This window comes from Pseudomonas sp. D2002 (assembly GCF_013385735.1).
Lineage (GTDB): Bacteria > Pseudomonadota > Gammaproteobacteria > Pseudomonadales > Pseudomonadaceae > Aquipseudomonas.
Genome location: NZ_JACAPL010000002.1, coordinates 145,473 through 203,143 on the forward strand (window position 1 = coordinate 145,473; position 57,671 = coordinate 203,143).

A 57,671-nucleotide genomic window follows, 5' to 3' on the forward strand; every position below is an offset into this window, starting at 1 on the left:
GTTGCTGATCGCCGTGCACTGCATGACTTGATTTGAAACGCGGGCAAACTGTGGGAGCTGGCTTGCCTGCGATGGCGGTCTGTCAGTGATAAATGGGCTGGCTGATTCACCGCTTTCGCGAGCAAGCCCGCTCCCACAGGTGGACCGCATTTATCCAGTTGCTCATCGCCGTGCCCTGCATGACTTGATTTGAAACACGGGCAAACTGTGGGAGCTGGCTTGCCTGCGATGGCGGTCTGTCAGTGATAAATAGGCTGGCTGATCCACCGCTATCGCGAGCAAGCCCGCTCCCACAGGTGGACCGCATTTATCCAGTTGCTGATCGCCGTGCACTGCATGACTTGATTTCAAACACGAGCAAACTGTGGGAGCTGGCTTGCCTGCGAAGGCGGTCTGTCAGTGATAAATAGGCTGGCTGATCCACCGCTTTCGCGAGCAAGCCCGCTCCCACAGGTGGACCGCATTTATCCAGTTGCTGATCGCCGCGCCCTGCATGACTTGATTTGAAACGCGGGCAAACTGTGGGAGCTGGCTTGCCTGCGAAGGCGGTCTGTCAGTGATAAATAGGCTGGCTGATCCACCGCTATCGCAGGCAAGCCAGCTCCCACAGGTGGACCGCATTTATCCAGTTGCTGATCGCCGCGCCCTGCATGACTTGATTTGAAACGCGGGCAAACTGTGGGAGCTGGCTTGCCTGCGATGGCGGTCTGTCAGTGACACAAAGGCTGGCTGACACACCGCTTTCGCGAGCAAGCCCGCTCCCACAGGTGGGCTGTGTTGATCCTGTTGCTGATCGCCGTGCCCTGCATGACTTGATTTGAAACGCGGTCAAATTGTGGGAGCTGGCTTGCCTGCGAAGGCGGTCTGTCAGTGATAAATAGGCTGGCTGATCCACCGCTTTCGCGAGCAAGCCCGCTCCCACAGGTGGACCGCATTTATCCAGTTGCTGATCGCCGCGCCCTGCATGACTTGATTTGAAACGCGGGCAAACTGTGGGAGCTGGCTTGCCTGCGAAGGCGGTCTGTCAGTGATAAATAGGCTGGCTGATCCACCGCTATCGCCAAGCCAGCTCTCTCACATCGGCTCGTCGCTGATTTCCAGATCAATGCTCCAACGCATAACGCCGGCAATGGTTGAGATAACCCTGCTCATGGCTCCCCACCAACTGCACCACGCTGGTCCATAACCACGACGGTGCATCCAACTGTTTCGAGCGGTTTTCCTGCAGCACCGCCATCCACTGCTTGCGCGTATCGCGGTCCATCTGTCGGGCGTGGGCGATGCCGACCACGCGGGCCAGGTAGCCGGCGGCGTGCATCGCATCGGTCTCGCTGAGTTCATCCAGCTCCAGCTTCATGTCTTGGGGCAGCAACTCGCGGATGAAAAAACCGTGGTCCAAAAAGCGCGTCGCCAACATGCGTTCACCCAGCCCCGGTGACAGCTGGCGGGCGCCCTCCACCACTCGGCGCCCGTTATCCCTGGGCATCTTCGCGCGGGCCGCACGCGGTGCAGCGGCGCCGACGGCTTCCTTGATGTCGATCAGGCAATATTCCTGATCATCCTTGTCGCCCACGCCCAGCAGTACCGCATAGCGCAACAGGCCGAGGGAACTGCAGCCCTTGACCCAATAGGCACAGTCCAGCAGTTCAACTTCGGCGTCTTTTGGCCGGCCTTTGAGTGAGGTGACCAACTGGTGGAGCTCATCGGAGGCGCACAGCGTCTTCAGCGCAGCCTTTTCTGCGCCCGACAGCGACCAGAAATGCTTGCCCAGCGGAATCGTCGGTCGTACGTTTTCAATGCGTTCACGCGCCAGGTTCTTCCACGTGCGTTCCACCGCGCTGCGCATACCGGCCTTGACCTGGGACGGACGTGGCGGTGCTTCATCGGGTTTGTCTTTAAAGGCCTGCTCGTAGCCGACCATCATTTCTTCGAGCATGCGCGCGGTGGTCACCCCCGGCAGGTCCGAGCCGCGCGCGGCGGTGGCCAACGACAGCGCCAGGCGCACCAGGTCGTGGGCGGGGTTGCCGATCACGGTCTGGTCGAGGTCGCGGATGTGCATGTCGATACGGCCTTTAGTGTCGCCGGTCGGGCCGAGGTTGCCCGCATGGCAATCGCCGCAGATCCAGATCGCCGGGCCGTGGGGCAAGCGGCGGCCGGGTTGGCTGTGCAGCCATTCGTAAAACTGCACCGTGCTGCCACGCACATAGGCATGGGCGGAGCGCGCCATCTTCAAATTGCGTAGTTGCGTGAGGTGGGGCATGCGGTCGGCGGGGCGCGGGGTTTTCATGGATGAACTCAAGACGGGAGAAACTGTAGATCGCTGCCGCCGAGAGAATGTTTCATTTTGTTTCAAAATAATGGCCTTGGGACAGCTTTCGATGCGCTGTCGACAATTCCTCCAGCCAGCCCTTGAACGCCAGCATCGCCGAGGTCTCCGCCCGCGACTGCAAGCGCGTCAGCCAATAACTGCCGGTGGTAATGCCGATGTCGAACGGCTGGCGAATCACGTCCGTCGCCAATTGCCGCGAGAACATCATCGCCGGGGCCAGCGCCACGCCGATGCCTTGCTGCGCCGCTTCCATCATTGCCAGTGACGAATCGAACACAATGCTGCGCGGCACGACGGTGTCGGCGGGCAGGCCTGCGGCCTGGAACCATTGGGTCCACTCATCGGCGCGGTAGGAGCGCAGCAGCGTGTGCTTCAACAGGTCGGCCGGCGTGCGCAATTGCTCGGCCAGCGTGGGCGTACACAGCACGGTCAGCGGTGCTGCGAGCAGCTCGCAGGCGTCGGTGCCGTGCCAGGCTCCGGCGCCGAAACGGATCGCGTAATCCAGGCCTTCGGCGGCCACGTCGACGCGGTTGTTGTGGGTGGACAGGCGCAGGTCGATAAACGGGTAACGCGCCTGAAAATCCGGCAGGCGTGGCAGCAGCCAACCCACGGTAAAGGTGCCCACCGCGCCCACGGTAAGCACTTCGCGATAATGCCCACCTTCGAACTGGTTGAGCGTCTGGGCAATGCGGTCAAACGATTCGCGCACCACCGGCAGCAAGGTCTCGCCCTCACGGGTGAGCATCAAGCCGCGTGGCAAGCGCTTGAACAAGGTGACATTGAGTTGTGCTTCCAGGCTCTTGACCTGATGGCTGACCGCCGCCTGGGTCACGCACAGCTCAATCGCGGCGCGGGTAAAACTCAGGTGGCGGGCCGACGCCTCGAACGCGCGCAAGGCATTGAGCGGCAGATGGGAACGCAGCATGCTTGACCCTAATTTATCTAATGGCTGGTGCAAGATATGATCGTTTGATCGCGGCCGGCAAACTGCCTACATTTGCCCCGCCTGCGCAGGCTATCTATTTAATCGATCACCTCATGGAAGCGACATCATGCCCCAACTTTCTCTGTTTGGAGTGCGTAATTTAACCGCCCTGGCCGTATTGCTGGCAGCCGGCAACTGCCTGGCGGCCACCGACCTGCAAGCCGTGGTAGACGCCAACGTAAAACCGTTGATGCAACAACAGGCGATTCCGGGCCTGGCGGTTGCCGTGGTTCAGAACGGCAAGGTGCAATACTTTAACTACGGCACGGCTTCAAAGGAAACCCAGCAACCGGTCAGCGAAAACACCCTGTTCGAGATCGGCTCGGTGAGCAAAACCTTCACCGCCACCCTCGGTGGCTATGCCCAGGCGACAGGCAAGCTCAAGCTGTCGGACACCGCCAGCCAGCACCTGCCCGCATTGGCCGACAGCGCTTTCGACAAGATCAGCCTGGTGCAACTGGCGACCTACACCCCCGGCGGCCTGCCCCTGCAGTTCCCGGACGCGGCCGACAGCCCTGAGACCATGCTCGGCTACTTCCAGCATTGGAAGCCGACTTACACGCCAGGTACACAACGTTTGTATTCCAACCCGAGCATCGGGCTGTTCGGCTACCTGTCGGCGCAAAGCCTTGGCCAACCGTTCAACGTGGCCATGGAGAAAACCCTGCTGCCCAAGCTGGGCTTGACCAACACCCACGTCAGCGTGCCCGCCGACAAGACCAGCCTGTACGCCCAGGGCTATGACAAGAACCTGAAGCCCATCCGCGTCAGCCCCGGTGCACTCGACAGCGAAGCCTATGGCATCAAGACCAGCGCCCAGGACATGGCCCACTATGTGATGGTGAACATGCACCCGCAAACCCTGGAAAAGCCGTTGCAACAGGCGATTGCCACCACCCACGCGGGTTACTACACCGTGAACGGCATGACCCAAGGCCTGGGTTGGGAACGCTACCCTTACCCGATCACGCTGCAAGCCCTGCTGGAGGGCAACTCCACGCCGATGGCAATGGAGCCGCACAAGGTCACTTGGCTGACACCGGCACAGCCGCAACCGGCGAATGTGCTGTACAACAAAACCGGCTCAACCGGCGGTTTTGGCGCGTACGTGGTGTACGTGCCGAGCAAGGACATGGGCGTGGTGATGTTGGCGAACAAGAATTACCCGAATGCTGAACGGGTCAAGGTGGCGCATGCGATCTTGAGTGCGATGGATCACTAAGCGGCAAGCCTGTTCCCGACCGTCGCGGGCACACGTGGCCGCGACGGCGTTAAGCGAGCACGCGCTTGTAGTAATTGTCATCCGGGCCAGGCTGGAAATGCAGGGTACTTAAAAACACCTCCAGCATATTGATATTGACCGCACCCTTGCACTGCCTCACAGCCTCCAAGTAACTGAGAAGCTGTGCGTAGGTTGCCTCCATCAGCGCCAGGGCGGCGTCAAATACACCGGCCTCACCGAAGTCCTGAATAATTTGTCTTTTCTGATCCGCCGTTAACGCGCCCTTCACCAATGGCCTGTTAGCCAAGATCATCAGAAACGACTTTGGCCCCCCTTCCAGATCCATTGCAAAGCCTTTCTTCTCAAAATGAGGGATATGATTAATATCGCAGTAATCATTGACGTAGCGATAATAGACACCCAACAGGTTCATCATCGACTTAAGTAAGCTATAGGTGTCAACATCCAGCGCCCTTAAACACTGACAAGCATTTAATAAAAACATGAAAAAACAACCCGTATTGGCTTGAGCGATGCAGCCATACTCTTCCAGGGAGGGCAACGTTTCACCGGCACTTACTTGAGCATCCAAGTACTGACCCACATGCAGGCACTCAAGACTCTCTATGCCGGCGCGGACAATATTCATATCATTTAACTCAGCGAGCATTCTCAGCCCGTCCAAGTAACCGTACATGCCTGAGACCAGCGCAACTTCCGGGCCATATTGCTTCCACACCGTTGGAATGCCTCGGCGCAAACTGTCCCCGTCGAGCAGGTCGTCATGAATCAATGAAGACAGGTTCATTCGCTCTATGGCAGCGCACAGCACGTGGGTTTGTGCGCAAGGCACGCCGTATAGCGCGCAGAGCGCCCACGCAAGCTCCGTTCGCACGAGCTTTCCAGGTGTGCGTTCTTGATACATGAAAGGCTCAGACCACTGGGCTTTGGCACCCAAGTACCAGGCATTATCAAATGACAAGCAGGAATTGACCATCTTCACGACCTCGTTGGCTGAAAGGTATGAGAGCGTCCATTCTCACTTTTTACACAGTGTTTTCTTCACGCGTAAAAGACCATCAACACAACACAGGCCACTGCTTTGCGTGGGCAACATTGCTACTCACTCAACGCTAGCAATGTTATGAGTACACCAACAAACTTTAACGAAATTAAAATCCCCGACATAAAAAACAAAAGGCATAAGCCCTTCGCTGCAAATACCTATAAAAAAATAAGCTTGCCGCCCCATTCAGCACTATAAGTTATCTCACAGCCCTGCCGACGACTGCACAATGGAAGATCTACTCATACTCGTTGACCTTAACAATCAGCAGATAGGCACTGCCGGAAAACTGCGCGCGCACCAAAAAGGCTTGTTGCACCGTGCGTTCTCGATCTTCGTGTTCGACCGGGAGGCTCGTGTACTTCTGCAACAAAGAGCGGACGGCAAGTACCACTCCCCTGGACTGTGGAGTAATACCTGCTGCGGGCATCCACGACTGGGCGAGAAGACGCTGGATGCGGCAAAACGTCGACTGATGGAAGAGATGGGGCTGGCTTGTGAATTGGTCGAGCGCTTTACATTCACCTACCAAGCACAGGTGTCGCAAGCGTTGATGGAGTACGAATACGATCATGTCTTCGTGGGTATCAGTGACGCAGCACCCAATCCTGCCCCTGATGAAGCCAAGGCCTGGCGTTGGGTACACCCTCTCGACTTGCAGGATGAGCTGGATAACGCACCCGATACCTTCACGATTTGGTTTCGCACACTGATCGAGCATTACGGGTTAAATGAGATAGCCAAGTGGGCAGGTACACCGGAGCACGCGCCCTCACCCTCATCGCCGCATAGCACCCCGCCGTCGGTTGCTCCCTTCCATTTACCCCGCTGGCTTGAAACAGCCACGTACCCCCTGAGCCCCTTTACGGATCAGGTCCAACAGCACACGCGTCAATGGCTCAAGTCCATGGGGTTGGAAGACAGCCCCGAAACCACCCGCCGATTGGACATATACGTTCCGGGTAAATACGCCGGTTACATGTGGAGTGCTGCCCCCCTTGAGATACTGCTCATTCTTTCCGACCTGGTGGGATGGTTCAGTTGCCAGGACGACCTTGCTGACGAAGACTGCAATAATCCCGAAACCCTTGAACGCTTGATTCGGGGCGTTTACACCACTGCCTTCACAGGCGACACCACCAACCGAGAGCCCTTGGCGCGTGCGCTGGCAGATATCATCCGGCGCGCGTCGCGCCTGATGCCGCCACTCTGGAAACAGCGCGTTGGCGAGCAATACTCAACGTACCTGACGCCCTCTACCACCGCATTGATGCACCGCATCAACCACACACAGCCGGGTGTGGAAGGTTATGAAACGCTCTGGCAAAACGCTGGCGGTTTTCAAGTCTGTCTCGAGTTCATCTACCTGGTGCAAAACATCCAATTATCGTCGTCGCTTTACTACAGCCAACCCTGGCAGGAACTGCGCAGCCTGACCTTGAACTTGCTGAAGGCCGTCAACGACTTGCTGTCGTTTCGGATCATGGAAAACCCTGATGAAGACATCTACAACCTGCTCACTCACCTGAGGCACACCCAAGGCCTTGGCGCGGCGCAAGCCGCGAGCCAAGTGTCGCAACGCATTGACCAGTGGGCCACACAGTTCGCACGGGCTCAGGCCGCGCTGCCCGAGCGCCTGGCAGCGTTGGGCTATGAAGAACGGGCTCAGGAGCAAGCGATGATCTGCGCCCAAGCCCTGCATGATCTATGGCGCGGCAACATCGCCTGGCACCTGGCAGTGCCGCGCTATCGAGAAATACGCTTCAAGGGCGAGTAATCAGCGCTGCCTTTACATCCCCAGCCAGTGCGGCAACGCCAGCGAGATAAACGGCAAGTAAGTCACCATAATCAGGAACACCAGCAGGATCATCAGCCACGGCAACGCCGCGCGGATGGTCTGCCCCAGCGTCAAACCGGTCACCGCCGAGGTCACGAACAGGTTCAACCCCACCGGCGGGTGCACCAGGCCGATTTCCATATTGACCACCATCACAATCCCCAAGTGAATCGGGTCAATGCCCAGCTTCATCGCGATCGGGAAGAAGATCGGCGCCAGGATCAGCACGATGGCCGACGGCTCCATGAAGCTGCCCGCCACCAGCAACACGATGTTGACCATGATCAAAAAGCCAATCGGCGTGAGGCCTTCGGAGATCACCCAGGCGGTGATTTCCTGCGGGATTTGTTCGGTGGTCAGCACGTGGGCAAACAGCATGGCGTTGGCGATGATAAACATCAGCATGATCGCCAGGCGTCCGGACTCCAGCAGCACCTTGGGGCAGTCACGCAGTTTCATGTCCTTGTAAACGAACAAAGCCACGAACGCCGAGTACACCGCCGCCACCGCCGCTGCTTCCGTCGGCGTGAACATGCCGCTGTAGATGCCGCCGAGGATGATCACCAGCAACAGCAAGCCCCAGAAGGCACGGCGCGCGCAGGTCAGCCATTCGCGAAAGGTCGCGCGTGGCTGCGCCGGCAGCTTCTTGATGCGCGCGACGATGTAGATCGCGACCATCAGCATCAGGCCCAGCAGCAACCCCGGAATCACCCCGGCCATAAACAGCTTGCCCACCGAGGTTTCCGTGGCCGCCGAGTACACCACCATCACGATCGACGGCGGAATCAGGATGCCCAAGGTGCCGGCGTTGCAGATGATGCCGGCGCCGAATTCCTTCGGGTAACCGGAACGCACCATGCCCGCCACGGCAATCGAACCCACCGCCGCTACGGTCGCTGGCGATGAGCCGGACAGCGCCGCAAACAGCATGCACGCCAACACCGCCGCAATCGCCAGGCCACCACGGATGTGGCCGACACAGGCGTTGGCGAAGTCGATCAGCCGTTGCGCCACGCCGCCGGTGGTCATGAACGCGCCGGAGAGCAGGAAGAACGGAATCGCCAAAAAGGTGTAGGCGTCGGAGGTTTCGAACAGCTTGATCGCCAGCGAACTCACCGAGTCCTGGCTGAACATCAGGATCGACACCGCGCCGGACAACCCGAGGGAAATCGCAATCGGCACGCCGAGGAACATGAACACGAACAACAGCAAAAACAGACAGAGCACGGCCATCAGTGACGCTCCTCATGGCTGCCGGCCAACTTGCTGGCCTCACCGGCCTCGTCGGCCAGGCCCAACCCGACCTGACGGTGGGTGAATATGCGGTAGAAAATTTCCAGGTAGCGGATAAATACCAGGGCAAAACCGATGGGCACGATGATCACGATATCGCCCACGTCCACGCCGTATTGGTCGAGGTCTTCGGCGCCAATGTGGGCGGTCATCACCGCGCTGACCCACTTGTAGCTGGCGACCATGAACAGCCCGGCGTACGCCAGGCAGCACAGGCACGCAAGCATGCCGAGCAGGCGCTGCACCGGGCGTTTGGTCAGCTTGACCAGCGCGTCCACGCCGAGGTGGCCGGCGGTGCGCACGCCATAGGAAATGCCGAAGAAAATCAGCCAGCCGAACATGGCCTTGGTCAGCGCCACGCTCCAGGTCATGTCCTGGGCCCAGGTCATGGTGTGGTCGCCCAGGGCGTTGAAGACATTGGCGCTGAAGGCCCATTTATCGGCCAGGGCAAAGAACAGCGTGTAGATGTTGTTGAGCATGACGTAGACGAATGTCACCAGGGTCATGGCGGCCAGCAGGAAGGCGATAAACCCTTCCTCCAGGTGCTCCCAGACGCGCCTTAGCGTTTGCATGGCAAAACCTCGCGAAGCAAAGATGGGTAGGTGCAACGCTCGGGGTGGTAACCGGATCAAAATGTGGGAGCGGGCTTGCTCGCGAAGGCAGTGTGTCAGTCACCAGTTTTATCAACTGACAGACTGCTTTCGCGAGCAAGCCCGCTCCCACATTGGATTTCGGTACGGCCCGCGATCACTGGTTGGACGCATCCGCCGCCTTGATCAGGTCAGCGCCGATCTCACCCTCGAACTTCTGCCACACCGGGCGCATGGCTTCGCGCCAGAGCTGGCGTTGCTCGGGGGTCAATTCGATGATTTCGCTGGTCTTGGCGTCGATGATCTTCTGCTTGGCCGACTGGTTCAGCGCCTCGGCCTGCTTGTTCACCTCGACGGTGACTTCGACCATGATCTGCTCCAGGGTGGTGCGAATGTCCGGCGGCAAGCCGTTCCAGAATTTGGCGTTGGTGATCACCATGTAGTCGATCAGGCCATGGTTGGACTCGGTGAAGTACTTCTGCACCTCGTTGACCTTCTGGCTTTCATAGTTCGACCAGGTGTTCTCGGTGCCGTTGACGGTGCCGGTCTGCAAGCCCTGGTAAACCTCGGCAAAGCTCATTTTGCGCGGGTTGGCGCGGATCGCCTTGAACTGTTCTTCGAGCACGCTGGAGGCCTGCACGCGGAACTTCAGGCCACGCGCATCCTTGGGTTCATGCAGCGCCTTGTTCGAGGAGAGTTGCTTGAGGCCGTTGTGCCAATAGGCCAGGCCGAGGATGTTCTTGTCCTGCATCGAAGTCAGCAGGGCCTTGCCCTGGGCGGCCTGGAAGCGGTCGACGGCGGCCAGGTCGTTGAACAGGAACGGCAGGTCGTAGATCTGCACTTGCTTGGTGTATTGCTCGAACTTGGCCAGCGACGGCGCCAGCATCTGCACGTCGCCCAGCAGCAGCGCTTCCATTTCCTTGCCATCGCCAAACAGTGATGAGTTCGGGTACACCTCGACCTTGACCCGGCCCGGCAGGCGTTCTTCGGCGAGCTTCTTGAACAGCAGCGCGCCCTGGCCTTTGGGGGTATTTTCGGCGACCACGTGGGCGAACTTGATCACGATCGGGTCCGCCGCCTGGGCCAGGCCTGCGGCAAACAAGGTGGCGGCGCACAGCAGCGCCCGAGAAAGCTTGAGCATGGAAAATCACCTTCTTATTGTTGTGTTGTAGGGCAAGGTGCCTGATGTCACGCGTGTAGTGAATTTCGAATTTTAGATACCTGCGTTCGGTGTGGGTGAACGCCGATCCTGTAGACGCTGATATTCCAATGTGGGAGCGGGCTTGCTCGCGAATACGCTAGATCAGTCAATAAATTCAATGCCTGACCCACCGCTTTCGCGAGCAAGCCCGCTCCCACATTTTGATCCGGTTTCGTCAGTTAGAGTTGGGCCGCCAGCAACCTCTGCGCCCGCAGCAGCACCGGCGCATCCACCATCTGCCCATCAATCTGATACGCGCCTGCCCCATGCGCCCCGGCCTCCACCACGCGCTTGGCCCAGGCCAAATCATCGGCGCTCGGCGCCAGTGCCGCATGTATCACCGCCACCTGCTTGGGATGGATACACAGCGCACCGGCAAAGCCCATCTCGTAGGCGTGCCGGATCGAACGCCGCAACCCTTCAGGGTCATCGATTGCCGGGTGCACGCCATCCAGCGGCGCGACCAGACCCGCAGCGCGCGAGTGCACGATCAACGCCAGGCGTGCCTGGTCGAGGGCGAACTGCGCAGCAGGCGAGTTGCTGCTCAGGTTCAAGTCCAGCGCCAGGTCCAGGCCGCCAAACGACAGGCGTTCCACCTGCGGCGCATGGGCGATTTCGGCGACTGCCAACAAACCCCGCGCGCTTTCGATGATCGGCCAAATCAGCTTTCCGGTAGCAGCCACCACGGCGACCTGGGCCGCGCTTTCCACCTTCGGCAACAGCACACCGGCCACGTTGGCGTGGGCCTTGCAGAACGCCACATCTTCAAAGTGCTCGGCATGTTCCGGTGCGTTGATGCGCACCCACACCTGAGCCTCGGGATGCTGGTTAAGAAACGCGCCGAGGTTGTCTCGCGCCTGACGCTTGAGCGGCTCTTCCACCGCGTCTTCAAAATCCACAATCACCGCATCGGCGCCACTGGCCAGCGCCTTGGAAAACCGCTCCGGGCGGCTGCCCGGTACAAACAAGGCTGAACGCACTAAAGGCTTTGGCATCAGGTAAATTCCTTATTAGATAACGCCGCGCGCACGCAGGCTGTCGATGGCATCGGCCGAGTAGCCGAGCCGGTCGAGAATGCTCATGCTGTGCTGCCCCAGCGCGGGCACAGCGTCCATTCTCGGCGTGAACGCGGCATTGCGCGCCGGTGGCAGCAGCGACGGCAACGGCCCGGCCGGGCTCTGGACTTCACGCCAGCTGTCGCGCGCCTTGAGCTGCGGGTGGTCCCACACGCCCTGCATGTCATTGACGCGCGCACTGGCGATCTGCGCGTCTTCCAAGCGCTGAATCACCGCCTCGGCGTCCAGCTGCGCAAAGCTGTTGACGATGATCTGGCGCAGCACCTCGCGGTTGGCCGAACGCTTGAAGTTGGCCGAGAAACGCTCATCGGTCGCAAGCTCAGGCGTGAGCAGCACCTTGTCGCAGAACGCCGCCCATTCGCGCTCGTTCTGCAAACCGAGCATCACCGTGCCGCCGTCACCGGTGGGAAACGGCCCGTACGGGTAGATCGTCGAATGCGCCGCCCCGGCGCGCGGTGGCTGGGGCGCGCCGTCAAACGCGTAGTACATCGGGTAGCCCATCCACTCCACCAGGCTTTCGAGCATGCTCACATCGATGCGGCTGCCCTTCCCGGTCTTGCCGCGCAGCAGCAGTGCCGAGAGGATGCCGCTGTAGGCGTACATGCCCGCCGAGATATCGGCGATGGAGCAACCGGCCTTGGCCATCTGGTCGTCACCGGGGCCACCGGTCACCGACAAAAAGCCGCCCTCGCTCTGGATCAGCAAGTCATAGGCCTTCTTCTTCTCGTAAGGCCCACCTTCGCCATAGCCGGAAATATCGCAGACGATCAGCCGTGGGAAACGCTCATGCAGCGCCTCGAACGACAAGCCCATGCGCGCCGCCGCACCGGGTGCGAGGTTTTGCACCAGCACGTCGGCGTCGGCCAGCAAGCTGTGGAGGATATCGCCCGCCTCGTCCTGCTTGAGGTCCAGGGTCAGGCTTTCCTTGGAGCGGTTGGTCCACACAAAATGCGAGGCCAGGCCGCGCACGCGCTCGTCATAGCCACGGGCAAAGTCACCAGCGCCTGGGCGTTCGACCTTGATCACGCGGGCGCCCAAATCGGCCAATTGGCGGGTGCAGAACGGCGCGGCAATCGCGTGTTCCAGGCTGACAACGGTGATGCCGTCCAGCGGTCGTTGAGTAGTCATCACAGTTCCTCAGAGCCAGTGGGCCATGGACGCCGCGTTACGCAGGTTCCAGACCTTGTCGATCAGTGCATTGGCTTGTGCCGGTGTACGCGCGCCGCTGAAGTGGGTCAGGCGCTGGAATTTATCTGCCAGCTCCACACGGCTCAGGGTGTTGCCTGGGTCGCCCTTGGGCTCATCAATGGCGCCGTGCAGCGTGCGGCCGTCGAGCGTGGTGACGGTGACGCGGCCCAGCCAGCGTTGCGGGTAAGCGCCGTCGACTTCAGGGTCGAGGTTCATGCTGACTTTGTCGCGAAACGTCGAGACGGCTGGATCGCTCAGCGCCAGTTCGTGGAACTCGGTGAGCCCGGCCTTGCCGTGCACGGCGATCAGGCCGAGCACGGTGCCCATGGAGAACTTGGCCTGGTGCACGCTGGCAGGCACGGTGACGCGCCCCAGCACATCAATGGCGCCCTGATGCACACGGGTTTCCACGCGTGCAATCTGATCGGCGCCCAGCCCTTCGCGTTGCATCAACTCCAACAGCGCATCGGCGGCCGGATGGGTGTGGCGGCACGAGGCGTGGAACTTGAACGAGGTTTCCAGCAGTGCCCAGCGCGTGCCGAGGTCGGCAGACAGTTTGCGCGGTTCGGCATCGCTGGACATGCCCGCCGCCAAACCCTGGTCGCCTTCAAGAATATTGCGCGCGCCGGTCAGCCCGTCCGCTGTCAGGTAGGCGGCAAGCAACCCATCGGCTGCGGCCTTGGCGGTGTGCAGCTGCTTGGAATCGGCGGCGTCGCGCAAAAACTCCCACAGCCCTGCAGCCTGAGTGCCGGCACTGCCGAGCAAATTGATGAATTGCTCCTGATTGAAATCCAGCAGCTTGCCCACGGCAACGGCGGCGGCCAAGGTGCCGACAGTCGCCGTGGTGTGAAAGATGCGGTAGTGCGAACGCCCCATGAATTCGCCGATGCGAATCCCGGCCTCGTAGCCCGCCACCGACGCCAGCAGCAGCTCGCGGCCGGATTTGCCGAGGTCTTGCGCGGCGGCCAAGGCGGCGGGAAACACCACCGTGGCCGGGTGCAGCACCGAGCTGTTGTGCAGGTCATCCTGCTCCACCAGATGGGACGAGGCGCCGTTCACCAGCGCAGCGAAATACGCGCTGCTGCTGCCGCCGTTAACAATGATCTGCGCCGGGCCAGTGCTCGGGCCCATCTTTTGCGCGTAGCGTTCGAACAGTGGAATCGGGTGCGCACCTTTGCTCGCCAGCGCCGAGGCCAGCCAATCCAGATACAGGTCTTCGGTGCGCGCCAGCACGTTGTCGGGCAACTGTTCGTAGCTCAACTCGGCAAGGAACCGACACAAGGCGTGGGTATGGCTCATGGTCAGGCCCTCAGAAGCTGCGTGGCAATTCGAGCAGATGCTCGGCCACGTAGGACAGGATCAGGTTGGTGGAGATCGGTGCCACCTGGTACAGGCGCGTTTCGCGGAATTTGCGCTCCACGTCGTATTCGCAGGCAAAGCCAAAGCCGCCGTGGGTTTGCAGGCAGGCGTTGGCCGCTTCCCAGGACGCCTTGGCCGCCAGGTACTTGGCCATGTTGGCGCTGGCCCCGGCGTTCTGGCCGCTGTCGTATTCCTCGCAGGCACGCCAGCGCATCAGGTCCGCCGCCTCGATTTCGATGTGCGCTTCGGCAATCGGGAACTGCACGCCCTGGTTCTGCCCGATGGGCCGGCCAAACACCACGCGGTCACGGGCATAGGCGCTGGCCTTTTCGATAAACCAGCGGCCGTCGCCGATGCACTCGGCGGCGATCAGCGTGCGCTCGGCATTCAGGCCGTCGAGGATATATTTGAAGCCCTTGCCCTCCTCGCCAATCAGGCTGTCGAGTGGCAGCTCCAGGTTGTCGAAGAACAGCTCGTTGGTTTCGTGGTTAACCATATTGGCGATGGGCTGCACGGTCAGGCCGTTGCCGATGGCTTCGCGCAGGTCGACCAGGAAGATCGACATGCCTTCGGACTTTTTCTTCACCTCGGCCAGCGGCGTGGTGCGCGCCAGCAGGATCATCAGGTCGGAATGCTGCACCCGCGAGATCCAGACTTTCTGGCCGTTGATCACGTATTTGTCGCCGCGTTTGATCGCGGTGGTCTTGATCTTGGTGGTGTCGGTGCCGGTGGTGGGCTCGGTGACGCCCATCGATTGCAGGCGCAATTCGCCGCTGGCGAGTTTGGGCAGGTAGAAACTTTTTTGCGCTTCGCTGCCGTGGCGAAGCAAGGTGAACATGTTGTACATCTGGCCGTGAACCGTGCCGGAGTTGCCGCCGCAACGGTTCACTTCTTCCAGAATCACCGAGGCTTCAGCCAGACCCAGGCCGGAGCCGCCGTATTCTTCGGGGATCATCGCCGACAACCAGCCGGCGTCGGTCAGGGCCTTGACGAAGGCTTCGGGGAAGCCTTTTTCTTCATCGACCTTGCGCCAGTAAGCGGCGTCGAATTCAGCGCACAAGGCGCGCACGCCTTCGCGGATGGCATTGAGTTCTTCGTTGTCATTCGGGTTCATTAACGGCTCTCCGCCTGTTGTTCTGGTGTTAGTCGAAATGCAGTTCGGCTGTTTGCGCCACGCCATCGGCATTGCCTGCCCACAACTGGGCCACGCCGGGTGCAGTCACGCGCCCGCCCACGGTAAATGGCTGCGGTGCAATCAACGGGCGCACGCCGCGATAGGCGAAACGGCGCAAGGTGGCGTCCGGGTGCGCGCGGCAAAAGGCGCGCAGGCTCAAGGTGGCGATCAACGGCCCATGCACCACCAGGCCCGAATAGCCTTCGGTGCCGGTGACGTAGGGGTAGTCGTAGTGGATGCGGTGGCCGTTGAACGTCACGGCGCTGTAGCGAAACAACAGGGTTGGCGTGGGGTCGACACTCTCACGCCATTCACCCTCGGCGAGTGCGTCGCCGTTGCCCGGCTTGGGCGGCGTGGGTTCGCGGTAGACGATGTCCTGTTCTTCGCGAATCGCCAGGCGCCCGTCCTGGGAATAGTCATGGCGCACGGTGACAAACAGCAGCGCGCCGGTGCGGCCGGTTTTTTCTTCGACGTGGGTGATGGTCGACACGCGGGTCGCCGCCTCACCGGCGCGCAAGGCATGCAGGAACTCGATACGCCCACCGGCCCACATGCGATTGCGATTTTCCGCCGGCGGCAGAAACCCGCCACGGGCCGGGTGGCCGTCAGTGCCCAGCGCCGATTCCGGCAGTGGGTCCTGGAAGAAGCACCACTGCCACAGCGGTGGAACGGCTTCGCCCTCCAGGGGCACCGCTTCGCCGAAGGTCGCGGCGATGCGCTTGAGCAGGTTGTGGCTCAGGTGGTCGTGGGCGGTTTCACTTCGGCCGATCCAATCGGTGGCGCTCATCGGGTACACATCCTCTGGCAGTGGTGGTCTGCCCCGGATCATGCAAGCGCCTGCCCGTTCTGAGAATTTGCATTTCAATAAACCAGCGTTCGGTTATGCTGAACGCCACTCGTCACACCACGCACTAATGTGGGAGCGGGCTTGCTCGCGAATGCGGAATGTCAGTCAACTCATCTGTAGCTGACCCGGCGCTTTCGCGAGCAAGCCCGCTCCCACATTTGGATCCTCAGTGTGATGAGACTTGTGTACACCCAGGAGCCGCCATGCACTTCGATCTCGCCGACCTGCGCCTGTTTATCCATATTGCCGAATCCCCCAGCCTGACCCAGGGCGCCAAGCGTGCGTTCCTCTCGCCCGCCGCCGCGAGTGCGCGGATCAAGGCGCTGGAAGGCCAGCTCGACACGCGGCTGCTGTACCGCGACAGCCGCGGCGTGGAAATCACCCCGGCCGGTGAACGCCTGCTGCACCATGCGCGACTGATCATGCGCCAGGTGGATTACCTGAAAAGCGAGTTCACCCAGTACGGCGTGGACTCGGCCGGGCATATCCGCATCTTTGCCAATACCACGGCGGTCACCGAGTTTCTGCCCGAGGTGCTGGCGGGCTTTTTGTCCCAGCGCCCCGGCGTCACCGTCGACCTGCAAGAGCGCCTGTCCCGCGATATCGTGCGTGGCGTGCTGGATGGCACCAGCGACATGGGCATCATCGCCGGGCCGGTTGAAGCGGCGGGTTTGCAGGTGCTGCACTTCAGCACCGACGAACTGGTGTTGATGGTGCCCGTGGGTCATCCGTTGGCCGACCAGCCTTCAGTGACGCTGGACCAAACCCTCGCCTACCAACATATCGGCCTGCACGAAGGCAGCACGCTGTTGAGCTTTTTGCGTGAGCACGTGGAACGGCTCGGCAAGCATTTGTCGTTGCGTATCCAGGTATCGAGTTTCGAGGCGATTTGCCGGATGGTGGAGGCTGGCGTGGGCATCGGCATCATCCCCGAATCCGCCGCGGTGCGGCACAGCCGGACCATGCAGTTGGTGGCGGTAAAGCTCGATGAGCCCTGGGCGATTCGCGAGCGGAGCATTTTGGTGCGCGAACTGGAAGCCCTGCCCGGCACCATTCGGGCGCTGATCGCCACCCTGATGCCGGCCCCACTCAGTGCAGGCTGATGTTGCGCTGGCTGGCGGTATCTATATTGATATGGCTCAGTCGGCCCTGCCCGTCGAACAGCAACAAATCAGCCCCGAGGCGGCGAAGCTGGGCCGGCGATTGCGGCCAGTGCAACGTGACGCAAAGCCGGTCGCTGGTACGGTGGATCACGTGCCAGCAAGTGTCCTGCTGCTCCACCCGATAACTGATCAGCAACCAGTCCTCAAATAGAAACGGGCTGACGGACTCATCCCATTCTTCGTCCGGCAAGTTGCCAGGCAACCTGTAGCCCTTGCGAACCCCGTGCTGCTTAAGGACCAGAATGGGCGTGCCATCGTCGTGCTTGATCCGATACTGCGCCGATTCAGCGGTGGCACTGGGCACCTGGAAGTCCGTCGCCCCGATGTCAAACGCGCTTTCGCGGCTGACCAGGCGCCGCTCCGGCAGACGATAATGCCACAGCATCAGGCACCCACCCGGCGCTGACAACCACAGGTATTCGTTGTGTTCATCGACCTTGATGGCCTGCACCGGCGCCGGCAGATCACTCACATGCCAGAGCGTTTCAAAGCCACGGTCAACATCCACCACGCGCAACTGCGGGCCTTTGCCGATGGTCCAGCGGCTGCCATCAAACGCGTTGGCAAAGACACCCATGGCCAGCACGCCGAGGTCTTTGGCGACACGATTGACCAGGTCCAGTTTGCTCACGCGCCATACATTCCCCCGCCCGATCAGCACCAACGCGACCTGTCGGCTATGGGCAATCACGATCTTCTGCGCCGGCACCGCAAAGTGAAACAACGCTGCGCCCGCCGCGTCCACCACCATCACGCCGGCCTCGCCCAGCGCCACCAGGTAACGCTCATCCTCCAGCGGCGCCGCGTCGAAAATCGGCCGGCTGCCGGCGGCCGGTGCAGACCACTCGCGGAGTTCACCCAAACGCTCCAGCGAGACCACAGGCGTGCGCTTCAGCGCCTGGCCCGGCAAGTCCGCCTGAAGCGCTTTGTCCCGACTCATTTTGACCAGCGCCTGCAACTGGTTATGGGTCAGTTGGCCTTGATCGCTGAATTGATCGGCCAGAATCGCGTGCACGGTGGCACCGGCGAGCCAGGCCAGGGCGGTGGTGTTGGCCTTGTGCAGCAACAAGGCCTGCGCCAGGGCAGCGCGTTCGCCGGCGCGCGCGGGGTCGTCACGCAATTGCTCGACCCACGGCCCGTAAGCCTGCAGCGTTTCGGGCAACAGGATCGCGCGTTTAACCAGCGCCTCAATGCCCAAGCGCCCGCCGGCTGCCTCGGCGTTGAGCAACCATTGCGCAGCGCGTGGGCGTTCAGCCGGCAGGCTCCAGATCACATCGACAGCTTGCAACCACAGGCCTTTGGCGATCAACGACTCGGCCCATTCCAGGCGCAAGCGGTCGGCGGCTTCCGGCGACTTGGCCTGGAGCATCACCACGGCGTCGGCGAACGCATTGTCGCGCCGCGCCACCAGCACGGCGCGCTGCCACTGCTCGGCCAGGCACAGCAGGCGCACGATCACCGCAGGCGGCATGTCCCAGGCCAGAGCCAGGTCGGCGGCCTGCTGATAGCGCGCGTGTTTCTCCAGGTAATCGAGGGCTTGCTGGTGCTCTTTGAGCAATTCGGCGAGTACAAACACCGCTTCCTCGATACGACCGGCACGGTCCAGGCGTTCAAAGGTCTGGCGATACACCTGGCGCAAGTGCTCGGTCAAGTCGTCTTCGAACAGCATCGAGCGCGCCGGGCCATCCTGCTGGCTGAGGCTCAAATCCTCGCGACGCTGCGGTGTACCAAAGCTCTGTTCACCGCTGGAGGCACCGCCCTTCAAGGGGATGGCGTGACGCAAGGCTTCTTCGAAATTGCCGTCTTCGAACATCTCCAACATGCGCTGCATGTAGGCGGCCTGGCGTTTGCCATACAGCTTGGAGAGCTGGGAATGCTGGGTCAGCCGGGTCAACAGGCGGCGCCACGCAGCAGGTTTGTGCCTGCGCGGGGTGGCACGCGCAGCGATGCCTGGGTTAGCGGGTGCGCGGGCCACCGGCCTGGGCGCCGCTTTGGCGGGTGCCGAGGCGCCACGGTGCAGGAAGCGGTTCAACCCGAACAGCAGCGCGGTGATCACCACCATCCAGATCAGGGCGCCCAGAAGCGTGCCGCCGAGGGACTGTGTGTGGGTGGCCAACATGGCGGCGGGCTCGCTCTGGCCGAAGAGGCGGACCAGCCCACCCAGCAGGAGCAAGCCGATCACGATTTTCAGCACCGGGGAAGAGACTTCGCGGGCGCCGTTCGCGTTGTTTTGCGCAGACGCCGCGCTGGCGCCCGGCCCTTTACTCGGCGTGTGACGCGGGCGCTCCAGCAGCGCTTGCATGATTGCTTCGCGCTCCGGGCTGACGGGCTCCAGTGGCCCGCCGAGGATTTCACGCAGGTCGGTGACCACCGCTTCCGGCAGCGTTGCCGGCAACGGGGTATGGCAGTCAAAGGTGTCAAGCAGCGTGTAGGTGCTGACGTCGAGCCACAGCCCGGGCTTCAGCACCTGTGCATCGCGCAACTGCAGGGCGTGGACATGACTGCCGCGCACCAGCCACAGGTCGGCAACGGGCAGCCCGCGCAATTCCTCCGGGTGCAACGCGGCAGACGACAAACCCCGGCCCTGGCGGATCAGCGGCCAGCCGTGCAGGCTTTCGCAATGCACCGGGCAAGGTCTGTGGAACTGCAACAAGTCGCCGTCGGCAAAGCGATAGGCGCGCGCGTCGGTTTGCCAATAGTCGAGGATCAAGCGCCTGCGCTCGCCTTCATCAAAGCGCTCGGCGGCAAACCATAGGCCGTCAATCTGTTGGTGCCCGGTGAGTACCGGGCGGCGAATCAGCATCTGTTCTGGCTCAAGCATTGGCAGCGTCCTGGGTGAGCTGCGGTGCCTGGTTGCACATCACTTGCAAGCGCATGGCGCGCTCGCCAACCGAGTAAACCAGTAATTCGCGGTCAGTGGTCAGTACGGCGATCAAGCCGCTCATGGGGCAAAAGCTCGCACGGGCAATCGCCGCCGAGGTGGTAAACAACGTGCGCTGTTGCCCCTCGGCGTATAGCCCGACGCTGTGCTGATTCGGCCCCAGCAGCACCAGTGAGTAAGCCGGCCGTTGGGCGTACGTGTAGTGCAGGCCGATGGCTTTCCAGCCAGGCGCCAAGTCGATCTGCTCGTATTTCTTCGGAAAACTTTCATGGGTCACCAGGCGCCAACTCTGGTGGCCGCCCTCGGTGGTCAGCAGCGCGCAACCGCCGCAGTACTGGCGCCAGTAAAAGTTGGCGGCCAGCAACACCTGGCTGACGCCCGCTGCCGAGCCGACCGCATGTCCATTGGTACGTAAACCGTCAGCAGACCCGGAATACGCGACGATCTGCCCGCCTTCGCTGCGCGCATAAGCGATGGTCAAGGGGTCGACCTGCACCAGGCTCATCACGTCATCCGCCACCCGGCAGAGTTCACGCGACTTCCAGTAGGCAAGCCGCCCCTGGCTGTCGAGCAAGTACACGCGCACGGAATTCTGACTGTGCAGCCACACACTCGGCAGGAACGTCGCGGTGCCCGGTGGCAGTTGCAGCTGTTCACGGTTGGGCTTGTCGACGGTGGGCATACCGGGGATGTTCCAGAATGTCAGGCTGTCGTTATCACTCAACACGGCACCGAGGCTGCGGTGGTGAAAGGTGGTGCTCAAGACGCGCTGATGTTTGCCCCACAGACGGCGCCGAACCTCCAGGGACTTTTTCTGGTTCTTGTGCGGCAGCTTGATCACCACCATGCCCGGCTCATCGAGCATGCGCAGCGCCACGTAGTTGCCGGCGCTGGAGATTACCGGCGGCAAGGTCAAGGCGACGCGTGGCACCCCATTTGCGAGCTTCGACGGCGACGCCTGGACTTCATCGTCGAACTGGCCTTTGAGCAGTTGCACCGCCCGCCCTTCATCCGGCATAGGCAGCAGCACGCGCCGCACCGATCCGGCCTGCAATTCAAAGGACAGGCTTTGGCCATCCAGGCTGCGCTGCACCTGCACCCGGTGCGTAGAGGTCTTGGTGGTGTCCTTGGGCAAGCGCTGCCCGACGGTCCAGCATTCACCCAGCGTCTCACCCTGCGCGGCCAGCCATTCTTGCCAGGCGTGCCAGTGCGCCGGGGCGACACTTTCGTAGGTGCGCGCCTTGAGCAGCCGTTTGAGCTGCCCCGCGCTATCGAATGCATGCAGCACCGGCGCGCCTTGCAGGATGCCCCAACGCAACTGTGCGCCCGCCTCCTCGGCACGCCGGGCCAGCAGCATCAGCAAGGCGATATGCACCAGCCGCGCGGCGCCCCACTGCAACGGGCCGGCGTCGAACAGCACGACTATCAGGCGGTTGGCTTCACGGGCGCGGTATTGCGGCGCCAGGAACATATGCTCGCCGCCGACAGCCCGGCGCATAAACTCATCCGGCACTTCATCGGCCAGCAGCCATTCGCTGGAAAGCAGGCGCTCGTACGGCCCACGGCGTTGCAGATCACCTACGCCATCCGGCTCCGGCACCCCGCCCTGCTGCCGACCGCGCAGTGGCCCGAGCACCGGGTTGAGGCGCCCCAGCAAATCGGCGAACAGCGGCAGATGCTGCGGCGCAAACCACTCCAGCCACTGGCGCCAGGGTTGCAGGGCTTCAGGCAGTTGCATGGCGGGCTCCCCACTGCGTCGCGATGCGCTGAAGGTGTTCAACCGTCACCGGCAACAGGCGATCCAACGGCACGACGGCTTGCGGTTCGCGCCACAACAGCAAGGGCGAGCGCTTGAAACGTGCCGACAGCGTTTGGCCGAGCACGTCCACCGGCGCTGTCGGCTCCCAACTGGTGGGCAGCCACAGACCCGGCGCGTCGGGGTGCACTGCGGCGTAGGCCACGCCGTCGACCCACGGTAAATCCGCCGCCGCCCCGGTGACCACCAGTACGTCGCCGCTGGCGGTAGCGTGCAAGCGCGCCGCCTGTTCATCGGCGAGCAGCAGCAAGCGCGCATGCAAGCGGCGCGCGGCGTCGCCCCAGGCAACGGCGGCTTGAGGGTCAGCCGGCACCTGCCTTGGGCGCCAGGTCCAGGCGTAGTGGTCGGCACTCATGGCGTCAGCATTCGGGACAGTTGCCCGCGTACCTGCTGCAAGGGTTCCGGCATGGTCTCGCTATTGAAGTTGGCGTCGATCTCGCGCAGCAGCCCTTCGAGCGCCGGGCTGTCGGGCGGCTCGCTGCGGGCCAGGTAGTCTTGCGCCGTTTCGAGCAAGCGATTCAAGCGCGACATCGGCTGCAAGGTGGCCTCTTCGACCGCGCTGAACAAATGGCTGTTGCTGGACGCGGCAAACAGGTCGCGCAGTACCTCGCGGCCATGCTGCTGAGCCTCTTTGGTCGGCAGCACATACAGCAGCGGCCACAGGTCAGCATCGCTGGCTTGCAGCCGCCCGCCCAGCAGCGCGGCAGCCGCGATCAGCCGTTGGGACTTGACGATACGGCGGTCCGACAACGGGATGCCGGCTTCGCGCAGGCGCCGAATCGCCTGGGCCAGGGCCGGACGCACGGCGCCCAGGTCGACGTTTTTCAGGGCCTGGCTCAGCGTGTCCAACTGCGCCAACCCGAGCAACTGTTGCACGGGCCGCTGTTCCGACTGCCAACCGCCCGCCAGCATGGCTTCCAGTTGATTGTCCGGCACCGACTCGACGAACAGGTGCAACAGGAAGCGGTCGCCAAATGCCGCCAGTGCTTCATCGTCCGGCAAGCCGTTGGCGGCGCCGACGCACACCCGCAGCGGGCATTGGATTTGGGTATGGCCACGGCGAAAGCGGCGTTCGTTGAGCACGCCCAGCAAGGTATTGAGGATGGCGGTGGAGCCCAGGAAGACTTCATCGAGAAACACGATATCGGCTTCCGGCAGCATGCCGCTGACGTCGGTTTCCACCGTGCCTTCACGCAGTTTCTTCAGGTCCACGGCACCGAAAAGCTCCGACGGCTCAGTGAAGCGCCCCAGCAAGTATTCGAAGTAACGCCCGCCCATGGATTGCGCCACACGCCGTACCACGGCGCTCTTGGCCGTGCCGGGCGGGCCGATGACCAGAATGTGCTCCTGGGCGACCGCCGCCAGCACAATCAGCTCGGCCAATTGCTCGCGCCCGACCAAGCCTTCGGTCGCCGTGCGCACAGCGTGGCGGATTTGCGTGGCAGCGCTTTGCAACTGAGCAATCATGGGTGTCTTCCCTGAAACCAAAGCGGGGAATCTTGCCTGAGGCTAAGGTATTAGCAAAGCGTTGTTACAACCTGCCTTGAGGAGTCAGCCCATGCAACTCGAAGGATCCTGCCATTGCGGCGCCGTAACATTCAGCCTGAGCAGCCCGCATCCATACCCCTATCAGCGTTGCTACTGCTCGATCTGCCGCAAAACCCAAGGCGGCGGTGGCTATGCGATCAACCTTGCCGGCGATACCCAAAGCCTGAAGGTGCAGGGACGCAAGCACATCTCGATCTACCACGCCAAGCTCAAGCCCGAGGGCGCCAGCCGCGCGCACGCGAGCACTGCCGAACGGCATTTTTGCTCGCAGTGCGGCAGCGCCTTGTGGCTGTTCAGCCCGGAGTGGCCGGAGCTGATTCACCCGTTTGCCTCGGCCATCGACACGCCGTTGCCGGTGCCGCCGGAGCACACGCACCTGATGCTCGGCTCCAAGGCGCCGTGGGTGGAAGTCAGCGTGCGCAAGGGTGACCTGCAGTTCGACGAATACCCCGAAGAATCCATCGCCCAGTGGCATGCACGCTTGGGCCTGTCGCGTTAACAGTCTTTGACAGTTTCCCGACAAAGCTCACAAAGATTGTTGGCCAACTGCGCCCTAGCATTCGAGCATCCAAATAAGCCTGCGGGTGCTCTTCATGTTTCGCACATTGCGCGGTATTCCGCTGTTGGGTTGCCTGCTGGGCACGCTCGGTTGCCATGGGCAACCGCCTGCCCCGCCGCCAATTCCCAAGGGCGATTACGGCGCGATCATTCGTTACCTGCAAGCGCGTATTCCACGGGAAATGGCCCAGGAGAATGTGCCCGGCCTGTCGATTGCACTGGTCAATGGCCAGGAACTGATCTGGGCGCGCGGGTTCGGCATGGCCGACAAGGCCCAGGGCGTGCCGGTTACGCCGAACACCGCGTTTCGCGCCGGGGGCATCTCCAAACTGCTCACCGCCACGGCCGCGTTGCAACTGGTCGAGCAGCGACGCCTGGGCCTGGACGCGCCGATCCAGCAGACTTTGCGCGAGTTCTACGTGCGCTCGCGCTTTCACACCGACCAGGGCGCCGCTGACCGCGATATCACCCTGCGCCGTTTGCTCAGCCATCAGTCCGGCCTGCCCAGTGAACACCTGCGCGACCTGCGCAGCAGCTTCGCCATGGGCCAGATGCCGATGCGCGTGTCGGGTGTGTGGCTGAGCAGCCCACCCGGCTCGCAAGTGGCGTATTCCAATCTCGGCTATTCGCTGGTGGGCGCGGCGATTGAGCGGGTCAGCCACAAAAGCTTTGAAGCGCAGTTGCAGAGCAACCTGCTCAAGCCGCTGGACATGAGCCAGTCGAGCTTTGTCGGCACCGGCACGCAGTTGAGCTTTCGTGCCCTGGGCTATGAGGATGGCGTGGCGAGCACCGACGCCCAAGTGCGTGACCTTGCCGCCGGCGGTTTGTGGGCCAGCCCGAAAGACCTCAGCCACTACGTGCAGATGCTGTTCGCCCAGGGCCTGTACAAAGGCAACCGCGTGCTCGGCAGTGCGTCGATTGACGCGATGTTCACCCAGCAGAACACCGGCAACGCGCTGGACTTCGATTGCCAGATGGGCCTGGGCTGGTTCCTCGCGCCGTGCGGCGATGAGCCGGTCGCCCCCGGCGTGCGCACCTACCAGCACAGCGGCGGTGGCGATGATTTTGCCGCGCAATTGACCGTGTTACCGGACGCGCAACTGGCCGTGATCATCATGGCCAATGACAGCAATGCCGAAGAGCTGGTCGCCAGGCTCGCCACCGACGCCCTGCGCCTGATGTTGCAGGCGCAAACCGGCGAAGCGGTCTGCGCCGACGACTGCCAGGCGCCCGACCATGGGCTCAAGGTGCGCCATGTGCCGGCCGCCGTCGACCGCAAACGCCTGGCCGGGTTTTATACCACTGCCTGGGGCGTGTTCCGCATCAAGGACGACAACGGTCGATTGGCCGGCGAGTTGGCCGGGTTCGACTTCGAGCTGTTACGCGATGAATCCGGCTGGCTGCGGGCGCAGAAGAAGATCCTCGGCTTCTGGCTCAAGGACCTAGGTGACCTGGGCCGCGTGCAACTCGACGTGGTCACGGTGCAGGGCCGCCAGTTGCTCACCGCCCGCAGCCACGGCCAGCGCATTGCGATCGGCGAACGTATCGACCCGCCACCACTGCCGCTGGCGTGGGCCGACACCATCGGCACTTACCAAGTGCTCAACACCCACGAGCCCGACGCGCCGTTAAGTGGCATCAGCGTGCGCCTGGAAGAAGGCTTCCTGGTGATTCGCGGCCAATTGCACGACGAGCCGCTGACCGACTACATCCTGCTCCCCGTCGACAACGCCCACGCCGTGCTGGCCGGCAACGGCTATGGCCTGGGCGACACCGTGAGCCGCCAGGTCAATGGCCTCAGCGCGTCGGGCTACTCCTTCAAACGCACCCGCTCCCTCAACCACCGCCTGAATTTCTAACACGGACGAACACCCTGATGCGCTCAAAAAACCTCTGCCTGTCGTTCACCTCGCTGTGCCTGCTCGCGGCTGCCGACACCGCGACTGCCGAAGACTGGCAATACAGCCTCAAGGCCGGCGTGGCCAACGCGCCCCGCTACAGCGGCAGCGACGAACGTATGACTGCGCCGCTGCTGGGCGGCAAAATTATCAGCCCCTGGGGGATCTTCCTCGACACCGACAAGGGCCTGGGCTGGGGCTACGAAGGCAATGCCTTGAGCTTCAGCGCTTATGTAGGCGCCAGCCGTTCACGCAAGGATAAAAACGAAAGCCTGCATGCTGGCTCCAAACGTCTCAAAGGCATGGGCGAAATCAAGGCGCGCCCGCAATTGGGGGTCAGTGCCGCCTACAACCTGGGCGGCGTGATCGTGGGTGCGACGCTGGAACATGCCCTCAAGGAAGATGACCACAAGGACACCGGCAAGGCCTACACCCACCTGGAACTGAGCCTGGGCACCAACCTGTATGAAGGCCGCTTTGGCTCGGTGGATGCCAGCCTCAGCAGCCACTTCGGCGACCGCAACTACTTGCAGACCTGGTACGGCGTCACCACCGGCCAGGCCGCGCAAAGCCGCTTCAAGGCCTACAAGGCCGGTGCAGGCAACATCAGTAATGGCATGAATTTGGTGTGGAGCATGCCGATCAGCGAGCGCACGCAGTTTTCGACGTTATTGGACGTGCAGTACCTGGCGGATGAAGCAGGCAAGAGCCCGATTGTGGAGCGGCGGTTGCAGACGGCGGTGATGGGGGTGTTGGAATACAGCTTCTAGCTTGATGCCCCATCCGGGCAATGTGGGAGCTGGCTTGCCTGCAATATCCATAGGTATCTACGCAACTCTTTGTCTGATGTACCGAGATCCAAATGTGGGAGCGGGCTTGCTCGCGAATGCGGTGGGTCAGTCAGCTTATCTGTAACTGACCCACCGCATTCGCGAGCAAGCCCGCTCCCACAATTTGACCGAGTTCGGCCGTCAGACTTCTGTGCTTTGCTTTTCTGTGGGAGCTGGCTTGCCTGCGATGCAGGCAACTCGGTCCATCAGGCATAACCAGTTGATGCCATCGCAGGCAAGCCAGCTCCCACCCTGAATCGGTTATCACCCTGACCCTTGCTTAACGTCAGGGCTTACTCGGCATACGCCCAGGTCATCCGAAACGACGCACCGCCCCACTCCGAATCCAGCACTTCCACTTGTCCGCCATGCCATTGGCTGACCCGCTTGACCAGCGCCAACCCCAAACCAAACCCGCCGGTGCGGCGGTCGCGGCTGGTGTCCAGGCGCAGGAAGGGTTCGAAGATCTTCGCCCGGCCTTCCAGCGGTACGCCAGGCCCGTCGTCATTAACCCGCACTTCGTAACCGCTGCCGAATTTGACCAAGGACACTTCCACACGGCGCTCGGCGTAGCGAATCGCATTGCGCAGCAGGTTGATCACCGCGCGCGCCATAAAGCGTGGCTCGATCTGGATAAAGTCGACCTCACAGGTGCGCAACGACAGCTGCACCCCGGCCGCCTCGGCTTCCAGGGCCACGCTGCCGATCACGCTGTCGAGCCAGCTGTGGGCCTCGATGTTTTCCCGGGTGACCTGGGTGGCGCCGCGCTCCAGGCTGGCGTAGGTCAGCAGTTCGGAGACCATTTCCTCCAGCTCGCCCAGGTCGGCGTACATGTCGGCGATCAGCTCGCGGCTTTGGCGTGGGTCGGACTGTTGCTTGAGTTGGTCCAGTTCGAACGACAAGCGCGCAATCGGCGTACGCAATTCGTGGGACACCGCGTTGGTCAGTTCACGCTGGTTGGCGATCAGGCTTTCGATGCGCTCGGCCATCTGGTTGAAGTGCCCGGCCAGTTCGCGCACGGTGGAGCGGCGCGGCAGCAGAATGCGCGAGGCCAGGTCGTTATCGCCAAAGCGCTGCGCGGCCAGGCGGATATGCTCCAGGTCACGCCAGTGCGGGCGCACCCAGAAATACAGCACGATGGCCAGGCTCACACCGAGGAAGCCGTAGGCCCACAGGTACAGCCATTTGGGCTCTTCCGGCAGTTTGATTTGCAGCAATTGCGGGCCACTATCAATCGTGGTCAGGAACTCCATAAAGTCCCCACGCACGACCAGTTGGCCGTCAGCCAGCAGTTTTTGTTCGCGCTCGTTCAGCGCCAGGGCATCGCTGGGCACCAGTTTCAGGCGCAAGCCGTAATGGGGTTGAAGTTCATCCAGACGCGCTTGCCGCGCCGCGCCTTGCAGGGGCTTCAGTTGCTCCACCAAACCATAGGCCGGGCCACGCAGCGCCTCACGGTTATAGACTTCGTTGGCCTCGGGCAATAACTCGTCGAAGGTGTAGTTGACCAGCCAGATCGCCCCCGCCAAACCCAGCGCCAGGATCACATACAGGCGCAGAAACAGGCGCAGCATCTAAACCTCCCACGCGAACGGGTTGAACAGGTAGCCCTTGCCCCAGATGGTCTTGATGCACACCGGCTCACGCGGGTTGTCATTGAGTTTGCCGCGCAGTTTGCTGATGTACACGTCGACGCTGCGGTTAAGGCCGTCGAAGGCAATACCACGCATGCGATTGAGAATGTCGTCGCGGGAGAGGATTTTCCCCGAGCTGCTGGCCAGCAGCCACAGCAACTCGAACTCCATGGTGGTGAGGTCGATTTTCTCACCGCCCAGGCTGACCACCCGGCAGCTGCGATCAATCGACAGCCGGCCGAACTCCAGCGAGCCGCGTACGGTGGGCTCAGGCACCTGGCGACGTTGCAGCGCACGCAGCCGTGCGAGCAATACCGGCGGTTTGATCGGTTTGATCACGTAGTCATCGGCGCCGGACTCCAGGCCCAGGATGTGGTCCAGGTCGTCCTCCTTGGCCGTCAGAATCACAATGGGCGTGTCAGACACATTACGAATCTCGCGACACACGTGCAGGCCGCTCTGGCCCGGCAACATCAGGTCGAGCACGACGATCTTCGGCTTGAAGTCGAGAAACGCCGCCAGGGCTTCATCACCCCGATGCACCACGCGCACCTCGAAACCGTGCTGCGCCAGAAAGTGCGCGATCAGCCCTGCCAGCTTCTCGTCGTCCTCAACGAGCAAGACCTTGCCCAAACCCAGGTTTTCCATAAATTCTCAGTGTAAGAACGCGGATTGAAGTACCGGCATTATAGGTGGCAAGCTGGCCGGAAACGGTACTGTACAAGAAGGAAAATCCGATGTTCTCCGCGGTTTTTGCACAACTTTCATGTTTTTAAGAGTTTTTTACATTTGCCGCATACTTTTTAACCTGCTTTTTTGCGCGGCGTGCGCGGCCCCTTCTCGCAGCACTGAAACAACCTGCGCGCCGCGAATCATCAAGTAATAAATCAGTCACGCGATGGTGAACTACACTGCGGCATAGTTAAATTTCATTCCTGCAAGAGCCACTTAGCTATGCGTCATACCCAACTCGATACCCGAAGTAAAAGTAACCCAGGGAAAACCCTGCGTAACGTTGCAACCATTGCCGGGCTCGTCGGTATCTTGGCCGGATGCAGTAACGGCGCCGTGCCCAATACCCTGCCTAACAAGGCCAAGTTTATCAACCCGGCCGGGCTTTCCACGCCCACCGGCTATACCCATGTCGTAGAAGCGCCGGTGGGGCGCACGCTGTATATTTCCGGGCAGATCGCGTTCGACAAACAGGGACAACTTGTGGGTCCAGGTGATTTCACCGCCCAGGCTGAACAAGTGTTTGCCAATTTGAAAGTTGCACTGGAGGCCAGTGGCGCAACCTTTAATGATGTGGTCAAGCTGGGCGTCTATGTCACCGATGTGGGGCAACTAAGTGCCTTCCGAACCGTTCGCGATAAATATATCAATCAGAAAAATCCGCCCGCCAGCACACTGGTTGAAGTATCGCAATTTATTCGCAAAGAGTTGCTGTTGGAAATAGATGCAGTGGTGGTAGTGCCTGCTCAACCCGCAACGGCACAGTAGCGCGGTAACCGACTCGCTCAACGCCGGCCTTGAACCGCCGTTGCACTCGCAAAAAAGCCTGTCCACGTTACACTCGCAACGTGGATTCGCGCGTTGGCGCAGAGGACCAAGGGAAATCAAGGAAGGCATTGAACCGCTTTCAGTTGTCGCGGTGGTTACTGGAACGGGAGCAGCATGCGCAAGGACTACCTGGCTTTTTTTATCTCACTGTTCCTGTCGCGGCTGGCGGACCAGATCCTGCTGTTTATCGTGCCGCTGATCGTGTTCCAGACCACCAACAGTGTGTCCTGGGCAGGGCTGGCGTTCTTTGTCGAGTCGCTGCCGCGTTACCTGGCGTTCCCGGTGTGCGGGGCGTTGTGCGACAAGTTTTCGCCGGTGCGCATCCTGCATATCAGCCAGGTGTACCGGGCGCTGGCCTGCGGGGTGGCGGTGGCGTTGTACGGCGTGTTCGACGGCATCTACTGGCTGGTGATCCTGTCGGCGCTGTGCGGCGTGTTGACCACTCAGGGCATCATGGCGCGGGAAGTGGTGATGCCGCATATCTTCAAGTATTACACCTACGCCAAAACCTTGTCCTACTCGCAGATTGCCGACCAGAGCGGCCTGGTGCTGGGGCCGTTGGTGGCGGCGCTGATGCTGGAAGTCTGGGCCTGGCATTGGGTGGTCATCGGGATTGCCGGCTTGTTTGTGCTGGCGGATGTGGCGATGTGGGTCTGGCAGCGCAACACCACGGTGAATCTGCACAGTCATGAGCAGCACCCGGATATCTGGCTGCAACCGCTGCGCATCGCGTTCGGGCATATCCGCAACCTGGTGGAGTTGAAACGGATCATCACCCTGGCGGTGGGTGTGAACCTGATGATTGGCGTGACGCTGGCCACGTCTGCCGCGATGGTCACGGGCCAATACGGCGCCGGCAAGGACACCTATGCCCTGCTGCAGGCGGCGGGTGCGTTGGTGACCATCGGCATTCTGTTTTATCTGGCGCGCGCCACGCTACCGTTGAAGGTGATGGGCGGGCTGTCTTACGCGATGATCGGCGTGGGCGCGTTGATCACCGCCCTGAGCCCCAGTGTGTGGGCGTACAGCGTTGGCTTCCTGCTGGTTACCGGCTTCGACAAGATGTTCAACGTGTACCTGCGCAGCACCCGTCAGCGCGTGATTCCGGTGCAGGACTTCGGCAAAACCGTCGGCGTGATTACCTTGCTCAACAACCTGTCCCAACCCTTGGCAGGCTTGTTGGTGGCCGTATGGGCGGCGCCGCTGGGCACGCAGACGGTGATCCTGCTGCTGGTGGGGCTCACCGCGCTGCTTGGGGTGGCGGTGGCCTCAGGCTGGCACGCCACTGTGAAAGCGGAACTCGATATCGGGTGATTCGATCAGCTCCTGCTCGGTCGCCCTCACCCGCTCGATCACTTGGGCGATGTCTTTGGCGTCGCCGTACTGGTAGGCCAGTTTCAAGTAACCCTGGAAATGCCGGGCCTCGCTTTTGAGCAGACCGAAATAGAACTTGCCGAGTTCTTCGTCCAAATGTGGCACCAGTGCTTCGAAACGCTCACAACTGCGCGCTTCGATAAAAGCCCCGACCACCAGGGTATCCACCAGCTTGACCGGCTCGTGGCTGCGCACCACCTTGCGCAAACCCGACGCATACCGGCCGGCGTGCAGTTGACGCAGTTCGACTTTGCGCTTCTTGATCAGGCGCATGACTTGCTCGTGGTGCACCAGCTCTTCGCGGGCCAGGCGCGACATCATGTTGATCAGGTCAACATGGGCGTGGTACTTGGCGATCAAGCTGAGGGCGGTGCTGGCGGCTTTGAATTCGCAGTTCTTGTGGTCGATCAGCAGGGTTTCCTGATCGGCCAAAGCAGCCTGGACCCAGGCGTCGGGGGTGCGGCAGCCGAGGAATTCGTGGATTTCGGGCAGGTTCATCGGGCTCACGGGCAAAAGGATTACAAAAGGGCGCCGATTATACCGACCCCGCCGCAGACCACCAGCCACTGGCGTTGATGTGCATCAACATGACGTCTGGCGAGCAGCAACTATAGTTGTCCAGAGCGCCTTTTCCCCGTCTCTGGAGATCCGTCCATGCAAGCTATCCGCAGCATCCTGGTGGTCATCGAGCCCGAGCACTCGGAAAGCCTGGCCCTCAAGCGCGCCAAGCTGATCGCCGGGGTCACCGGCGCGCACCTGCACTTGCTGGTCTGCGACAAGAAGCATGAGCACTCGGCGCTGCTGAGCCTGCTCAAGTCCGGCCTGCAGGAAGACGGCTACAGCGTGACCACCGAGCAGGCGTGGAATGACAGCCTGCATGAAACCATTATCGACGTGCAGCAGGCCGAGGGCTGCGGGCTGGTGATCAAGCAGCACTTCGCCGACAGCCCGCTGAAAAAAGCCTTGCTGACCCCCGCCGACTGGAAACTGCTGCGCTACTGCCCGACTCCGGTGCTGCTGGTGAAAACGGCGACGCCGTGGGCCGACAAGGTGGTGCTGGCGGCGATTGACGTGGGCAACAACGACACTGAACACCAGGCACTGCACAACACCATCATTGACCACGGGTTTGAAATAGCCAGCCTGGCCAAGGCGCAATTGCACGTGATCAGCGCGCACCCATCGCCCATGCTGTCGGCGGCCGACCCGACGTTCCAGCTCAAGGAAACCATCGAGGCGCGCTATCGCGAGCAGTGCAAGGCGTTCCAGGCCGAGTTCGACGTGGATGACGCGCGCCTGCATATCGAGGAAGGCCCGGCCGATGTGTTGATCCCGCATGCGGCGCATAAATGGCAGGCGGCGGTGACGATCATCGGCACCGTGGCGCGCACGGGTATTTCGGGGGCGCTGATCGGCAATACGGCGGAAGTGGTACTGGATGCGGTGGAGAGTGATGTGCTGGTGCTCAAGCCGCAGGAATTGATGGATCACTTGGAAGAGCTGGCGACCAAAGCTTGAGACAATGAAGATTAAATGTGGGAGCGGGCTTGCTCGCGAATAGGGTGGCTCAGTCGACATCTGTATCAACTGACAGACCGCATTCGCGAGCAAGCCCGCTCCCACATTTTTGCTTTGTATTGTCAGTCAGCAAACGCATCCCGCAGGAACCCAGGGGCGATATAGCGCTGATAATGCGCCTCGGACAGGATAAAAAACTCGCGGTCAATGGCATCGCGCAGCTCCGGCAATGCCCAATCGCGAAACTCCGGCATCAGCACCATGCCATAAGCCTCCAGATTGGAAATCACCCGCGCCCCCCGGGCAATCAACTGGTAGGCCCAGCAGTACTCGGACTGGTGCGGCACAAAGCGAATTTTGCGCTGCTCCAACTGCCCGCGCAGCATCTTGGGGTCGAAAACCTCCAGTTTGCCGGCCATCACCTGCACCAACAGCTGTTCAAGCCTTAGCCAGACCGCGCGTTTTTCTTCCTCGTTATAGCCATTCCACTGGATCACTTCGTGGTGGAAACGCTTGCAGCCACGGCACACCAGATCGCCGTAAACCGTGGAGCACAGGCCGACGCAGGGGGTCTTGATGGTTTGGTTGGACATGGGCAGCGACACACAAATCAGCGAAACAGTGCGCCATGTTAGCCCTTTGTCTAAGGTTGATCACCCAGCAAACTTGGTTAGGCAACTTACCTTTAGATTTTTTTTGCCGTAGAATCATCCGGCCTTGTAAGGCGCCAATAATCCGCTGGAAGCTGTTTTCAAAGCGTCACGAGCACAGTCGTTCCTTCAGAACGGTGTTGGCGATGGTTATTACCCGGTAGGTAACAGCCAGCGCCAACCCTCATCAGCTCCGTTCTGCAGGCGTAAAACTTTGAAAGCAGCTTCTGTGAGGAATGCCGGCAGCGCTGGCTTTGCGGCCCAAAAAGCCCCCGAGCGCATGCGTGCCGTTCATTTCTGGATGAGCGTCCCGTGGGACCACTGATGAGGGTAATAACTGTGCTTGAAGCCTACCGCAAACATATCGAAGAGCGTGCAGCACTGGGTATCGTTCCCCAGCCGCTTAACGCCGAACAAACCGCAGGCCTGGTTGAGCTGCTGAAAAATCCCCCGGCTGGCGAAGAAGAATTCCTCGTTGACCTGATCACCAACCGCATCCCACCAGGCGTTGACGAAGCTGCCTACGTCAAGGCCGGTTTCCTGTCTGCCCTGGCCAAGGGCGAAGCCACTTCCCCCCTGATCGACAAGAAACGCGCTGTTGAACTGCTCGGCACCATGCAAGGCGGCTACAACATCGTGACCCTGGTCGAGCTGCTGGACGACGCCGAACTGGCGCCCGTCGCTGCCGCCCAACTCAAGCACACCCTGCTGATGTTCGATGCATTCCACGACGTCGCGGAAAAAGCCAGGAACGGCAACGAACACGCTAAAGCCGTGATCCAGTCCTGGGCCGATGGCGAGTGGTTCAAGAACCGCCCGACCCTGGCCGACAAGATCAGCCTGCGCGTGTTCAAGGTCACCGGCGAAACCAACACCGACGACCTGTCCCCTGCCCCGGATGCCTGGTCCCGTCCTGACATCCCGCTGCACGCCCTGGCCATGCTGAAAATGGCGCGCGAAGGCATCGTGCCGGACGAGCAAGGCAAGACCGGCCCGATGAAGCAGATCGAAGAGATGCGCGGCCAAGGCTTCCCGATCGCCTACGTCGGTGACGTGGTCGGCACCGGTTCGTCGCGTAAATCGGCAACCAACTCGGTACTGTGGTTCTTCGGCGATGACGTTCCTTACGTGCCGAACAAGCGCGCAGGCGGCTTCTGCTTCGGCAGCAAGATCGCTCCGATCTTCTACAACACCATGGAAGATGCCGGCGCACTGCCAATCGAATTCGACGTCACCAACATGAACATGGGCGACGTGATCGACCTGTACCCGCATGCTGGCAAAGTCTGCAAACACGGCACCGATGAAGTCCTGACCACCTTCGAAATGAAGACCCCGGTGCTGTTGGACGAAGTTCGCGCCGGCGGCCGTATCCCGCTGATCATCGGCCGTGGCCTGACCGAAAAGGCACGTGCCGAACTCGGCCTGCCGCCTTCGACCCTGTTCAAACTGCCGGAAGCTCCGGCTGAAAGCGACAAGGGCTACACCCTGGCGCAGAAAATGGTCGGTCGCGCCTGCGGTCTGCCAGAAGGCAAAGGCGTTCGTCCTGGCACCTACTGCGAACCGAAGATGACCACCGTGGGCTCCCAGGACACCACCGGTCCTATGACCCGTGATGAACTGAAAGACCTGGCGTGCCTGGGCTTCTCGACCGATCTGGTGATGCAGTCGTTCTGCCACACCGCGGCTTACCCCAAGCCGATCGACGTGACCACCCACCACACCCTGCCTGACTTCATCATGACCCGTGGCGGTGTATCGCTGCGTCCAGGCGACGGCATCATCCACAGCTGGCTGAACCGCATGCTGCTGCCGGACACCGTCGGCACCGGTGGTGACTCCCACACCCGTTTCCCGATGGGCATCTCGTTCCCGGCCGGTTCCGGTCTGGTCGCGTTCGCTGCAGCCACTGGCGTGATGCCACTGGACATGCCGGAATCGATCCTGGTGCGCTTCAAAGGCAAAATGCAACCTGGCATCACCCTGCGTGACCTGGTTCATGCCATTCCTTACTACGCGATCCAGGCTGGCCTGCTGACCGTAGAGAAGAAAGGCAAGAAGAACGCCTTCTCCGGCCGCATCCTGGAAATCGAAGGCCTGAACGACCTGACGCTGGAGCAAGCGTTCGAGCTGTCCGACGCCTCGGCTGAACGTTCGGCTGCCGGTTGCACCATCAAGCTGTCGAAAGATTCGGTCACCGAATACCTGAACTCCAACATTACCCTGCTGCGCTGGATGATCGGCGAAGGCTACGGCGATGCACGCACCCTGGAACGTCGCGCCCAAGCGATGGAAGCCTGGGTTGCCAACCCGGAACTGATGGAAGCCGATGCCGACGCGGAATACGCCGAAATCATCGAAATCGACCTGGCCGAAATCAACGAGCCGATCCTCTGCGCACCAAACGACCCGGACGACGCCCGTCTGTTGTCCAGCGTTGCCGGTGAGAAGATCGACGAAGTGTTCATCGGTTCGTGCATGACCAACATCGGTCACTTCCGCGCTGCCGGCAAGTTGCTGGAACAGGTCAAGGGTCAGCTGCCAACCCGTCTGTGGCTGTCGCCGCCGACCAAGATGGACGCTCACCAACTGACCGAAGAAGGCTACTACGGCATCTACGGCAAGGCTGGCGCGCGCATGGAAATGCCGGGCTGCTCGCTGTGCATGGGTAACCAGGCACGTGTAGAGCCGAACTCGACCGTTGTGTCGACGTCGACCCGTAACTTCCCGAACCGTCTGGGTGACGGCGCCAACGTCTACCTGGCGTCGGCTGAGCTGGCAGCTGTGGCTTCCACGCTGGGTCGCCTGCCGACCGTCGAAGAGTACATGGGTTACGCAGCGAAACTGGACACCATGGCCAGTGACGTTTACCGCTACCTGAACTTCGACCAGATCGCCGAGTTCCGCAAAATCGCAGCAAGCGCCAACATCCCGGTGATTCAAGCCTAAGGTGTGTTGATGTAAAGGACGCCGCGTATCGAGAGATACGCGGCGTTTTTTATGCCTGGAATACAAACCCCTGTGGGAGCTGGCTTGCCTGCGATAGCTGTGCATCAGTTGATGCATCTTTGACTGACCTACCGCTATCGCAGGCAAGCCAGCTCCCACAGTTGATGCTTTGTACATTCAGGACGGGTGCCGCAGTGCCAACTGCACAGCACCATCAACGCTCAAGCCGCTGAGCAAGACCTGTGGCGCAAGCGCCTCCGGCAAGGCTTGCAGCACTTCCAACGCGTCATGCCGCACGCGCGCCAGCACCAAGCGCTTGCCCTCCCCGCGCACCTGCGCGAAAAACGCCGCCAGCGCCTCGATACTGGTGCCATCCAGATCCGGAGATTCTTCCAGGCTCAGCACCACCGCCTCCACCGCCTCCACCGGCGATTGGCGCATCAGGCGCAACGCTGCGCCAAGAATGCGTTCGGCGTTCGCAAAAAACAGCGCCTCGCTGGGCCGCACGATCAGCAGGCCCGGCACTTGCACCGCATCAGCGTGGTGTTGACGATCGACAAAGTCATGGCTGTCAGCCAAGCGCCCCAGCACCTGGATATCAGCCGCCGACATCTGGCGCAGCATCAGCACCACGCTGATCGCTACCGACACCAGCAAGCCATCCAGCACGCCCAGCACCAGCACTGCAGCCACGGCACAGATCACCAGCAGACGATCGCGCCGCCAGAGAAAATAACGCCCCAGCGGCTGCAGGCTCAAACCACGGCCCAGCGCGTAGATGACGATGGCGGCAAGCACCGGTTCCGGGGTCAGTGCGACATAGGGCAGTACCGTCAGCACGATCACCAGCACCACCAGCGCGGCGACGATTCCGGCCAGGCGTGAACCGGCACCGGCGGCCTCATTGGCCGAGGTTGCGGAATAGCCGGCACCGGCCGGCATACCGTGAAACAGCCCGGAGATCAGGTTGGCCGCACCCAGCGCAAGCAGGTCGCGGTTGGATGACACACGGTCGCCGTGCTTCAGCGCGAACGAACTGATAGAGCCGTAGGACTCCGCATACAGGATCATCACCAAGGCAAACGCCAACTCACCCAGGCGCAGCCAATCGGCGAATGGCAGCACCGGCAAATGCCCGAATTCCAAGCGCAAATCGATCAGACCGATCAACGCCACACCGTGTGCCTGTAAATCCAGGTACTGCCCGGCAACAATGCCCAGGATCACCACCAGCAGCCCGCCCGGCAGGCGCGGAATACGCGCGCACAACCACAACACTATCAACGCAGCCGCCGCGACCATCGCAGCTGGCCAGTTCCAACGGGGCAGCTGCTCTATCAGTTGCGGCAGAAAGCGGACCAGGTTGTTGTCGGTCAGGTGCACACCGACCACGCTGGCCAGCTGCTTGAGGATGATGGTCAGCGCCAGGCCGAAGGCAAACCCGCGCAACACCGGTTTAGCGATAAACGAAGTGACACCGCCAAGCTTGAACAGCCCGGCCAGCAGGAACAGCACCCCGGTGATCAACACCAACCCGAACGCCAGGGCCAGCCTCAGCGCCGGGTCACCGCCCGCGAGGCTGGCGGTGGCGGCAGCCAATACTGCTGCCGAAGACGAGGTGGCCGAGACAATTGCAAAGCGGCTGGTGCCGAACAGGCCGTAACACACCAGCCCGGCAAACAGCGCAATCACCCCGGCCTGGGGCGGCAGCGCGGCGATACTGGAATAAGCCACGGCCTCCGGCAGCAGCAAACCGGCAATGGATAACCCGGCGAGTAGGTCCTGGGTGCAATTGGGAGGCGTGGCAACTGGGTCAGCGGTTTCAGTTTTCAATCGTCCCGACCCATCCCGGCAAATAACGCGCTTCCTGGCTGCGCGCCAAGCCCATGGCCTTGCTCAACAGCTTGGCGTTCGGTTGGCTGACCACGTCGCTGCCGATGCGGGTGCGAAAAAAGTCGGCCCACAGAAACTCGCTGAACGGCGTCGCGTCCTTGGCGTAGCCACCCGCCATACGCAACAGGCCCGCCAGGCTGCGATACGGGTCGTCCTGCAGGTCGGTAATCTTGCGCGGAATGGCTTCGTAGGTCCGACGCAGGCCACGCGCGTCGTAAGGATGCACCCACTGATTGAACGCCATGACATTCCAGAAGGTGCTGCGCTCCACAAATGACAAGTCCTTGAGCATCAGCAACGAAACACTCTTGACCTCTTCCAGCAGCAGCGCCAGGCCGAAATGGTGGTGATCGGTGATGTAATAACGCTCGTCCGGCCCCAGCACGCAAGGAAACCAGTGCTTGTCGAGCGCGGCGGCGCGCTCCTTGCGTTTGAGCCTGGTCCAGGCTTCGCGCTTGGTGGCCACTTCAGCCATGCCGACGGTCAATTGCGTCGGGTGCAGCTTTTCCAGTTTGCAGGTGATCAGTTGCGGGCGCGGCCGTGCCATGAATCTCTCCACAGGAAATGACTATGCCGACAGCTTAGCCCTCATTGCCTGCCCAGGGTCGAGACTCGGCAAGTTTTCCAGGCGCAAAAAAAAGCCGATTCGCGCAGTGCGCGAATCGGCCTTGGGGTGTGCAGCTTGGTGTCAGGACAGCAGCGAGTAAATCAGCGCGGTAATCGCGACCAGACCGACTGCGGTGACAAACACGTTGGACGCCTGCCCACGGTACTTGGCCATGGCCGGCACCTTGCGGATCGCGTACATCGGCATCAGGAACAGGATCGACGCGATGATCGGGCCGCCCAGGGTCTCGATCATGCCGAGGATGCTCGGGTTCAGCGTGGCGACGATCCAGCACACCACCAGCATGAAGGCGGCGGTCATGCGGTCCAGGGACTTGGCAGCCGGGCGGCGACCGGTCTTGAGCACCAGACCTTTGAGACCCTCGCTGGCGCCGATGTAGTGGCCCAGGAACGACTTGGCAATCGCCACAAACGCAATCAACGGCGCGGCGAAGGCGATGGTCGGGTTGTCGAAGTGGTTGGCCAGGTACGACAGGATCGACAGGTTCTGCGCTTTCGCCTCGGCCAGTTGCGCCGGCGACAGCGTCAGCACGCAGCTGAACACGAAGAACAGCACCATCACCACCATCAGCAAGTGCGCGCGCGACAGGATCTGCGAGCTGCGCTCATCGGCGTGCGCGCCGTACTGACGCTTCTGGTCCACCGCGAAGGCCGAGATGATCGGCGAATGGTTGAACGAGAACACCATCACCGGAATCGCCAGCCACAGCGTGTTAAGCAGCGCCGAGGGCGCCGGCACCTCGCTGGCGGTGCTGAGAATGCCACCGGTCCAGTGTGGGATCAGGTACACGGCGAGGAACAACAACGCGACGATAAACGGATACACCATCAGGCTCATGGCCTTGACGATCACTTGCTCACCGCAACGCACCACGGCCAACAGGCCCAGGATCAGCACAAACGCCAGGATCGCGCGTGGCGGCGGCATGATGTGCAGTTGGTGCTCCATGAAGCTGCTGACCGTGTTGGTCAGTGCCACGCTGTAGATCAGCAGGATCGGGAAGATCGCGAAGAAGTACAACAAGGTGATCAGTGCACCGGCCTTGAGGCCGAAATGTTCTTCGACCACGTCGGTGATGTCGGAGCCTTCACGCCCGGACAGTACGAAACGGGTCAGGCCACGGTGGGCAAAGAACGTCATCGGGAATGCCAGCAGCGCCAGGATCACCAGCGGCCAGAAGCCCCCAAGGCCCGCGTTGATCGGCAAAAACAAAGTACCGGCGCCGATGGCGGTGCCGAACAGGCCGAGCATCCAGGTGGTGTCCTGGCGGCTCCAGCTTGTGAGGGTTGCAGGTGTCGTTGCATAGCGTTCGTCGACGCTATTGGCCTGATCATTCATCCGGTCGGATCTCCGCATTTCCATGGCCGGGACGAGTCAGAAAAACCTGACAGGCAGCGCCCCGACCATAACAAGCGCGCGATTGTCCGGGATTCTCTTGAATAAGCAAAGACTTAGCTGAGGAACGGTGGTGCGGCGAAGGTGCTTGAGTGCGGCCGCAGGCGGCGGTTTTAGAGGGCTGCGCACATGGAATGCATGCCCAAACAATCTATTTTTGACCGCAGCCCAGGCTCGCGCTGACGCTGCGCGCCCTGGCGCCTTCACGATCATCACGCACCCAAACTTAAAGAGAATTCTCACAAAAGAAAAAGATGAAACCTGCATCTAAATTATTTTTTCACAGCAACAACGTAATAACTGTTACAGGAATATACCCAGCCATTGAGCAACCGACAGGCGTCAAACTAACATCCTTCGTCGCACCGCTCACAAAAACAATAACGACGCCCTCACTTAACGCCTCAGGAGTTCGAAAATGCGAACACATACGCTTGTTTTTTCCGGCCTACTGCTTATAAGTTCATTAAGCCCGTTTGCAAGTTACGCCAAACAGCCTATATCCGACCCTAATGCCCTGGGCTCTTCTCCTCAATGGTTGACCACCAAGGTTTATATAGAGGGCGCGCCGGAACAGGACGTCAAGGCCAGCTACCCCGGCGTGGTGGGGATATCAATGTGGGACCCGCAGCGTAACCGCTACGAGTTTTTTTACACCGACACCGGGCAATCAAAATATGCCGACGGCGGTGGCGGTTACTTCCTGGTCAGCGGCGACAGAAAGACCCATGTTCTGATACCTGACAAGGGACCGAACAGAACAATTGTCCGACGCCTGGAAAAGCTTGATAACCGCGAGTTCACTTACTCGCGCGAAGTGCCTCGCGACATGGTAGCCACCAACCCTCCCGTTCGAATTTACGTGGTGCACGCCCCGTACAATGGCCCGATCAAGACGGCCATGTCGAACTAGCCAACTATTCAAAGCCCTATAACTGTCACTCGCCCACATTTCAATAATAACCAGTGAGTTACCAACATGAATATAAGCACCCGCATCAAATCGTGGTATATCCCTGCACTGCTGGCGGCCACCTTGCTACCAGGCGTTGCCATTGCACAGACCACTCCCGCCCAGCCCGCCCACACCAATGCCGCTACGTCCGACAATGCAGTCATGTTGACCGTTTTCCTTAAACACGATCAGTCACGACCGCTCAGCGCGCTGAAAGCACAACTTGCCCAGCAGGAATTTCACAAGGTGTTCCCTCCTGCCGGCGTGGAAGTGGTCAGTTGGAATATAACCATGGGCATTGGGCAGGTGATCGTCCTGCGCCTGCCTGCGCGGCGCCTGGCAGAAGTTAATCTTGCGATCGAAAACACCGCCTGGGGTGTTTACACAACAGAATTCTTTCCCACGTACGACTTCATGCCCATCGCACAGGCGGAACAAACCAAGGCACGCCAGGCTGGCGCTGCGCAGTAATGATGGCCAGGCGGCTGGACGATTACACTGTGCAGCCGCGATGGAACTGACACGGGAGGCAATTTATAGGCGCCGGCTTTGGCTGAATAATACATTCCCTGGCAAATCTATTTTAGAATCGACCTGATTCCTGTACGTTGAGGCTGTGCCCGCCTTTTTTTCTGAGAGCCCCGCCATGCCTCGCGTTTCCCGCAAACAAGCCGAACTCAACCGTGAAATCATCGTCGAGGCGGCCACGCACCTGTTTCGTGAGCGCGGGCTGCACGGCATCAGCCTGTCGGATGTGATGGCCGCCGCTGGCCTGACCCACGGCGGTTTTTACGGGCACTTTGCGTCCAAGGAAGCCTTGGCCACCGAGGCTAGCCAGAAGGCATTCGAGCAATCCAACCAGGGCTGGCAGGAGAAACTCGAGCGCTGTGAAGACCCGCACTCCGCCCGCGAAGCCATCCTGCGTCACTATTTTTCAGCCAACCACCGCGACAATCCTGGCGACGGCTGCCCCATATCCGCCTTCACCCCGGACATGTGCCATGAGCCCGCCGACACGCCGCTGCACCACACCTTTATCGCTGGGGTTGAACAGTCATTGGAGATCTTCGCCCAGCTTCAGGATGACGACCGCCAGGCCATGCTGGCCAAGTACGCGATGATGATCGGCGCCGTCACGTTGGCGCGTGCGACACGCGGCAGCAGCTTGTCAGACGAATTCCTGGAAGCCGCGCGAAACACCCTGCTGCCCGAGAAGAAATCGGATGCAAGCGTTGACAGCCGTGCGCCCAGCCCAGCATGATCGGGGCATGAACCTTATTCAGCTGCACCTCACCCGCACCACCACCACGACCGCTAATGGCGGGTCGTACGGTTGCTGTGGGTGCTTGAACTAAACACACCCGGATTCAACCCAAGGCCCCGCCCGCAATGGACGGGGCCTTTTTTATGGCTCCGCCACCTGGCCACTGCAAGGAGCAAGACCATGGCAAATGCCCTGCTGATCATCGATATGCAAATAGGTTTATACGATGGCCCGGAAAAACCCTTTGAACGCGAACGCGTGCTGGCGACCATCAACCAACTGATTCAGCGCGCCCGCGCGGTCAACGCGCCGATCTTCGTCGCCCGCCACACGGGTCCGGCGGGCTCGCCGATCGAGGCTGGCAGCCCGCTCTGGCAGCTATGGCCCGGCCTGGCTGTCGACGCAGCCCGTGACCACCTGTTCAATAAAACCCGCCCCAGCTGCTTTTTCGGCACTGACCTCGCCCAGCAACTGGCGGCGGCGCAGGTCGATGAACTGGTGATTGTGGGGATGAAAACCCAGTTCTGCATCGACACTACTTGCCGCGTCGCCGTGGAACTGGGGTTTTCGGTGATCTTGCCGGAGGACGGCCATACCTGCATGGACACCCCGGCGTTGTCGGCCGCGGCGATCATCGAGCATCACAATGCGACCCTGGCGGGGGCGTTTGTGAAGCGGGTCAAGGCGATGGATGTCTGGAGCAGCTGCGATCAGGCATCCAACTAAACAGCCGAAGCACCAATGTTTGCATTGCGCAGTTCGCCTTTTATGGCGTCCTGCGCAATATCGAGTTTTTCGACCAGCTCAGCGGTTTCGTGGGCGGTCAGCGCAAGAACAGGCTGGTCCCAGTCGTAATCCTTGATGACAATGATGCGAAATCCGCCTGCGGCATCGAATTCCGGATACCAACCCACATCAAGTAATAGCCCCCCAGCGAACTCGACCTGGAGCATGTCTTCTTTCAGCAGACCGATTTGCTTCGCCACCGCCACATCCTGCAAGAGCGACAGGTCATCATGGGTGACTGTGCCACCGATAAAGTTGAGCGGGATCAATTTGTTAACCTCCTGAATTCCTGTTCAGAAATCGGATGACCGTGAATAACACCGGCACTCAACTCAATGCGAACCCAGCAACTGAGCTTGCCATGACTGGCGCCTATGCAGTGTGGAAATTCCATCACTTTCCAAGGTTTTCCATTAGTGGTGGGCTTTCCATTTTTATAGACTTCCCTTTCAAGCATTTCAACAGCGATGCCGGGTCTGTACTTGGCAGGCCCGACAAGCGTACCGGCGATAACAGTCCTCCAAGGTATCAGCGTCGAAGGGCTATGTTTGTAACCATGCGGCGTCCAATCAATCTCATCGTGTGTGGCAGCAACAAGCATCCATGTCGTCTCTGCGGAAGGGAAAGTCGACAAAGTCTGGCGCAGTAAATCACCACTGGATGAGCGGTCGGAAAATTCAGAATAGCCTTACGAAAGAAGAAATTTTTCCACCTCAACAAAACGTTCCGTCGTACAAATCCCGCATACTCACCCTTCAAACCCTTCAGGAAGAGCCTTCCGATGTCCACCACCGTCCTGGTCCTGGTTGAAACCATCAACGAATACCTGCAAATCATCGAGAGCAATGACTTTCATGTGATTCTGGCTCCGACACCGGCCGAACGCGCCCAGGCGATCAAAGCCCACGGTGGGCAGATCAAGGCCGTGCTGACCCGCGGCCCGCTGGGGCTGTATGCCGAGGAAATCGCCGCGCTGCCGTTGCTGGAGATCATCTGCGTGATCGGCGCAGGTTACGAACATGTGGACCTGCAGGCGGCCGCCAACCGTGGCATCGTCGTCACCAACGGCGCCGGGGTGAATGCGCCGTCCGTGGCCGACCACGCCATGGCGTTGCTGCTGTCGTTGGTACGCGGCATTCCTCAGACTGACGCGGCCGTGCGCCGCAGCGAATGGCCGAAGGTGATGCGCCCTTCCCTGGGCGGCAAGCAACTTGGCATTCTCGGTCTCGGCGCGGTGGGCATGGAGATCGCCAAGCGCGCCGCCCTCGGTTTCGGCATGGAGGTGAGCTATCACAACCGCCAGCCCCGCGATGATGTGGATTACACCTATTGCGCAACGGCGGTGGAACTGGCGCGCAATTCGGACTTCCTGATCCTGGCGACGCCTGGCGGCGCGAGCACCCGCCACCTGATCGATCGCCACGCCCTGGATGCGCTGGGCCCGAACGGCTATCTGGTGAACATCGGCCGTGGCAGCGTGGTGGTCACCGCCGACCTGGTGGCCGCGCTGGAGCAACGGCGCATTGGCGGCGCGGCGCTGGATGTGTTCGACGATGAGCCCAAAGTGCCGGACGCCCTCAAGCGCCTGAGCAATACCGTGCTCACCTCCCACGTGGCCGGCCTGTCGCCGGAAGCTGCCCACGACACCGTGCAGCGCGTGGCCGACAACCTGGTTGAATACTTTGCCGGCCGCCCCGTGCTGACCCCGGTGAACCTGCCGCCACGCAACTAGTAGCGAATAGCCAGCGCCAACCTGAAACCTGGCTACACTGCTTGGCGGGGATGCTCAGGACGCCGGTGCATGACCGGCGAAGGAACGCAGAATGTTTGGCCATGGACGCGGCCCGGCCCGCCAACGCGGGGCCATCGGCTTGATGGGCGCGGTAACCCTTGGGGTCGCGCTGTTATTTCTGTTGTTGGTGGTCGACAGCGGTCGCCTGTACCTGGAAAAGCGCAAGTTGCAGCGTGTGGCCGACACCGCCGCGCTGGAAGCGGTGAGCCGCAGCGGCAAGTGCGTGGCGCCCAACAACAATGCCGCACAATTTGCGACCGAAAGTGCGGCGCGCAACAACTTCAAGGTCGACGCCAATCGCACGCTCGCCATTGCCTGCGGCACCCTGACCACCGGCGCCGACTTTATGCGCACCTTCAGCCCTGACCCCGCCAAAGCCGACGCCATCCGGGTGATCGCCACCCACCGGGTGCACACCAGCATCGCCCACGGCCTGCTCACGCTGTTCTCGGCCCAGCCCGTCAACCTCACCACACTCCTCAGCGCCACCGCCGTGGCCTCGACACCCGCCCCTACGGTGGCGTCACTCACCATTCGCAGCACGTTGTTGACCGTGGACAGCACCAAGTCTGCAGCCCTCAACGCGTTGATCGGTGGTTTGCTCGGCGGCAAGTTGAAACTCGACGCGGTCGGTTGGAACGGCTTGATCAATACCGATATCAGCCTGCTCAAGTACCTGGATGCCTTGGCCATCCAGCTGAATGTCAGCGCGGGCAACTACGACCAGTTGCTCAAGACCGACGCCACCGTTGGCCAACTGATCCAGGCCGCCATTGACGTGCTCAAGCTCGGCGGCGACGCGGTCAAGGTGGTGATCAATAACCTCGAAGCCATCAAGTTGATCGCGCCGGGAACGCAGATCCTGCACCTGGGCGACTTGATCAATATCCAGAACGGCACGGACAAGAGTGCGCTGGATGTCGACCTGCAACTGTTCAACCTGATCCAGGGCTTTGTGCAGCTGTCGAACAAGGCCAGCGCGCTGGCGGTCGAGCTGCCGGTGGACGTGCTGGGCCTGATCGGTGTCACCGTCACCACCAAAGTGATCGAGCCCGCGCAGTTGTCCAGCATTGGCAACCCGAAGGACATCGACAAGCAGCCCATCTTTGTCCGTACCGCTCAAGTGCGCACACTGATTTCGGTAAAGTTGCCGATCGTCACGGTGGTCAATAGCGTGCTCGGGGGCCTGGTGGATACCTTGAATGTTGTGCTCGGCGGCCTGCTCGGCTTACTCGACCCCAATTGTTGTTTGGTCACCAGCCTTGAAATCGGTGACAAGCTCGACATTGCCCTGGAAGCCGCCGGCGGCAGCGCCAAGGTCACTGGCTACAGCTGCGACGGCGATAAAAAGTCCTTGTCGGTGCTCGGCGAAACCGCTGCCTTGCGCGCGATGATTGGCCAGGTTGATCCGCAGAACTTGTTTTCATCCAAAGAACAACTCAACGTCGACGAGTACCCGGTGGTCGATATCGGCACCAAAACCTGCAAGCGCGGCACCGGCGTGTGCAGCGACAGGCAGGCGTTTGCAGCGGGCGGCCTGGGCATCCGCGTCGACAGCAAAGTGCTGAAAACCGAGCGTGCGCACACCTACACCGCCCCGCCCGCAATTAATCAGCCACCCAGCTATTTTCAGTTCGCCGCCTCGAATGTGGTCAGCAGCCTCAAAGAGACCCTCACCGGCATCCAACTGATCAACCACCCACCCAAAATGGCCAGCCTGCTCGGCGCTGTGCTGGGTCTGGTCACCGGCCTGCTCAACGGCTTGCTTTCAACCCTGGGCGGGTTGATCGCCGGGGTGCTGGGCCCGCTGCTCGACCCCATCGTCAACAACCTGCTCGCCGGCCTTGGCATTGACCTGGCAAAAGTCGAAATCGGTGCCAACCTGTCCTGCAACCCCGGTGGCCGGGCCATGCTGGTGATTTGAGCACATCATGCCCGCTGATCATCGGCCAACACGCTAACCTATTAAGCCGCCCCGACCTTGTCGCTGGGCGGCGGTGCGCATTAGATTAGCCAATAGTCCAAGGCCTTTAGAATAAGCAGAAGGGATAAGCATGGCGCTTAACGACCAATCGACCCAGACTCGCCCAGGCGAAGAACTTGATGCCGGCCTCATCGATCCCTACCTCAAGGCCCATATTCCGGGCCTGAGCGGCACGGTCAAGATCAGCCAGTTCCCCGGCGGCGCGTCCAACCTGACTTACCTGCTGGAATACCCCGGCCAGGAGTTCGTACTGCGCCGCCCGCCGTTCGGTCACAAGGCCAAGTCCGCCCATGACATGGGCCGTGAGTACCGCATTCTCAACCAGCTCAAAGACGGTTTTCCGTATTGCCCCAAGGCCTACGTGCATTGCACCGACGAGTCAGTGATCGGCGCCGAGTTCTATGTGATGGAGCGGGTCAACGGCATCATCCTGCGTTCCGACCTGCCACCCGAGCTGGGCCTGGACGCGGCCAAGACCGAGGTGCTGTGCAAAAGCTTTATCGACAAGTTCGTCGAGCTGCACCAGGTGGATTACGCCGCGTGCGGCCTGGCCGACCTGGGCAAACCCGAAGGCTATGTAGAGCGCCAGATTCGTGGCTGGAGCGACCGCTACGAAAAAGCCCTGACCCCCGACGCCCCCAGCTGGGAGGCCGTGCGCGCCTGGCTCAATGACAAAATGCCGGCCGACCACCCGACCTCCAGCATCGTGCACAACGACTACCGCTTCGACAACGTGATCCTCGACCCCCACAACCCGATGCAAATCATCGGCGTGCTGGATTGGGAGCTGACCACCCTGGGCGACCCGCTGATGGATTTGGGCAACACCCTCGCCTACTGGATCGAAGCCGCCGACCCGGCGCCAGTGCAACTGATGCGCCGCCAGCCGAGCAATGCCCCCGGCATGCTCACGCGCCGCCAGTTCGTGGATTACTACGCCGAACGCTCGGGCCTCCAGATCGACAATTTCGATTTCTACTACACCTATGGCCTGTTCCGCCTGGCCGGCATCGTGCAGCAGATCTACTACCGCTTCTTCCATGGCCAGACCCAGGACAAACGCTTTGCGCAGTTCATCCAGATGAACAAGCTGCTGGAGCAGATGAGCCTGAACGTGATCGGCAAATCCACCCTTTAAGGAGTTGTTATGTCCAAGACCCACCTGTTCGACCTCGACGGCAAAATTGCTTTTGTCTCCGGCGCCAGCCGCGGTATCGGTGAAGCCATCGCCAAGTTGCTGGCCCAGCAAGGTGCGCACGTGATCGTGTCGAGCCGCAAGCTCGAAGGCTGCCAGCACGTTGCTGACGCAATCATCGCCGACGGCGGCAAAGCCACGGCGGTGGCCTGCCACATTGGTGAGATGGAGCAAATCACCCAGGTGTTTGCCGGTATCCGTGAACAGTTCGGGCGCCTGGATATCCTGGTCAACAACGCCGCGACCAACCCGCAATTCTGCAACGTGCTGGACACCGACCTCGGCGCCTTCCAGAAGACCGTCGACGTGAATATTCGCGGCTACTTCTTTATGTCGGTGGAAGCCGGCAAGTTGATGCGCGATAACGGCGGCGGCAGCATCATCAACGTGGCGTCGATCAACGGCATTTCCCCCGGCGTGTTCCAGGGCATCTACTCGGTGACCAAAGCCGCCGTGATCAACATGACCAAGGTGTTCGCCAAGGAATGCGCGGCGTTCGGCATTCGCTGCAATGCCCTGCTGCCGGGCCTGACCGACACCAAGTTCGCCTCGGCGCTGGTGAAGAACGACTCGATCCTGAAGATGGCCCTGGCGCAGATCCCGCTCAAGCGCGTGGCCGACCCGAGCGAAATGGCCGGCGCGGTGCTGTTCCTGGCCAGCGACGCTTCCAGCTACACCACCGGCGTGTCGTTGAATGTCGACGGCGGCTTCCTGTCCTGATCACGCATTCGGCGGTTGCTGGCGAAAGCTCACCGCCAGGCGGTTCCAGCCACTGATGCTGGACACCGCCATGGTCAGGTCGACCAACTCCTGCTCGCTGAACTCCACGCGTGTCGCCGCGTAGAGTTCATCCGAGACGCTGGACGTCGGCAGCCTTGCCACCGACTCGCTCCAGGCCAATGCGGCCCTCTCCCGCGCGGTAAAAAACGGCGAATCACGCCACACACACAGGGCAAACAAGCGTCGTTCGCTCTCGCCGCGCTGGCGCGCCGCCATTGAATGCATGTCGGTGCAAAACCCGCAGTGGTTAAGCTGCGAGACGCGGATCTTGATCAATTCCAACAGCGGTTTTTCGATGGACAGGTCAAAGGTCGCCGCCTCCAGCATCAACATGCCTTTCAGCGCTTGCGGTGAGGCGGTGTAGTAATCCAGACGGGGTTCCATGGGCGGCTCTCGGGCGGGGCAAGTCATCCTGCGCAAGCGTAGAGCCCGCAGCCCATAAGCCCTATAGCCAATCCGGCGATTTATGCGCAGACCATTTTGAGCCCGCCGCGCCAGCGAGTAGTCTGGGTGCAGAGCGAATGCCTTGGGATGAAACATGGAACTGCACGTGGTGATCAACGGCCGCAAGGACCTGGCCGAACAGTTGTACCGCCAGCTGCGCGAGGCGATTGCGTCCGGGCGCCTGGCGGCGGGTGCGCAACTGCCGCCCAGCCGCTTGTTGGCCGAACAGATCGGCGTATCGCGCAAAACCGTGTCCGATACCTACGCCACCCTGACCTACGAAGGCCTGCTGGTGGGCAAGACCGGCCGTGGCACTTTCGTCAATGCGCATGCGGTGCAGACCGAGCGCATCCAAACCGCCGCCGACCTGGCCTGCGCCGCCAACCTGAGCAAATGGGCGGCGCTGCCCTCGCCCATGCGCCACCCCACGCGCGACAGCACATTGCGTTATGAATTTATCGGCGGCGCCACCACGCGCAATCAATTCCCCCAGGATGAATGGCGGCGCTGCACCCAGGATGCGTTGCGCCGCATTGCCCGCGACAGCGGCTTTTACAGCCAGCCCGAAGGCTTGCCGGCACTGCGCGAGGCCATCGCCGGGCACATCGCGTTTTCCCGCGGAGTGAAATGCCGCGCCGATGACATCGTGGTCACCAATGGCGCGCAACAGGCGCTGGACCTGATCGCCCGCGTGGTGCTGGAACCGGGCATCACCGTCGCCATGGAAGACCCCGGCTACAGCTCGGCGCGCCAGTTGTTCATGGCCATGGGCGCCCACGTTGCCGGGGTGCCGGTCGACGCGCAGGGCATTCAGGTCGACCAGATCCCGGAGGGCACGCGGCTGATCTACGTCACGCCGTCCCACCAGTTCCCGCTCGGCATGCCCATGAGCCTGGCACGCCGCGAAGCCTTGCTGGCACGTGCGTTCGAGCTGGGGGCAATCATTATCGAGGACGACTACGACAGCGAATTCCGCTATGAAGGCCGCCCCACCGACTCACTGCAAAGCATGGACAGCCGTGGCCTGGTCACCTATGTCGGGACCTTCTCGAAAACCCTGCTGCCGGAGTTGCGCCTGGGCTACGCGGTGCTGCCACCGGCGATTTACCCGGCGGTGATCAAGGCCAAGCAACTGACCGACCAGCACAGTTCCACACTGCCGCAATGGGCGCTGGCCAAGTTCATCAGCGAAGGCTACCTGCTCAAGCATATTCGCCGCTGCCATACGGTGTACGCCGGGCGCCGCGAGCGCATCCTGCAACGGCTGGCGGGTGATCTGTCGCCGTGGTTCGACGCCGTGCCTACCGAAGCGGGGTTTCATATGGCCGCGCTGTGCAAGGTGCCGGTGAACATCCCATTGCTGATGGAGTTGGCACGGCGGGTTGAAGTGGGCTTGTACCCGGTGGATGTGTTCTTCCATGACACGCCCGCGCGGCACGGCTTGATCATCGGCTTCGGCGCCATCGAGCTGCTGGACATCGACCCGGCCCTGGACCGGGTGCGCGATATTCTCCAGCAGATTGGCTAGCGGGTTTTCCGCAGGATTGGTCATTGGTCCAGGGCTGCCTGCGGCGTAGGGTGAAGAGGTCTCGAACTTCTCGGAAACCTCATCATGAAACGATTGCTCGCTGCCTCCCTGATGCTCGCCTCGCTCAGCGCCTTCGCCCACGAGCCGGTGTACAACCAGGAATCGATCAAGGTGCTGCAAGAACACGCCTTGACCAACGTGCCCGGTAAGAAAACCATCATGCTCACGGTCGATTACGCGCCGGGCCAGGCCACCGTGCCGCACAGCCATACCGGCACGGCCGTGGCGTATGTGCTGGAGGGCGAAATTACATCGCGGGTCAATGATGAAAAAGCGATCACCTACAAGGTCGGTGAATCGTTCTATGAACCGGCCGGTTCGCGGCACTTCGAATCGAGCAATGCCAGCCAGACCAAGCCGGCCAAGCTGCTGGTGGTGATGGTGCTGGATGACAAGGCTGAGGTGCTGACGCCGCTTAAACAATAATTCGCCACACCGCTGAACAAATGTGGGAGCGGGCTTGCTCGCGAAGGCGATGTGTCAGTCACCGAATGCATCGACTGAAAAACCGTATTCGCGAGCAAGCCCGCTCCCACATTTTGATCTCGGTGTGCTTGGGGTTCAGGGGCGTTTGAATTGTCGGCGAAGGTCTTCGATTTGCGCCCGGCAAGCACAGCCTTCCAAGTGATCGTTAACCATGCCCATCGCCTGCATCAACGCATACAGGGTGGTCGGGCCGACAAAGGTCCAGCCGCGTTTTTTCAAGGCTTTGGATAAACGCAGCGACGCTGGCGACGTCGGGTTGCCGGTCCAGTAAGCCCAGTCCACCACAGCCGGGCGCTCCTCCTCGGCTGGCTCAAACGCCCATAGCCAACGCGCCAGCGAGCCGGTTTCGTCCACCAGCTCACAGGCCCTGCGGGCATTGTTGATCGTCGACACAATCTTCGCGCGGTTACGCACAATACCGGGGTCATTCATCAGGCGCTCAATATCGGCCTCGCCGTACTGCGCCACGCGGCGAAAATCAAAGCCTTCGAACGCCGCCCGAAACTGCTCGCGCTTGCGCAGGATGGTGATCCACGCCATGCCCGCCTGAAACCCCTCCAGGCAAATCTTCTCGTACAGCTGGACATCGTCGGCTACCGGCACGCCCCACTCGTGGTCGTGGTAACGCGGGTACTCCGCCGCCGCTGTGCGCCAGGTGCAGTGGGTCAGCCCTGTTTCGTCCGTGGTCAGCCCTGGTTTGTCCATCCGTCACCTCACGTATCAAGGCGCGGATGATAAGCGAATTTTTTTCCAGCCCGCCAACCGCTCAAGCATCACGCTTGCCGACCAACTGGTCAGACCGGGACCTGTCAACCGTCGAATATTTACTTGTGGTTTCGAAAAAACCCGGCGTAGACTGGCCGCGCACTGGACTTACCGGTAAGACCACAACAATTAAGCCCTGGAACCACCAGGGCACCGAATAGAGATCCCTCCCATGCTCAGATGGTGCTCGCGTTCGATTTTCCTGCAAGTCGTGATTGGCCTGATGCTCGGCATCATCTGCGGCCTGGCCCTTCCCGAATTCTCCTCGCAACTCAAACCCCTGGGTGACGGCTTCATCAAGCTGATCAAAATGCTGATTGGCCTGATCGTGTTCTGCGTGGTGGTCAGCGGTATTTCCGGCGCCGGCGACTTGAAGAAAGTCGGGCGCATCGGCCTCAAGTCAGTGATCTACTTTGAAGTGCTGACCACCGTTGCCCTGGTGATCGGCCTGATCATGGCGTTCAGCACCGGCATCGGCACCGGGGCCAATATCCACCTGGAGCAGTTGTCCTCCGCCGGCCTCAATGAGTTGGCCGACAAGGGCCAGCACATTCGCGGCACCAGCCAGTTCCTGATGGACCTGATCCCCAACTCGGTGATCGGCGCCTTCGCCGACAATAACGTGCTGCAAGTGCTGCTGTTCTCGGTGCTGTTCGGCAGCGCGCTGAACCTGGTGGGCGAAGCCGCTTCGGGCATTTCGCGGTTGATCAACGAGCTGAGCCACGTGATCTTCCGCATCATGGGCATGATCGTGCGCCTGGCGCCCATCGGTGTGTTCGGCGCCATCGCCTTCACCACCAGCACCTACGGCCTGGATTCGCTGCAACACCTGGGCAGCCTGGTGGGTTTGTTCTACCTGACCTGCTTTGCCTTTGTCGGGCTGGTGCTCGGCCTGGTGATGCGCCTGTCCGGCCTGCGCATGCTGCCGCTGCTCAAGTATCTGCGCGAAGAGCTGTTGATCGTGATGGGTACCGCTTCGTCCGACGCGGTGCTGCCGCAGATCATGCGTAAACTCGAGCACTTGGGCATCGGCAGTTCGACGGTTGGCCTGGTGATTCCGACGGGCTACTCGTTCAACCTCGACGGTTTCTCGATCTACCTGACCCTGGCCATCGTGTTTATCGCCAACGCCACCGGCACGCCACTGTCGATGACCGACTTGCTGACGATTCTGCTGGTGTCGCTGATAACCTCCAAGGGCGCCCATGGGATTCCAGGCTCGGCGCTGGTGATTCTGGCGGCGACACTCACCGCCATCCCGGCGATTCCGGTGGTGGGCCTGGTGCTGGTATTGGCCGTGGACTGGTTCATGGGCATTGGCCGCGCATTGACCAACCTGATCGGCAACTGTGTGGCCACCGTGGCCATTGCCCGCTGGGAAAAAGACATCGACATCCAGCGCGCCAACAAGGTGCTCGACGGCCAGCAAGGCTATGCGTTCCAGGCCAAGAAGCCGGTGCTGCCGGCGCATCAGGAGTTCTGACCCATTCTATGAGCGACACAGATCAACTGTGGGAGCGTCGCCAGCGTGGCGATCGTATTTGCAACATCAAGGAGCCATCGACGTGATAAGCACCTCAACCGTCGTCAATTCAGTCGTAGAAAAACTGCGCGCCGCCCTCGCACGTGGCCAGTGGCGGCGTGGCGAAATGCTGCCCGGCCAGCGTGAACTGGCCGAACAGATGGGCATCAGCCGCCCCAGCCTGCGCGAAGCGGTAATCGTGCTGGAAACCCTCGGCCTGGTGCGCTCGATGCCCGGCAAAGGCGTGGTGGTGCTGGAAACCAGCGTCAGCGAACCGCAGGCCAGCGACGCCGTGGCCGACGCCAGCCTCGAAGACATCCTGCAACTGCGCTACACCCTCGAGCCGTTTATCGTCGGCCTGGTCGCTCAATCCATCAGCAGCAAGGAAGTCAGCCAATTGCGCCTCACCTTGATGGACATGCGCGAAGCCCTTGACGCCGGCGATGCCGAAGCGGGCATGAATGCCTACATCGGCTTCCATGAAGAACTGTTTGCGCTGACCTCCAACCCGATCTTCCAGAACGTGGTGCAACAGACCAGCAACGCGCTCAAGCAAAGCGCCCAGGTGCTGCGCAACTCGCCCGAACACCTGGCCGAACGTCTGCAGGAAAACGAAGCCGTGGTGCGTGCTATCCGCAACAAAAACAGCGCCCTGGCCAGCGCCGAAATGCGTCGGCACATCCTCCAGGAAGGCCTGCGCATGGGCATTCGCTTGAACATCCCGGACGACCATCTGGGCAGTTGATATTTTGGAGACCGGCCATGACCGCCCACGCCCTGCAACGCAATTCCATCCTCCCTGCCCTGCGCCTGGTGTCCGGTAAAAAGCCTTCGGTGGATGACATCTACCCGCGCTTGTTCGACGCCATCCTCGAACAACGCATCGCGCCCTCCAGCCGTTTTACCGAAGAAGGCCTGGGCGAAACGTTTGGGGTAAGCCGCAGTGTGATCCGCCGGGTGCTGGCCAAGCTGTCGCACCAGCAAGTCATCATCCTGCGCCCCAACCAGCGCGCCCAAGTGGCGGCGCCGGATGCCCAGCAAACGCAGCAGATCCTGGAAGCGCGACGGCTGACGGAAATCACCGTGGTTCAGCTCGCCTGTGCCCAGGCCACGCCCGCGCACATCCGCCAGTTACGCGAATTGATCGCTAAAGAACGTGAGTGCATCGAGCGCGATCAGCGCGGCCCGGCGATTCGGCTGTCCGGGGAATTTCACCTGCAATTGGCCGCGATGGCACGTAACGCGCCCTTGGCGCAGTTCCTCAACAGCCTCGTGCCGTTGACCTCGTTGATCATTGCCCAATACGAGGCGCAAGCCTGCACGTATTGCGCGTGGCAGGAACATGTGGCGATTGTGGACGCGGTGGAGCAACGCGACGTGAAGCACGCGGTCGGTTTGATGACCCAGCACCTGGATCATCTGGAAGCGAAATTGTTGAAGCTCAACTGACGGTCACCGCCGCGTCGGTGTTTTGTGCAATCAGGTGTCTTCTCGCTTGATCCACTTGGGCACGTTGGGCGCCTGATAGCTCAGCACCGCGGCCAGCAAACGCTCCACGTTCGGTTCAACGATAAGCATGTCGCGGTGCACCGGCTTCAAAAACGCCTCGCTGACAACGGTGTCGAGAAACGTGGCCAGGCCGTCGTAAAAACCGTTGATATTCAACAAAGCGCAAGGTTTTGCGTGCTGGCCCAGTTGCGCCCAGGTCCACACCTCAAACAACTCTTCAAACGTGCCGATGCCGCCGGGCAACGCGATAAAGCCGTCGGACAGATCCGCCATCAGCGCCTTGCGCTCGTGCATGGAGCTGACGATGCGCAAGTCTTGAAGGCCGGTGTGAGCCAGTTCTTTTTCGGCCAGGAACTCAGGCATGACACCGATCACTTCACCGCCGCTGGCCAATGCAGCGTCGGCCACTGCGCCCATCAAACCGACCGAAGCGCCACCGTAGACCACACCAATGCCCGCCTTGGCCAGCGCAGCGCCCAGTTGAGCGGCCATTTCGGCATACACCGGCAATCGGCCTGGGCTTGAGCCCGAGAAAATACAAAGTCGCATACACCCTCGCTTGATCTGATTGTGTTGAGCACAGCCCTCATTTAACCATGCCAGGCCCCACACTGGATCGTTCCCACGTTCCACGTGGGAATGCAGCCCGTGACGCTCTGCGTCACAAGCGCGCAAGGTCCGACGTCGGCGCGGGCTGGCGGGGCGCGGAGCCCCCCATGAGGCATTCCCACGCAGAGCGTGGGAACGATCGGGTGTTGTTGAGCACAGCCCGTAAAACGGTTCTTTGCGTATTTACTGACAGCAAAGGCCAATGACAATCTGCACAATACCGGCATTCCAGAAAGTCTTACACGCGGATGAAATACCTCTATGCGAGCCCAGACCTTTACGCTGATAGCTGCCCTTTTGATTCCCTCTGCACAGGCAGGCGAAACGTCAGCGACAGACACTCCTGTCATCACTGAAGCGCAGCCTGTGTGGCTGCTTGAGCGGCCCTTCCCAGACGGCCCGATGCTGGCAGCACGCACCTTTGGGGACAGCGCTTACGGTGACTACCACGCGAAGGCCAACCTGGCGATCAGCTGTCACCCACAGAACCCAAAAGCCGGCCTGACGCTAGAGATCAGCCCGCAATCACTGGGCTGGGACGGCGATCCATTTGAAGGCAAAGATGCCCCTGCCGATGGGCCGCTGCGTATCACCACAGGTACACGCGTTGCCGTCGATCACCTGGTCAATGGCGTGTGGAATCACGGCGGGTCTTTCCAGATAGGTACGGTCTTTGCGCTCAGCACCCCGGTTCCGCGCGAGGAATTAGCCTACTGGGCCAGCGATGCCTCGCGCGGCCAAACCCTGACACTTCGGTTAGCACCCGCGACTGAGGGCGGCAAGCCGCTGACAGCATCGTTCACAATGCCGATAAACAACAACGCGCTGAAGAAAGCCGTCCAGCCTTGCCTGGGCCCTGCCGACGCGACTGCACGCTAACCCACAGTTGCCTCGTGCCGTTAGATCGTTCCCACGTTCCACGTGGGAATGCAGCCCGTGACGCTCTGCGTCACAAGCCGTCTGCGCGGGCTGGCGGGGCGCGGAGCGCCCCATGAGGCGTTCCCACGCAGAGCGTGGGAACGATCGAAGGGTGTTTGGTAAATCGTGGTCTAACAAAAAGCCCCCGCATCTCACGATACGGGGGCTTTTGTTTTACCGCAGGATCAAGCCGGCTGCAGCACCGACTGACCGCTCAACGCCAGGTCCAGCAGCTCACGGTTGGCGACCGCGTACATGGCGTAGTCCGTGCCGACGGCGGCACGAATTTCGACCATCATGGCGCGCCAGCGATCGGCCATGTCCTGGTGCTGCTCAAGCCACAGGGCCACGCGGGCTTCCATGTCTTGTGGCGCGTCGGCCATTTGCAGTACCGAGATGGTGATCGCCCGTTGCTGCCAGTCCACGTCGTCGCGGAACGCTTCGCGGGCCGCGGCCTGCCAGTTGTTGGCCACCGGCAGATCGCTGATCTGCTGCAAGTACCATGGCAAGTCCAGGGCGCTGCCGACGGCGAAGTAGGCCTTGGCCACTTCGGCGGCGTCATGCCCGGTCACGTCGGCGGCTTCGATGATCGGCAGCAAGGTGTACAGGTGAGTG

The 57,671-nt window shown here is 61.2% G+C and carries 52 protein-coding genes (1 of these 52 only partly in view); 24 read left to right on the plus strand and 28 right to left on the minus strand.

From position 1 onward, the window contains the following. Positions 1-1,102: 1,102 nt before the first annotated feature. Positions 1,103-2,287, minus strand: a complete 1,185-nt coding sequence (locus HX783_RS01040; RefSeq protein WP_177015623.1) for a DUF2252 domain-containing protein — start codon at positions 2,285-2,287, stop codon at positions 1,103-1,105. Positions 2,288-2,339: 52 nt separating this feature from the next. Continuing rightward, complete coding sequence (locus HX783_RS01045) at positions 2,340-3,254, minus strand: LysR family transcriptional regulator (RefSeq protein ID WP_177015624.1); 915 nt, start codon at positions 3,252-3,254, stop codon at positions 2,340-2,342. A gap of 127 nt (positions 3,255-3,381) precedes the next feature. Between HX783_RS01045 and ampC the strand changes: the two genes are divergently transcribed. Then, on the plus strand, positions 3,382-4,536 hold the full coding sequence (gene ampC / locus HX783_RS01050) for a class C beta-lactamase (protein WP_177015625.1): 1,155 nt from the start codon (positions 3,382-3,384) through the stop codon (positions 4,534-4,536). A 49-nt stretch (positions 4,537-4,585) separates the two neighbouring features. Here ampC and HX783_RS01055 read toward each other — a convergent pair whose 3' ends face one another. Beyond that, the gene (locus HX783_RS01055) at positions 4,586-5,533 is read right to left on the minus strand and encodes a polyprenyl synthetase family protein (RefSeq protein WP_177015626.1); all 948 of its coding nucleotides are present in this window, start codon (positions 5,531-5,533) and stop codon (positions 4,586-4,588) included. A 298-nt stretch (positions 5,534-5,831) separates the two neighbouring features. Between HX783_RS01055 and idi the strand changes: the two genes are divergently transcribed. Beyond that, a complete protein-coding gene (gene idi, locus HX783_RS29865) occupies positions 5,832-7,379 on the plus strand; it encodes an isopentenyl-diphosphate Delta-isomerase (RefSeq protein WP_256347080.1) in 1,548 nt (515 codons plus the stop codon). Positions 7,380-7,391: 12 nt separating this feature from the next. On the opposite strand, the gene dctM is transcribed toward idi, so the two are convergent. From dctM to HX783_RS01105, 8 genes are all read right to left on the minus strand, one after another. Next, positions 7,392-8,672, minus strand: coding sequence for a C4-dicarboxylate TRAP transporter large permease protein DctM (gene dctM / locus HX783_RS01070; protein WP_159956090.1), 1,281 nt, complete (start codon positions 8,670-8,672; stop codon positions 7,392-7,394). Further along, positions 8,672-9,304, minus strand: coding sequence for a TRAP transporter small permease (locus tag HX783_RS01075; protein WP_177015627.1), 633 nt, complete (start codon positions 9,302-9,304; stop codon positions 8,672-8,674). Before HX783_RS01075 ends, dctM begins: the two co-directional genes overlap by 1 nt. 175 nt (positions 9,305-9,479) lie before the next feature. Further along, positions 9,480-10,463, minus strand: coding sequence for a TRAP transporter substrate-binding protein (locus HX783_RS01080; RefSeq protein ID WP_177015628.1), 984 nt, complete (start codon positions 10,461-10,463; stop codon positions 9,480-9,482). A 239-nt stretch (positions 10,464-10,702) separates the two neighbouring features. Beyond that, entirely contained in the window at positions 10,703-11,518 is an 816-nt protein-coding gene (locus tag HX783_RS01085) for a CoA ester lyase (RefSeq protein WP_177015629.1), read from the minus strand. A 15-nt stretch (positions 11,519-11,533) separates the two neighbouring features. Beyond that, positions 11,534-12,727, minus strand: coding sequence for a CaiB/BaiF CoA-transferase family protein (locus HX783_RS01090; protein ID WP_177015630.1), 1,194 nt, complete (start codon positions 12,725-12,727; stop codon positions 11,534-11,536). A 9-nt stretch (positions 12,728-12,736) separates the two neighbouring features. Next, positions 12,737-14,086: an MmgE/PrpD family protein gene (locus HX783_RS01095; protein WP_177015631.1), complete on the minus strand. Its 1,350-nt coding sequence runs from the start codon at positions 14,084-14,086 to the stop codon at positions 12,737-12,739. A 10-nt stretch (positions 14,087-14,096) separates the two neighbouring features. After that, positions 14,097-15,260: an acyl-CoA dehydrogenase family protein gene (locus HX783_RS01100; protein WP_177015632.1), complete on the minus strand. Its 1,164-nt coding sequence runs from the start codon at positions 15,258-15,260 to the stop codon at positions 14,097-14,099. Between the two features lie 28 nt (positions 15,261-15,288). Continuing rightward, positions 15,289-16,107, minus strand: a complete 819-nt coding sequence (locus tag HX783_RS01105) for a MaoC family dehydratase N-terminal domain-containing protein (protein ID WP_177015633.1) — start codon at positions 16,105-16,107, stop codon at positions 15,289-15,291. A gap of 263 nt (positions 16,108-16,370) precedes the next feature. Between HX783_RS01105 and HX783_RS01110 the strand changes: the two genes are divergently transcribed. Beyond that, a complete protein-coding gene (locus tag HX783_RS01110) occupies positions 16,371-17,270 on the plus strand; it encodes a LysR family transcriptional regulator (protein ID WP_177015634.1) in 900 nt (299 codons plus the stop codon). On the opposite strand, the gene HX783_RS01115 is transcribed toward HX783_RS01110, so the two are convergent. From HX783_RS01115 to HX783_RS01130, 4 genes are read right to left on the minus strand one after another with little or no spacing between them, the layout of a single operon-like run. Beyond that, entirely contained in the window at positions 17,257-20,151 is a 2,895-nt protein-coding gene (locus tag HX783_RS01115; RefSeq protein WP_177015635.1) for a bpX6 domain-containing protein, read from the minus strand. The genes HX783_RS01110 and HX783_RS01115 overlap by 14 nt on opposite strands. After that, on the minus strand, positions 20,144-21,949 hold the full coding sequence (locus HX783_RS01120) for a hypothetical protein (protein WP_177015636.1): 1,806 nt from the start codon (positions 21,947-21,949) through the stop codon (positions 20,144-20,146). The genes HX783_RS01115 and HX783_RS01120 overlap by 8 nt, the downstream gene beginning before the upstream one ends. Next, entirely contained in the window at positions 21,936-22,382 is a 447-nt protein-coding gene (locus HX783_RS01125; protein WP_177015637.1) for a hypothetical protein, read from the minus strand. The genes HX783_RS01120 and HX783_RS01125 overlap by 14 nt, the downstream gene beginning before the upstream one ends. Further along, entirely contained in the window at positions 22,379-23,494 is a 1,116-nt protein-coding gene (locus tag HX783_RS01130) for an AAA family ATPase (protein ID WP_159956070.1), read from the minus strand. Before HX783_RS01130 ends, HX783_RS01125 begins: the two co-directional genes overlap by 4 nt. A 91-nt stretch (positions 23,495-23,585) precedes the next feature. Here HX783_RS01130 and HX783_RS01135 point away from each other — a divergent pair, with 91 nt between their 5' ends. The 3 genes from HX783_RS01135 (at position 23,586) to HX783_RS01145 (ending at position 26,801) form a co-directional block, all read left to right on the plus strand. Further along, positions 23,586-24,074, plus strand: coding sequence for a GFA family protein (locus HX783_RS01135; RefSeq protein ID WP_177015638.1), 489 nt, complete (start codon positions 23,586-23,588; stop codon positions 24,072-24,074). A gap of 94 nt (positions 24,075-24,168) precedes the next feature. Then, positions 24,169-25,992 (plus strand): serine hydrolase, encoded by a 1,824-nt coding sequence (locus HX783_RS01140; protein ID WP_177015639.1) that lies wholly within the window; start codon positions 24,169-24,171, stop codon positions 25,990-25,992. A 17-nt stretch (positions 25,993-26,009) separates the two neighbouring features. Next, positions 26,010-26,801 (plus strand): MipA/OmpV family protein, encoded by a 792-nt coding sequence (locus tag HX783_RS01145; protein WP_177015640.1) that lies wholly within the window; start codon positions 26,010-26,012, stop codon positions 26,799-26,801. A 353-nt stretch (positions 26,802-27,154) separates the two neighbouring features. On the opposite strand, the gene HX783_RS01150 is transcribed toward HX783_RS01145, so the two are convergent. Then, positions 27,155-28,432 (minus strand): ATP-binding protein, encoded by a 1,278-nt coding sequence (locus HX783_RS01150; RefSeq protein WP_159956062.1) that lies wholly within the window; start codon positions 28,430-28,432, stop codon positions 27,155-27,157. Beyond that, on the minus strand, positions 28,433-29,140 hold the full coding sequence (locus tag HX783_RS01155) for a response regulator (RefSeq protein ID WP_159956060.1): 708 nt from the start codon (positions 29,138-29,140) through the stop codon (positions 28,433-28,435). A 306-nt stretch (positions 29,141-29,446) separates the two neighbouring features. Here HX783_RS01155 and HX783_RS01160 point away from each other — a divergent pair, with 306 nt between their 5' ends. Together HX783_RS01160 and HX783_RS01165 are read left to right on the plus strand one after the other, a co-directional pair. Continuing rightward, a complete protein-coding gene (locus tag HX783_RS01160) occupies positions 29,447-29,992 on the plus strand; it encodes a RidA family protein (RefSeq protein ID WP_159956058.1) in 546 nt (181 codons plus the stop codon). A gap of 174 nt (positions 29,993-30,166) precedes the next feature. Then, positions 30,167-31,366 carry an MFS transporter gene (locus HX783_RS01165; protein ID WP_177015641.1) on the plus strand — a complete coding sequence of 400 codons (1,200 nt, stop codon included), beginning with the start codon at positions 30,167-30,169 and terminating at the stop codon, positions 31,364-31,366. Here the strand turns inward: HX783_RS01165 and HX783_RS01170 are convergent. Further along, a complete protein-coding gene (locus HX783_RS01170) occupies positions 31,322-31,924 on the minus strand; it encodes a tRNA-(ms[2]io[6]A)-hydroxylase (protein ID WP_159956054.1) in 603 nt (200 codons plus the stop codon). The genes HX783_RS01165 and HX783_RS01170 overlap by 45 nt on opposite strands. A gap of 156 nt (positions 31,925-32,080) precedes the next feature. On the opposite strand from HX783_RS01170, the gene HX783_RS01175 reads away from it, so the two are divergent. Further along, positions 32,081-32,944, plus strand: coding sequence for a universal stress protein (locus HX783_RS01175; protein WP_159956052.1), 864 nt, complete (start codon positions 32,081-32,083; stop codon positions 32,942-32,944). 122 nt (positions 32,945-33,066) lie between these two features. On the opposite strand, the gene HX783_RS01180 is transcribed toward HX783_RS01175, so the two are convergent. Further along, the gene (locus tag HX783_RS01180; RefSeq protein WP_159956050.1) at positions 33,067-33,537 is read right to left on the minus strand and encodes a DUF1289 domain-containing protein; all 471 of its coding nucleotides are present in this window, start codon (positions 33,535-33,537) and stop codon (positions 33,067-33,069) included. Between the two features lie 396 nt (positions 33,538-33,933). Between HX783_RS01180 and acnB the strand changes: the two genes are divergently transcribed. Further along, complete coding sequence (gene acnB / locus HX783_RS01185; RefSeq protein ID WP_177015948.1) at positions 33,934-36,543, plus strand: bifunctional aconitate hydratase 2/2-methylisocitrate dehydratase; 2,610 nt, start codon at positions 33,934-33,936, stop codon at positions 36,541-36,543. Positions 36,544-36,720: 177 nt separating this feature from the next. Here acnB and HX783_RS01190 read toward each other — a convergent pair whose 3' ends face one another. The 3 genes from HX783_RS01190 to HX783_RS01200 all read right to left on the minus strand — a co-directional run bounded on the left by HX783_RS01190 (position 36,721) and on the right by HX783_RS01200 (position 40,402). Then, entirely contained in the window at positions 36,721-38,376 is a 1,656-nt protein-coding gene (locus tag HX783_RS01190) for a SulP family inorganic anion transporter (RefSeq protein WP_177015642.1), read from the minus strand. Further along, positions 38,366-38,983: a ParB-like protein gene (locus tag HX783_RS01195; protein ID WP_177015643.1), complete on the minus strand. Its 618-nt coding sequence runs from the start codon at positions 38,981-38,983 to the stop codon at positions 38,366-38,368. The genes HX783_RS01190 and HX783_RS01195 overlap by 11 nt, the downstream gene beginning before the upstream one ends. A 141-nt stretch (positions 38,984-39,124) precedes the next feature. Next, a complete protein-coding gene (locus HX783_RS01200; protein WP_159956041.1) occupies positions 39,125-40,402 on the minus strand; it encodes a serine/threonine transporter in 1,278 nt (425 codons plus the stop codon). 475 nt (positions 40,403-40,877) lie between these two features. Between HX783_RS01200 and HX783_RS01205 the strand changes: the two genes are divergently transcribed. The 4 genes from HX783_RS01205 to HX783_RS01220 all read left to right on the plus strand — a co-directional run bounded on the left by HX783_RS01205 (position 40,878) and on the right by HX783_RS01220 (position 43,404). Continuing rightward, positions 40,878-41,372 carry a DUF4822 domain-containing protein gene (locus HX783_RS01205; protein WP_177015644.1) on the plus strand — a complete coding sequence of 165 codons (495 nt, stop codon included), beginning with the start codon at positions 40,878-40,880 and terminating at the stop codon, positions 41,370-41,372. Between the two features lie 66 nt (positions 41,373-41,438). After that, positions 41,439-41,885: a hypothetical protein gene (locus tag HX783_RS01210; protein WP_177015645.1), complete on the plus strand. Its 447-nt coding sequence runs from the start codon at positions 41,439-41,441 to the stop codon at positions 41,883-41,885. Between the two features lie 175 nt (positions 41,886-42,060). Beyond that, positions 42,061-42,675, plus strand: coding sequence for a TetR/AcrR family transcriptional regulator (locus tag HX783_RS01215; RefSeq protein WP_177015646.1), 615 nt, complete (start codon positions 42,061-42,063; stop codon positions 42,673-42,675). 183 nt (positions 42,676-42,858) lie between these two features. Continuing rightward, a complete protein-coding gene (locus HX783_RS01220) occupies positions 42,859-43,404 on the plus strand; it encodes a cysteine hydrolase family protein (RefSeq protein WP_177015647.1) in 546 nt (181 codons plus the stop codon). On the opposite strand, the gene HX783_RS01225 is transcribed toward HX783_RS01220, so the two are convergent. Together HX783_RS01225 and HX783_RS01230 are read right to left on the minus strand one after the other, a co-directional pair. Next, positions 43,401-43,733 carry a hypothetical protein gene (locus tag HX783_RS01225; RefSeq protein ID WP_177015648.1) on the minus strand — a complete coding sequence of 111 codons (333 nt, stop codon included), beginning with the start codon at positions 43,731-43,733 and terminating at the stop codon, positions 43,401-43,403. The two genes, HX783_RS01220 and HX783_RS01225, sit on opposite strands and share 4 nt — an antisense overlap. Beyond that, the gene (locus HX783_RS01230) at positions 43,730-44,065 is read right to left on the minus strand and encodes a hypothetical protein (RefSeq protein ID WP_177015649.1); all 336 of its coding nucleotides are present in this window, start codon (positions 44,063-44,065) and stop codon (positions 43,730-43,732) included. The genes HX783_RS01225 and HX783_RS01230 overlap by 4 nt, the downstream gene beginning before the upstream one ends. A 180-nt stretch (positions 44,066-44,245) precedes the next feature. Between HX783_RS01230 and HX783_RS01235 the strand changes: the two genes are divergently transcribed. From HX783_RS01235 to HX783_RS01250, 4 genes are all read left to right on the plus strand, one after another. Beyond that, positions 44,246-45,196, plus strand: a complete 951-nt coding sequence (locus tag HX783_RS01235) for a 2-hydroxyacid dehydrogenase (protein WP_159956029.1) — start codon at positions 44,246-44,248, stop codon at positions 45,194-45,196. Positions 45,197-45,287: 91 nt separating this feature from the next. Next, positions 45,288-47,180, plus strand: coding sequence for a pilus assembly protein TadG-related protein (locus tag HX783_RS01240; protein WP_177015650.1), 1,893 nt, complete (start codon positions 45,288-45,290; stop codon positions 47,178-47,180). 130 nt (positions 47,181-47,310) lie between these two features. After that, on the plus strand, positions 47,311-48,378 hold the full coding sequence (locus tag HX783_RS01245; protein WP_177015651.1) for a phosphotransferase family protein: 1,068 nt from the start codon (positions 47,311-47,313) through the stop codon (positions 48,376-48,378). 9 nt (positions 48,379-48,387) lie between these two features. Then, a complete protein-coding gene (locus HX783_RS01250) occupies positions 48,388-49,155 on the plus strand; it encodes an SDR family oxidoreductase (protein ID WP_169366933.1) in 768 nt (255 codons plus the stop codon). Here the strand turns inward: HX783_RS01250 and HX783_RS01255 are convergent, their stop codons facing one another. Then, a complete protein-coding gene (locus HX783_RS01255; protein WP_177015652.1) occupies positions 49,156-49,599 on the minus strand; it encodes a carboxymuconolactone decarboxylase family protein in 444 nt (147 codons plus the stop codon). Between the two features lie 154 nt (positions 49,600-49,753). On the opposite strand from HX783_RS01255, the gene HX783_RS01260 reads away from it, so the two are divergent. Then, positions 49,754-51,187, plus strand: a complete 1,434-nt coding sequence (locus tag HX783_RS01260) for a PLP-dependent aminotransferase family protein (RefSeq protein WP_177015653.1) — start codon at positions 49,754-49,756, stop codon at positions 51,185-51,187. Positions 51,188-51,271: 84 nt separating this feature from the next. Next, entirely contained in the window at positions 51,272-51,673 is a 402-nt protein-coding gene (locus tag HX783_RS01265; protein ID WP_177015654.1) for a cupin domain-containing protein, read from the plus strand. 135 nt (positions 51,674-51,808) lie between these two features. On the opposite strand, the gene HX783_RS01270 is transcribed toward HX783_RS01265, so the two are convergent. After that, positions 51,809-52,438 carry a DNA-3-methyladenine glycosylase I gene (locus HX783_RS01270; RefSeq protein WP_177015655.1) on the minus strand — a complete coding sequence of 210 codons (630 nt, stop codon included), beginning with the start codon at positions 52,436-52,438 and terminating at the stop codon, positions 51,809-51,811. A 217-nt stretch (positions 52,439-52,655) separates the two neighbouring features. Between HX783_RS01270 and HX783_RS01275 the strand changes: the two genes are divergently transcribed. From HX783_RS01275 to HX783_RS01285, 3 genes are all read left to right on the plus strand, one after another. Beyond that, positions 52,656-53,981 (plus strand): C4-dicarboxylate transporter DctA, encoded by a 1,326-nt coding sequence (locus HX783_RS01275; RefSeq protein ID WP_174245675.1) that lies wholly within the window; start codon positions 52,656-52,658, stop codon positions 53,979-53,981. Positions 53,982-54,063: 82 nt separating this feature from the next. Further along, positions 54,064-54,765 carry a FadR/GntR family transcriptional regulator gene (locus tag HX783_RS01280; protein ID WP_177015656.1) on the plus strand — a complete coding sequence of 234 codons (702 nt, stop codon included), beginning with the start codon at positions 54,064-54,066 and terminating at the stop codon, positions 54,763-54,765. Positions 54,766-54,782: 17 nt separating this feature from the next. Next, on the plus strand, positions 54,783-55,469 hold the full coding sequence (locus HX783_RS01285) for a GntR family transcriptional regulator (protein WP_177015657.1): 687 nt from the start codon (positions 54,783-54,785) through the stop codon (positions 55,467-55,469). Positions 55,470-55,499: 30 nt separating this feature from the next. On the opposite strand, the gene HX783_RS01290 is transcribed toward HX783_RS01285, so the two are convergent. After that, positions 55,500-56,078, minus strand: coding sequence for a TIGR00730 family Rossman fold protein (locus HX783_RS01290; protein WP_159956009.1), 579 nt, complete (start codon positions 56,076-56,078; stop codon positions 55,500-55,502). Between the two features lie 321 nt (positions 56,079-56,399). On the opposite strand from HX783_RS01290, the gene HX783_RS01295 reads away from it, so the two are divergent. Then, on the plus strand, positions 56,400-57,017 hold the full coding sequence (locus HX783_RS01295) for a hypothetical protein (RefSeq protein ID WP_177015658.1): 618 nt from the start codon (positions 56,400-56,402) through the stop codon (positions 57,015-57,017). 224 nt (positions 57,018-57,241) lie between these two features. Here the strand turns inward: HX783_RS01295 and HX783_RS01300 are convergent, their stop codons facing one another. Then, positions 57,242-57,671, minus strand: the end of a protein-coding gene (locus HX783_RS01300) for an NAD-glutamate dehydrogenase (RefSeq protein ID WP_177015659.1). It continues 4,439 nt past the right edge of the window; only the last 430 of its 4,869 coding nucleotides appear in the window; the start codon falls outside the window, past its right edge — the gene reads right to left on this strand; it ends in the stop codon at positions 57,242-57,244.

Bases quoted from the DNA above. Each gene is read 5' to 3' on its own strand.
- HX783_RS01285 (WP_177015657.1), top strand. From the start codon at position 54,783: ATGACCGCCCACGCCCTGCAACGCAATTCCATCCTCCCTGCCCTGCGC.
- HX783_RS01075 (WP_177015627.1), bottom strand. From the start codon at position 9,304: ATGCAAACGCTAAGGCGCGTCTGGGAGCACCTGGAGGAAGGGTTTATC.
- HX783_RS01255 (WP_177015652.1), bottom strand. From the start codon at position 49,599: ATGGAACCCCGTCTGGATTACTACACCGCCTCACCGCAAGCGCTGAAA.
- HX783_RS01290 (WP_159956009.1), bottom strand. From the start codon at position 56,078: ATGCGACTTTGTATTTTCTCGGGCTCAAGCCCAGGCCGATTGCCGGTG.
- HX783_RS01090 (WP_177015630.1), bottom strand. From the start codon at position 12,727: ATGACTACTCAACGACCGCTGGACGGCATCACCGTTGTCAGCCTGGAA.
- HX783_RS01240 (WP_177015650.1), top strand. From the start codon at position 45,288: ATGTTTGGCCATGGACGCGGCCCGGCCCGCCAACGCGGGGCCATCGGC.
- HX783_RS01145 (WP_177015640.1), top strand. From the start codon at position 26,010: ATGCGCTCAAAAAACCTCTGCCTGTCGTTCACCTCGCTGTGCCTGCTC.
- HX783_RS01200 (WP_159956041.1), bottom strand. From the start codon at position 40,402: ATGAATGATCAGGCCAATAGCGTCGACGAACGCTATGCAACGACACCT.
- HX783_RS01220 (WP_177015647.1), top strand. From the start codon at position 42,859: ATGGCAAATGCCCTGCTGATCATCGATATGCAAATAGGTTTATACGAT.
- HX783_RS01155 (WP_159956060.1), bottom strand. From the start codon at position 29,140: ATGGAAAACCTGGGTTTGGGCAAGGTCTTGCTCGTTGAGGACGACGAG.
- idi (WP_256347080.1), top strand. From the start codon at position 5,832: ATGGAAGATCTACTCATACTCGTTGACCTTAACAATCAGCAGATAGGC.
- HX783_RS01115 (WP_177015635.1), bottom strand. From the start codon at position 20,151: ATGCTTGAGCCAGAACAGATGCTGATTCGCCGCCCGGTACTCACCGGG.
- HX783_RS01150 (WP_159956062.1), bottom strand. From the start codon at position 28,432: ATGCTGCGCCTGTTTCTGCGCCTGTATGTGATCCTGGCGCTGGGTTTG.
- HX783_RS01080 (WP_177015628.1), bottom strand. From the start codon at position 10,463: ATGCTCAAGCTTTCTCGGGCGCTGCTGTGCGCCGCCACCTTGTTTGCC.
- HX783_RS01140 (WP_177015639.1), top strand. From the start codon at position 24,169: ATGTTTCGCACATTGCGCGGTATTCCGCTGTTGGGTTGCCTGCTGGGC.
- HX783_RS01260 (WP_177015653.1), top strand. From the start codon at position 49,754: ATGGAACTGCACGTGGTGATCAACGGCCGCAAGGACCTGGCCGAACAG.
- dctM (WP_159956090.1), bottom strand. From the start codon at position 8,672: ATGGCCGTGCTCTGTCTGTTTTTGCTGTTGTTCGTGTTCATGTTCCTC.
- HX783_RS01195 (WP_177015643.1), bottom strand. From the start codon at position 38,983: ATGGCACGGCCGCGCCCGCAACTGATCACCTGCAAACTGGAAAAGCTG.
- HX783_RS01215 (WP_177015646.1), top strand. From the start codon at position 42,061: ATGCCTCGCGTTTCCCGCAAACAAGCCGAACTCAACCGTGAAATCATC.
- HX783_RS01270 (WP_177015655.1), bottom strand. From the start codon at position 52,438: ATGGACAAACCAGGGCTGACCACGGACGAAACAGGGCTGACCCACTGC.
- HX783_RS01095 (WP_177015631.1), bottom strand. From the start codon at position 14,086: ATGAGCCATACCCACGCCTTGTGTCGGTTCCTTGCCGAGTTGAGCTAC.
- HX783_RS01105 (WP_177015633.1), bottom strand. From the start codon at position 16,107: ATGAGCGCCACCGATTGGATCGGCCGAAGTGAAACCGCCCACGACCAC.
- HX783_RS01180 (WP_159956050.1), bottom strand. From the start codon at position 33,537: ATGTCCAACCAAACCATCAAGACCCCCTGCGTCGGCCTGTGCTCCACG.
- HX783_RS01125 (WP_177015637.1), bottom strand. From the start codon at position 22,382: ATGAGTGCCGACCACTACGCCTGGACCTGGCGCCCAAGGCAGGTGCCG.
- HX783_RS01055 (WP_177015626.1), bottom strand. From the start codon at position 5,533: ATGGTCAATTCCTGCTTGTCATTTGATAATGCCTGGTACTTGGGTGCC.
- HX783_RS01085 (WP_177015629.1), bottom strand. From the start codon at position 11,518: ATGCCAAAGCCTTTAGTGCGTTCAGCCTTGTTTGTACCGGGCAGCCGC.
- HX783_RS01235 (WP_159956029.1), top strand. From the start codon at position 44,246: ATGTCCACCACCGTCCTGGTCCTGGTTGAAACCATCAACGAATACCTG.
- HX783_RS01245 (WP_177015651.1), top strand. From the start codon at position 47,311: ATGGCGCTTAACGACCAATCGACCCAGACTCGCCCAGGCGAAGAACTT.
- HX783_RS01205 (WP_177015644.1), top strand. From the start codon at position 40,878: ATGCGAACACATACGCTTGTTTTTTCCGGCCTACTGCTTATAAGTTCA.
- HX783_RS01110 (WP_177015634.1), top strand. From the start codon at position 16,371: ATGCACTTCGATCTCGCCGACCTGCGCCTGTTTATCCATATTGCCGAA.
- HX783_RS01230 (WP_177015649.1), bottom strand. From the start codon at position 44,065: ATGCTTGTTGCTGCCACACACGATGAGATTGATTGGACGCCGCATGGT.
- HX783_RS01120 (WP_177015636.1), bottom strand. From the start codon at position 21,949: ATGCAACTGCCTGAAGCCCTGCAACCCTGGCGCCAGTGGCTGGAGTGG.
- HX783_RS01250 (WP_169366933.1), top strand. From the start codon at position 48,388: ATGTCCAAGACCCACCTGTTCGACCTCGACGGCAAAATTGCTTTTGTC.
- HX783_RS01165 (WP_177015641.1), top strand. From the start codon at position 30,167: ATGCGCAAGGACTACCTGGCTTTTTTTATCTCACTGTTCCTGTCGCGG.
- HX783_RS01130 (WP_159956070.1), bottom strand. From the start codon at position 23,494: ATGATTGCTCAGTTGCAAAGCGCTGCCACGCAAATCCGCCACGCTGTG.
- HX783_RS01160 (WP_159956058.1), top strand. From the start codon at position 29,447: ATGCGTCATACCCAACTCGATACCCGAAGTAAAAGTAACCCAGGGAAA.
- ampC (WP_177015625.1), top strand. From the start codon at position 3,382: ATGCCCCAACTTTCTCTGTTTGGAGTGCGTAATTTAACCGCCCTGGCC.
- HX783_RS01045 (WP_177015624.1), bottom strand. From the start codon at position 3,254: ATGCTGCGTTCCCATCTGCCGCTCAATGCCTTGCGCGCGTTCGAGGCG.
- HX783_RS01170 (WP_159956054.1), bottom strand. From the start codon at position 31,924: ATGAACCTGCCCGAAATCCACGAATTCCTCGGCTGCCGCACCCCCGAC.
- HX783_RS01210 (WP_177015645.1), top strand. From the start codon at position 41,439: ATGAATATAAGCACCCGCATCAAATCGTGGTATATCCCTGCACTGCTG.
- HX783_RS01295 (WP_177015658.1), top strand. From the start codon at position 56,400: ATGCGAGCCCAGACCTTTACGCTGATAGCTGCCCTTTTGATTCCCTCT.
- HX783_RS01175 (WP_159956052.1), top strand. From the start codon at position 32,081: ATGCAAGCTATCCGCAGCATCCTGGTGGTCATCGAGCCCGAGCACTCG.
- HX783_RS01100 (WP_177015632.1), bottom strand. From the start codon at position 15,260: ATGAACCCGAATGACAACGAAGAACTCAATGCCATCCGCGAAGGCGTG.
- HX783_RS01265 (WP_177015654.1), top strand. From the start codon at position 51,272: ATGAAACGATTGCTCGCTGCCTCCCTGATGCTCGCCTCGCTCAGCGCC.
- HX783_RS01040 (WP_177015623.1), bottom strand. From the start codon at position 2,287: ATGAAAACCCCGCGCCCCGCCGACCGCATGCCCCACCTCACGCAACTA.
- HX783_RS01135 (WP_177015638.1), top strand. From the start codon at position 23,586: ATGCAACTCGAAGGATCCTGCCATTGCGGCGCCGTAACATTCAGCCTG.